The sequence below is a fragment of the Pseudacidovorax intermedius genome (assembly GCF_001476815.1).
Lineage (GTDB): Bacteria > Pseudomonadota > Gammaproteobacteria > Burkholderiales > Burkholderiaceae_C > Xenophilus > Xenophilus intermedius_A.
In genome coordinates this window covers 1-41,752 of record NZ_LDSL01000076.1, presented here as the reverse complement: position 1 = coordinate 41,752, position 41,752 = coordinate 1, and the positions used below count along the sequence as shown (strand labels likewise).

The 41,752-nt window shown below is 71.5% G+C and carries 38 protein-coding genes, 1 other RNA gene and 1 pseudogene; 25 read left to right on the top strand and 15 right to left on the bottom strand.

The window, feature by feature from the left end:
- From NS331_RS13400 to NS331_RS13370, 7 genes are all read right to left on the bottom strand, one after another.
- The coding region (locus NS331_RS13400) for an amidase (RefSeq protein WP_058642479.1) at positions 1 to 1,150 on the bottom strand (1,150 nt) is incomplete at its 3' end.
- Positions 1,151 to 1,166: 16 nt separating this feature from the next.
- Complete coding sequence (locus NS331_RS13395) at positions 1,167 to 2,201, bottom strand: ABC transporter ATP-binding protein (protein ID WP_242873737.1); 1,035 nt, start codon at positions 2,199 to 2,201, stop codon at positions 1,167 to 1,169.
- The gene (locus tag NS331_RS13390; RefSeq protein ID WP_153012841.1) at positions 2,198 to 3,226 is read right to left on the bottom strand and encodes an ABC transporter ATP-binding protein; all 1,029 of its coding nucleotides are present in this window, start codon (positions 3,224 to 3,226) and stop codon (positions 2,198 to 2,200) included. Before NS331_RS13390 ends, NS331_RS13395 begins: the two co-directional genes overlap by 4 nt.
- 5 nt (positions 3,227 to 3,231) lie before the next feature.
- Entirely contained in the window at positions 3,232 to 4,125 is an 894-nt protein-coding gene (locus tag NS331_RS13385) for an ABC transporter permease (RefSeq protein WP_058642477.1), read from the bottom strand.
- Between the two features lie 3 nt (positions 4,126 to 4,128).
- Positions 4,129 to 5,082: an ABC transporter permease gene (locus NS331_RS13380; RefSeq protein WP_058642476.1), complete on the bottom strand. Its 954-nt coding sequence runs from the start codon at positions 5,080 to 5,082 to the stop codon at positions 4,129 to 4,131.
- Positions 5,083 to 5,123: 41 nt separating this feature from the next.
- Positions 5,124 to 6,794, bottom strand: a complete 1,671-nt coding sequence (locus NS331_RS13375) for an ABC transporter substrate-binding protein (RefSeq protein WP_082702448.1) — start codon at positions 6,792 to 6,794, stop codon at positions 5,124 to 5,126.
- 272 nt (positions 6,795 to 7,066) lie between these two features.
- On the bottom strand, positions 7,067 to 7,888 hold the full coding sequence (locus NS331_RS13370) for an IclR family transcriptional regulator (RefSeq protein WP_058642484.1): 822 nt from the start codon (positions 7,886 to 7,888) through the stop codon (positions 7,067 to 7,069).
- A gap of 77 nt (positions 7,889 to 7,965) precedes the next feature.
- On the opposite strand from NS331_RS13370, the gene pyrC reads away from it, so the two are divergent.
- Genes pyrC through htpX form a run of 4 tightly spaced genes read left to right on the top strand, consistent with a single transcriptional unit; the run spans position 7,966 to position 11,718 of the window.
- Positions 7,966 to 9,000, top strand: a complete 1,035-nt coding sequence (gene pyrC / locus NS331_RS13365; RefSeq protein ID WP_058642475.1) for a dihydroorotase — start codon at positions 7,966 to 7,968, stop codon at positions 8,998 to 9,000.
- A complete protein-coding gene (locus tag NS331_RS13360) occupies positions 8,997 to 9,998 on the top strand; it encodes an NYN domain-containing protein (RefSeq protein WP_242873736.1) in 1,002 nt (333 codons plus the stop codon). The genes pyrC and NS331_RS13360 overlap by 4 nt, the downstream gene beginning before the upstream one ends.
- Positions 9,995 to 10,840 carry a DUF3025 domain-containing protein gene (locus NS331_RS13355; protein ID WP_082702447.1) on the top strand — a complete coding sequence of 282 codons (846 nt, stop codon included), beginning with the start codon at positions 9,995 to 9,997 and terminating at the stop codon, positions 10,838 to 10,840. The genes NS331_RS13360 and NS331_RS13355 overlap by 4 nt, the downstream gene beginning before the upstream one ends.
- Positions 10,837 to 11,718, top strand: coding sequence for a protease HtpX (gene htpX / locus NS331_RS13350; RefSeq protein ID WP_058642474.1), 882 nt, complete (start codon positions 10,837 to 10,839; stop codon positions 11,716 to 11,718). Before NS331_RS13355 ends, htpX begins: the two co-directional genes overlap by 4 nt.
- Positions 11,719 to 11,838: 120 nt before the next feature.
- Here htpX and NS331_RS13345 read toward each other — a convergent pair whose 3' ends face one another.
- The 5 genes from NS331_RS13345 to NS331_RS13325 all read right to left on the bottom strand — a co-directional run bounded on the left by NS331_RS13345 (position 11,839) and on the right by NS331_RS13325 (position 16,433).
- The gene (locus NS331_RS13345; protein WP_058642473.1) at positions 11,839 to 12,645 is read right to left on the bottom strand and encodes a hypothetical protein; all 807 of its coding nucleotides are present in this window, start codon (positions 12,643 to 12,645) and stop codon (positions 11,839 to 11,841) included.
- 4 nt (positions 12,646 to 12,649) lie between these two features.
- Positions 12,650 to 12,982: a TA system antitoxin ParD family protein gene (locus NS331_RS13340; protein ID WP_058642472.1), complete on the bottom strand. Its 333-nt coding sequence runs from the start codon at positions 12,980 to 12,982 to the stop codon at positions 12,650 to 12,652.
- Between the two features lie 76 nt (positions 12,983 to 13,058).
- On the bottom strand, positions 13,059 to 14,123 hold the full coding sequence (locus NS331_RS13335; RefSeq protein ID WP_058642471.1) for a ProQ/FINO family protein: 1,065 nt from the start codon (positions 14,121 to 14,123) through the stop codon (positions 13,059 to 13,061).
- Between the two features lie 55 nt (positions 14,124 to 14,178).
- Positions 14,179 to 14,733: a VUT family protein gene (locus tag NS331_RS13330; protein ID WP_058642470.1), complete on the bottom strand. Its 555-nt coding sequence runs from the start codon at positions 14,731 to 14,733 to the stop codon at positions 14,179 to 14,181.
- Complete coding sequence (locus tag NS331_RS13325; RefSeq protein WP_058642469.1) at positions 14,730 to 16,433, bottom strand: NAD(P)/FAD-dependent oxidoreductase; 1,704 nt, start codon at positions 16,431 to 16,433, stop codon at positions 14,730 to 14,732. Before NS331_RS13325 ends, NS331_RS13330 begins: the two co-directional genes overlap by 4 nt.
- A gap of 391 nt (positions 16,434 to 16,824) precedes the next feature.
- Between NS331_RS13325 and NS331_RS13320 the strand changes: the two genes are divergently transcribed.
- On the top strand, positions 16,825 to 17,544 hold the full coding sequence (locus NS331_RS13320; protein ID WP_242873735.1) for a hypothetical protein: 720 nt from the start codon (positions 16,825 to 16,827) through the stop codon (positions 17,542 to 17,544).
- Between the two features lie 79 nt (positions 17,545 to 17,623).
- On the opposite strand, the gene cysK is transcribed toward NS331_RS13320, so the two are convergent.
- Complete coding sequence (cysK, locus tag NS331_RS13315; RefSeq protein ID WP_058642468.1) at positions 17,624 to 18,544, bottom strand: cysteine synthase A; 921 nt, start codon at positions 18,542 to 18,544, stop codon at positions 17,624 to 17,626.
- 124 nt (positions 18,545 to 18,668) lie between these two features.
- On the opposite strand from cysK, the gene rnpB reads away from it, so the two are divergent.
- Positions 18,669 to 18,987, top strand: an RNA gene (rnpB, locus tag NS331_RS13405) — RNase P RNA component class A.
- A gap of 58 nt (positions 18,988 to 19,045) precedes the next feature.
- Here the strand turns inward: rnpB and NS331_RS13310 are convergent.
- Together NS331_RS13310 and NS331_RS13305 are read right to left on the bottom strand one after the other, a co-directional pair.
- Complete coding sequence (locus tag NS331_RS13310) at positions 19,046 to 19,846, bottom strand: S4 domain-containing protein (RefSeq protein ID WP_058642467.1); 801 nt, start codon at positions 19,844 to 19,846, stop codon at positions 19,046 to 19,048.
- 26 nt (positions 19,847 to 19,872) lie between these two features.
- Entirely contained in the window at positions 19,873 to 21,567 is a 1,695-nt protein-coding gene (locus tag NS331_RS13305; RefSeq protein WP_058642466.1) for an MBL fold metallo-hydrolase, read from the bottom strand.
- Between the two features lie 209 nt (positions 21,568 to 21,776).
- Between NS331_RS13305 and NS331_RS13300 the strand changes: the two genes are divergently transcribed.
- The 19 genes and pseudogenes from NS331_RS13300 to NS331_RS13210 all read left to right on the top strand — a co-directional run.
- Positions 21,777 to 23,000: an amidohydrolase family protein gene (locus tag NS331_RS13300; RefSeq protein ID WP_058642465.1), complete on the top strand. Its 1,224-nt coding sequence runs from the start codon at positions 21,777 to 21,779 to the stop codon at positions 22,998 to 23,000.
- Positions 23,001 to 23,082: 82 nt separating this feature from the next.
- Positions 23,083 to 23,961, top strand: a complete 879-nt coding sequence (gene dapF, locus NS331_RS13295) for a diaminopimelate epimerase (RefSeq protein ID WP_058642464.1) — start codon at positions 23,083 to 23,085, stop codon at positions 23,959 to 23,961.
- Between the two features lie 112 nt (positions 23,962 to 24,073).
- Positions 24,074 to 24,739 carry a DUF484 family protein gene (locus tag NS331_RS13290; protein ID WP_058642463.1) on the top strand — a complete coding sequence of 222 codons (666 nt, stop codon included), beginning with the start codon at positions 24,074 to 24,076 and terminating at the stop codon, positions 24,737 to 24,739.
- A gap of 32 nt (positions 24,740 to 24,771) precedes the next feature.
- Entirely contained in the window at positions 24,772 to 25,362 is a 591-nt protein-coding gene (locus tag NS331_RS13285; protein WP_058642462.1) for a YdcF family protein, read from the top strand.
- A complete protein-coding gene (locus tag NS331_RS13280) occupies positions 25,340 to 26,335 on the top strand; it encodes a tyrosine recombinase XerC (protein ID WP_058642461.1) in 996 nt (331 codons plus the stop codon). The genes NS331_RS13285 and NS331_RS13280 overlap by 23 nt, the downstream gene beginning before the upstream one ends.
- The gene (locus tag NS331_RS13275; RefSeq protein WP_058642460.1) at positions 26,332 to 27,534 is read left to right on the top strand and encodes a class I SAM-dependent rRNA methyltransferase; all 1,203 of its coding nucleotides are present in this window, start codon (positions 26,332 to 26,334) and stop codon (positions 27,532 to 27,534) included. Before NS331_RS13280 ends, NS331_RS13275 begins: the two co-directional genes overlap by 4 nt.
- A 118-nt stretch (positions 27,535 to 27,652) precedes the next feature.
- Positions 27,653 to 28,720 carry a CobW family GTP-binding protein gene (locus tag NS331_RS13270; RefSeq protein WP_058642459.1) on the top strand — a complete coding sequence of 356 codons (1,068 nt, stop codon included), beginning with the start codon at positions 27,653 to 27,655 and terminating at the stop codon, positions 28,718 to 28,720.
- A gap of 219 nt (positions 28,721 to 28,939) precedes the next feature.
- The gene (gene dksA / locus NS331_RS13265; protein ID WP_242873739.1) at positions 28,940 to 29,539 is read left to right on the top strand and encodes an RNA polymerase-binding protein DksA; all 600 of its coding nucleotides are present in this window, start codon (positions 28,940 to 28,942) and stop codon (positions 29,537 to 29,539) included.
- Between the two features lie 91 nt (positions 29,540 to 29,630).
- Positions 29,631 to 31,178, top strand: coding sequence for a hypothetical protein (locus tag NS331_RS13260; RefSeq protein WP_058642457.1), 1,548 nt, complete (start codon positions 29,631 to 29,633; stop codon positions 31,176 to 31,178).
- Positions 31,179 to 31,278: 100 nt separating this feature from the next.
- Complete coding sequence (hslV, locus tag NS331_RS13255) at positions 31,279 to 31,824, top strand: ATP-dependent protease subunit HslV (RefSeq protein WP_058642456.1); 546 nt, start codon at positions 31,279 to 31,281, stop codon at positions 31,822 to 31,824.
- 215 nt (positions 31,825 to 32,039) lie between these two features.
- Entirely contained in the window at positions 32,040 to 33,371 is a 1,332-nt protein-coding gene (hslU, locus tag NS331_RS13250) for an ATP-dependent protease ATPase subunit HslU (RefSeq protein ID WP_058642455.1), read from the top strand.
- Between the two features lie 339 nt (positions 33,372 to 33,710).
- The gene (gene mraZ, locus NS331_RS13245; protein ID WP_058642454.1) at positions 33,711 to 34,145 is read left to right on the top strand and encodes a division/cell wall cluster transcriptional repressor MraZ; all 435 of its coding nucleotides are present in this window, start codon (positions 33,711 to 33,713) and stop codon (positions 34,143 to 34,145) included.
- A gap of 5 nt (positions 34,146 to 34,150) precedes the next feature.
- On the top strand, positions 34,151 to 35,095 hold the full coding sequence (rsmH, locus tag NS331_RS13240) for a 16S rRNA (cytosine(1402)-N(4))-methyltransferase RsmH (RefSeq protein ID WP_242873738.1): 945 nt from the start codon (positions 34,151 to 34,153) through the stop codon (positions 35,093 to 35,095).
- Positions 35,095 to 35,445, top strand: coding sequence for a cell division protein FtsL (gene ftsL / locus NS331_RS13235; RefSeq protein WP_058642480.1), 351 nt, complete (start codon positions 35,095 to 35,097; stop codon positions 35,443 to 35,445). Before rsmH ends, ftsL begins: the two co-directional genes overlap by 1 nt.
- Positions 35,442 to 37,193: a peptidoglycan D,D-transpeptidase FtsI family protein gene (locus NS331_RS13230; protein WP_058642453.1), complete on the top strand. Its 1,752-nt coding sequence runs from the start codon at positions 35,442 to 35,444 to the stop codon at positions 37,191 to 37,193. The genes ftsL and NS331_RS13230 overlap by 4 nt, the downstream gene beginning before the upstream one ends.
- A complete protein-coding gene (locus NS331_RS13225; RefSeq protein WP_058642452.1) occupies positions 37,193 to 38,698 on the top strand; it encodes a UDP-N-acetylmuramoyl-L-alanyl-D-glutamate--2,6-diaminopimelate ligase in 1,506 nt (501 codons plus the stop codon). The genes NS331_RS13230 and NS331_RS13225 overlap by 1 nt, the downstream gene beginning before the upstream one ends.
- A complete protein-coding gene (locus tag NS331_RS13220) occupies positions 38,695 to 40,128 on the top strand; it encodes a UDP-N-acetylmuramoyl-tripeptide--D-alanyl-D-alanine ligase (RefSeq protein ID WP_058642451.1) in 1,434 nt (477 codons plus the stop codon). The genes NS331_RS13225 and NS331_RS13220 overlap by 4 nt, the downstream gene beginning before the upstream one ends.
- Before the next feature lie 15 nt (positions 40,129 to 40,143).
- On the top strand, positions 40,144 to 41,322 hold the full coding sequence (gene mraY / locus NS331_RS13215; protein ID WP_058642450.1) for a phospho-N-acetylmuramoyl-pentapeptide-transferase: 1,179 nt from the start codon (positions 40,144 to 40,146) through the stop codon (positions 41,320 to 41,322).
- A gap of 13 nt (positions 41,323 to 41,335) precedes the next feature.
- Positions 41,336 to 41,752 (top strand): annotated as a pseudogene (locus NS331_RS13210) (UDP-N-acetylmuramoyl-L-alanine--D-glutamate ligase); the annotation flags it as partial.

Sequence of the window (41,752 nt, the reverse complement as noted above, 5' to 3'; positions counted from 1 at the left end):
TTCCACAACTGTCGCTGCCGGCAGGGCCCAGCAGAGACAGGCCCAGCGGCGCGCCGTCGCGTTGGGCCAGCGGCAGCGACAGTTGTGGAAAGCCCGCGAGCCCGGCCAGGCACAGCAGGCGGATGGACCGATTGCGGTAGTCCTCCAGCGCCGTGTCGGGGTCGCTGCGCAGCGGCGCGATGTCGGGCATGGTGGGCATGACCAGCACGCCGTCGCTGCCGAGCAGCGCGGACAGGTGCGCGCGGAAGCGGGTGCGGAAGGCTTGCGCCTCGGCCACCTGCGCATCGGTCACGGCGCGCGAGAAGGCGAAGCGCTCCTTCACGCCCGGCCCCAGCGGCGGCGCGTAGCGCTCGATCAGCGGGCCGTCGGTCATCCAGGCCTCGCGGCCCTGGATGTGGCGGAAGTGCCAGTACATGGCGTCGAAGCCGTCGAGCGCTGCCTGCATGGGCGCGGCGGTGCCGAAAGCGGCCTCGACCTGCGCCAGCGCGGGCTGCAGCGCGTCGGCGGCCTCGGGTGTGGCCAGCGCCCAGACGTCGGTGGGGCGCAGCAGGCGGGGCGTGGCGGGCAGCGGCGCCGGGTCCTCGCCGAGCAGCACGTCGGCCACGCGGGCGAAGGTGCCGATGTCGCGGGCGAACCAGCCGCAGGTGTCCAGGCTGGGCGCGAGGTCCAGCGCGCCTTCAAGGCTGACGCGGCCGTGCGTGGGCCGCAGGCCGACCAGGCCGCAATGGTTGGCCGGCGCGCGCACGGAGCCGCCGGTGTCGGTGCCCAGCGCGAAGTCGCACAGGCCGTTGGACACGGCCGAGGCCGAGCCCGAGGACGAGCCGCCGCTGATGCGCGCCGGCACCGCACCGTTGATCGGCGCGCCGAAGTGCGCGTTGTCGCCGTTCATCGAGAAGGCCAGCTCGTCGGTCACCGTCTTGCCGGCGAAGGCGGCGCCAGCGTCCAGCAGCTTTTGCACCGTGGGCGCGGTGCGGGCCTTGATGCCGGACATCGCCAGCACGATCGGGCTGCCGCCGCCGGTGGGATGGCCGGCGACGTCGAACAGGTCCTTCACGCCGAAGGTGAGTCCTGACAGCGGCCCGGTGGCGGCATGCGGCACCGGCGCGTCGGGATAGGGGACGAAGGCATGGGCGGGGTCGTGCAGGGGCATGGGATGCGTCAAGGCGTCAGGCGAGGGCGGGCGCGAGGCCGGCGGTCTCGTCGGTGCGGTTGCAGCGGGCGCGGTGGCCCGGGTCGAACTGGACGACGCGCGGCTGGCCGTCCAGGCAGGCCTCGGTGGCCAATGCGCAGCGCGGCGCGAAGGCGCAGCCCGGCGGCAGAGCGGCCAGATCGGGCGGTGCGCCGGCGATGGTGCCCAGCGGCGTGCCGCGGTCCATGGCACCGTGGGCGCGGCTGCGCAGCAGGGCGATCGTGTAGGGATGGCGCGGCCGGTGGATCAGCTCGCGCGCCGTGCCCTCTTCCACGATGCGGCCGGCATACATCACGGCGATGCGGTCGGCCACTTCGACGGCGGCGCCGATGTCGTGGGTGACGAAGATGGCGGCCAGCCCCAGGTCGCGCTGCAGCTCGCGCAGCAGCAGCAGGATCTGGATCTGCACCGTGGCGTCGAGCGCGGTGGTGGGCTCGTCGGCCAGCAGCAACTGCGGGTTGCAGGCCAGGGCCAGCGCGATCATGGCGCGCTGGCGCATGCCGCCGGACATTTCGTGCGGATAGGCCGCCAGCCGGCGCTCGGGGCTGGGAATGCGCACGCGCTCGAACAGGGCCAGTGCGCGGGCATGGGCCACCGCCTTGTCCAGGCCCTCGTGGCGGCGCAGCGATTCGACGATCTGCGCGCCGACGGTGTAGACCGGGTCCAGCGCCAGCAGCGGCTCCTGGAAGATCATCGACGCCACCTTGCCGCGGTAGGCCGACAGTTCGCGGCCCGTCATGGCCAGCACGTCGCGGCCCGCCACCTGCACCTGGCCGCCGATGCGCGTGCGCCGCTCGGGATGCAGGCGCAGCAGCGTGCGAAGGGTGACGCTCTTGCCGGAGCCCGATTCGCCGATCAGCGCCACCACCTCGCCGCGGCGCACCTCCAGGCTGACGCCGCTGACGGCCTGCACCGGCTTGCGGCCGCCGGTGAAGGTGACGCTGAGGTCGTGCAGGCGGACGAGGGGCGCCTGCGTGTCTGGCATGTCGGTCATGGCGGTCGGGTCGGTCATGCAGCGAGGGCTGGTGCCAGCGGATGGCCGCTGCCGGCCTCGTGCACCAGGCAGCGGGCCACGCGCTGCGGCGCCACCGGCAGCAGCACGGGGGGCCGCTGGCTGCACACCGGCGCGGCATGGGCGCAGCGCGGATGGAAGCGGCAGCCCGAGGGCGGATCGATGGGGTTGGGCGGATCGCCGGCCAGCGGCGCCTCCTCGGTGCGGTGGTCCGGGTCCATCGACGGCATGGAGGACAGCAGCGCCTGCGTGTACGGATGCGCCGGCTCGTCATAGAGCGCGTCGGCGGGGCCGACTTCGGCCACCTGGCCCAGGTACATCACCATCACCCGGTCGCTCATGTAGCGCACCACGTGCAGGTCGTGGCTGATGAAGACGTAGGTCAGCCCGAACTCGGCCTTGAGCTGCTGCAGCAGGTTGATGACCTGCGCCTCCACCGATTTGTCCAGCGCCGAGACGGCCTCGTCCAGGATCACCAGCCGTGGCTGCAGCGCCAGCGCGCGGGCGATGTTGACCCGCTGGCGTTGCCCGCCCGACAGCTCGTGCGGCCAGCGCTCGGCAAAGCGCGAAGGTTCCAGGCCCACGCGGGCCAGCAGGTCGCGGGCGCGTTCCACCGCCTCGCGCCGGCGCACGCCGTGCACCTGCGGGCCGAAGGCGATCGAGTCCTCGATGGTGAGCCGCGGGTTGAGCGAGGCATAGCTGTCCTGGAACACCATCTGCACCTGGCGGCGGAAGTCCTTCAGCGGCAGGTCGCGCGAGCCCACCACGCGGCCGTCGAACACCACCTCGCCGGCGGTCGGCGCGATCAGGTGCATCAGCAGCCGGGCCGTGGTGCTCTTGCCGCAGCCGGATTCGCCCACCACGCCCAGCGTCTCGCCCTTGAGGACCTCGAAGTCCACGCCGTCCACCGCGCGCACTACGCCGCCCGCGCGGCCCAGCAGGTCTTTCTTGAGCGGGAAGTGCTTCTGCAGCCCGCGGATGGTGAGCAGCGGCTGCGCCGGGCCGCCGATGTCGTCGTCGTGCATCGTCGTCATGCCTTGTTGTCCATCGCGGAACGCAGCCCGTCGGAGAGCAGATTGAAGGCGATGGAGGTGATGAAGATCATCACGCCCGGCAGCGCCGCCACCAGCGGCTGGGTGTAGATGGCGGTGCGCAGCGTGTTGAGCATCAGGCCCCACTCGGGCTCGGGCGGCTTCACGCCCAGGCCCAGGAAGGACAGGCCCGAGGCCAGGATCATCGACACCGCGACCAGGCTGGTGGCATACACGAAGATGGGCCCGAGCACATTGCCCAGCACGTGCACCCGCACGATGGTGAAGCCGCTGGCGCCCGAGGCGCGTGCCGCCTCCACGTAGTCGCGCCCGCGCACCTGCGTGGTCACGGCCTCGGCCACCCGCGCGATCTGCGGGATGAACACGATGGTCAGCGAGATCAGCGAATTGACGATGCCCGCGCCCAGCGTGCCCGACAGCGCGATGGCCAGCAGCACCGAGGGGAAGGCATAGAACACGTCGATGGTGCGCATGATGGCCGTGTTGGTCAGCCCGCCCGCATAGCCGGCCAGGATGCCGATGCCCGAGCCGACCACGAAGGCGCACAGCACCGGCGCGATGCCCATGAACAGCGACAGCCGCGCGCCCACGATCAGGCGCGAGAGCAGGTCGCGGCCCAGCTCGTCGCTGCCCAGCGGCAGGCCGGGCGTGCCCACCGGCTTGAGGCGCTTGAACATCGAGGACTGGTACGGGTCGGCCGGCGCCAGCCAGGGGCCGAAGATGGCCATCAGCACCAGCAGCAGCACGACGATGGCAGCGACCATGGCCACGGGATCGCGCACGAAGCGTGCGCCCACCGAGGCCCAGTAGCCGCGCGTGCGCTGCGCCGGCAGCGGCTGAACGTCGGCGGGCGATGAAAGAACCGCGGACATCGATCAGCTCCGGGCAATGCGCGGGTCGAGCAGCGTCTGCAGCACGTCCACCGCCAGGTTGAGCAGCACGAAGAACAGCGCCAGCACCAGGATCGTGCCCTGCAGCAGCGGCAGGTCGCGCTGGAAGATGGCGGTGTTGAGCAGGAAGCCCGTGCCGGGCCAGGAGAACACCGTCTCGATCAGGATCGAGCCGCCCAGCAGGTAGCCCAGCTGCAGGCCCATGACCGCCAGCGCCGTGGGCGCCGCGTTCTTGACCACGTGGCGGAAGACGCCGAACTGCGTCAGTCCCTTGGCCTTGAGGCCGACGATGAATTCCTGTGCCAGCAGCTCGGCCACCAGCGCCCGCACGGTGCGCGCGATGATGCCCATGGGAATGACCGACATGGTCAGCGCCGGCAGCAGCATGAACTGCACGTGCGCCCAGTCCCAGGCCCACTGGTCCGAGCCGCCGGGGCCGGCACCGGTCGCGGGCAGCCACATCAGCTGCGACGAGAACACGATCACCATCACCATGCCCAGCCAGTAGTGCGGCGTGCTCACGCCCAGCACCGACAGCAGCGAGGCCAGGCGGTCGATGACCGAATTGCGGAAATAGCCGGCCACGAAGCCGAACACCGACCCGAGGACGAAGCCGATGGCGGTGGCCAGCACCGCCAGGCGCAGCGTGTTGGCCACGGCGCGCAGCACCTCGCCCGCCACCGGCCGGCTGGTGCCGATGGACAGGCCCAGGTCGCCGTGCAGCGCCCGCCACACCCAGCGCACGAACTGCTCGGGCAGCGGCCGGTCGAAGCCGTAGACCGTGCGCAGCTGCGCCTGCAGCTCGGCCGAGGCATCGGCCGGCAGCACCGACACCAGCGGATCGCCCGGTGCGATGTGCACCAGGGCGAAGCACACCAGCGTCACGCCCAGCATGATGGGTACGGTGTAGAGGATGCGTCGGAGCAGGTAGGCGAGCATGGCGCGGGCGTTCAGGCCGTTTCAGCAGCGACAGGGGGCCTTCACTGCATCTTCATCGTGGCGATGTCGATGAACCAGCTCTTGGGTTGAATGACGTTCTGCACCTTGGGCGAGATGGCCCGCGGGCCCACGTCGTGCGCGACGAAGAGGAAGGGCGCCTCGTCCACCACGCGGGCATGCAGCTCGGCCAGGGCGGCGTCGCGCGACTTGTCGTCGAAGCTGGTGCGGGCCTTCTCGACCAGCGCGTCGGTCTTGGGGTCGCTGTAGTAGCCCCAGTTCTGCGCCACCGGCGGCTGGGCCTTGGTGCTGACGAAGCGCACCATGGCGAAGAAGGGGTCCATGGTGGCGGCGCTCACGTTGGTGGCATGGGCGCCGTGCGCGCCGGGGTCCTTGGCGCCCAGGCGCCAGCCGGAGAACAGCGTGTTCCACTCCACGACGTCGAAGTCGACGTCGAACCAGCAGTCCTTCAGGCTCTGCTGGATGAACTCGTTCATGGGCAGCGGCTGCATCTGGCCCGAGCCCGAGGCGGACGTCTGCACCTTCACCTTGGCCGGCTTGGCGGCCGAGTAGCCGGCCTGCTGCATCAGCTTCTGGCCGGCCGGCACGTCGTACTTGATCTGGAAGCTGGGGTTGCCGCGCCACGGGTCGCCCGGCTCCGCGATGCCGGTGGCCTCGACCATCATGCCGCCCAGCAGTTCCTTGAGGGCGGCGCGGTTGAGGCACAGGTTGGCGGCCTGGCGCACCTTGAGGTCCTTGAAGGGCGAATCGGGCAGCAGCGAGAACTGCCAGGGCCACAGGTGCGGCTGCAGGTTGGAGTAGACCTTGAAACCGCGCTGCTTGATGGTGGCCAGCGCATCGGGTGCCGGCGCCTCGATCCAGTCCACCTGGCCCGACAGCAGGGCGGCGGTGCGCGAATTGGCCTCGGGCAGCGGCAGCAGCACCACGCGGTCGATCTGCGGGCGGCGGGCGGCGTCCCAGTACTCGGGGTTCTTCACCATCTCCAGCCGTTCGCGCGGCACGAACTTCGAGGCCTTGAAGGGGCCCGTGCCGGAGGGGTCGGCGGCGAAGGCGGTCCAGGCCTGCTTGCTGCGCTCGGCCTTGTCGGTCACGCTGGCCGGCACGGCGTCGAACTTCTTCTGCCAGTGGGCCGGCGAGGCCATGAACAGGTTGGTGAGGTTGATGGGCAGGAAGGAATCCGGCTCGCTGGTGGTGAGTTCCACCGTCAGGTCGTCGACCTTGCGGGCGGTGCGCAGCGTGGGCATGCGCGAGGCGGTGACGCCGATCTGCGCCGGGTCGTACTGCGGCGCGGCCTTGTCGAGCACCTTGCCCACGTTCCACACCACGGCGTCGGCGTTGAAGGGCGTGCCGTCGTGGAACTTGACGCCGGGGCGCAGCTTGAAGAGCCACTTGGTCTTGTCCTTGGCGTCCACCGCCCACGACACGGCCAGGTCGGGGATCACCACGCTGGGCTTGGTGGCCGAGCTCAGGTCCCACTGCGTGAGGCTGTCGTACATGGGGATGCCGGTGAAGCGGTTGCCTTCGTAGCCCTGGTCGGGCTGGCCCGAGGTGCGCGGGATGTCGGCGGCGGTCATGGCGATGCGCAGCACCTTCTCCTGCGCATGGGCGGTGCCGAAGCCCAGGGCGAGGGCGGCGGCCAGCGCGCTGGCGCGCAGCGCGGAGACACGGAAGGACGGGCGGGCGGGGCTGGACATGGATCGGCCTCGGAAAGATGAGAGATGCTTGCGCATTGCAAAGCGCGTGCCTGCCCGCTGGAATCGGCAATAGCTATTTTTGTATCGATAGTCGATACATTTCTTCGTCAAGGTGCACGGCCGCACCGCGGCAGGTGCGTGGTGGGCGGGCGTGGTGCGAAGGGGTGCAAGAAGAGCGACAGCCAGGCGACGCAGCCCCGGTGCGCAACCCATCGCCCCCACCCGTTCGGGCTGAGCCTGTCGAAGCCCTGGCGCGGCTCGCCCTCAGCCCCTCAATGCGGCAGCGCGCTCGCAATCGCTCGCGCACACTCGATCACCATCGGCGCCAGCTTCTTCTGCGCCGCCTCCAGCGTCCAGCGGCTGGTGGGCGGCGACACGTGCACCGCGCCGTGCGGCCGGCCGCGCCGGTCCACGATGGGCGCGGCGATGCCCATGTCGCCGAGGAACAGTTCCTCGTCGTTGGTCGCATAGCCCAGCTTGCGGCAGGCTGCGATACGCGCCTGGATGGCGGCGATGCCGGTCAGCGTGGCCGGCGTGCGGGCCACGCGCGTGGAGCCTTGCAGCAGCGCGCGCACCTGCTCGTCGGGCAGGCAGCTCATCCATGCGCGGCCGCTGCTGGTGCAGTACATGGGAATGCGCATGCCCACGGGCGTCAGCACCGGGATGAACTGCGTGGTCATGCGCTGCGCCACGTAGAGCATGTCGAAGTCCAGCGGCTCCGTCAGGCTGGCCGTCTCGCCGCTGGCGCTGGCCAGCTGCGCCAGGTAGGGGTTGGCCGCCTGCACCAGCGGATGGCTGGCGATGTAGTTGAAGCCGATGTCCATGCTGCGCGCCAGCAGCCGGAAGCGCCGCGTCTGGCCGTCTTTGCCCACGTAGCCCAGCACCTGCAGCGTGTGCACCGTGCGCTGGGCCGAGGCGCGGGTCATGCCCGTGCGCTCGGCGATCTCGGCCAGTGTCATGGTGCGGTGCGCAGCGTCGAAGCTGCGCAGTACCGCCAGGCCCTTTTCGAGCGACTGGTTGTAGAGCGGGTCGGCCTGCTCCGCATCCGAAGGGGCAGCGGCAGCGGGGCGGTTGCGTCGGGCGGGCAGGGCCATCTTGGCGTGATTGGATTCGGCCATCGATTCTGCGCGAGGCAAGGCCCGTGCCGGTGTCGATGGGACAATCCCGCGCCATGACCGACACCCTCACGATCACCCGACCCGATGACTGGCACCTGCACGTGCGCGACGGCGCCGCCCTGCGCGACGTGGTGCCGCACAGCGCGCGCCAGATGGGCCGCGCGCTGATCATGCCCAACCTGCGCCCGCCGGTGACCACCGCCGAGCAGGCCATGGCCTACCGCGACCGCATCCTGGCCGCGGTGCCCGAGGGCGAGCGCTTCGAGCCGGTGATGTCGCTCTACCTCACCGACAAGCTGCCGCCCGAGGAAATCGCCCGTGCCGCCGCCGCCGGCGTGCGCGCGCTCAAGCTCTATCCGGCCGGCGCCACCACCAACAGCGATGCCGGCGTGACCGACATCCGCAAGACCTACGCCACGCTCGAAGCCATGCAGAAGCATGGCCTGCTGCTGCTGGTGCACGGCGAGGTGACCGATCCGGCCATCGACCTGTTCGACCGCGAGGCCGTCTTCATCGACCGCGTGCTGCGGCCGCTGCGCGCCGACTTCCCCGAACTGCGCATCGTCTTCGAGCACCTGACCACGCGCGAGGGCGCGCACTACGTGCGCGACGAGGGCGGCGATTACACGGCCGCCACCATCACCGCGCACCACCTGCTCTACAACCGCAACGCCATCTTCACCGGCGGCATCCGCCCGCATTACTACTGCCTGCCGGTGCTCAAGCGTGAGGAACACCGCCAGGCGCTGGTGCAGGCCGCCACCAGCGGCAGCCCGCGCTTCTTCCTGGGCACCGACAGCGCGCCGCACCCGGCACATCTGAAGGAACACGCCACCGGCTGCGCCGGCTGCTACACGGCCCTGTCGGCCATCGAGCTGTATGCCGAGGCCTTCGACAACGCGGGCGCCCTGGACAGGCTGGAAGGCTTCGCCAGCTTCCACGGCCCCGATTTCTACGGCATGCCGCGCAACACCGGCACGATCACCCTTCGACGCGAATCGTGGACGCTGCCCGAGACCGTGCCCTTCGGCGAGGCCACGCTCAAGCCGCTGCGCGGTGGCGAGGCGCTGGGCTGGAGACTGGTGTGAGCACGTCCCCGCTGCATGGCGGCAAGGTGATGCTGCTGGTCGACGCGGACAACGTGTCGGCCGACGTGATGGAACAGGCCGTGCGCCGCGTGCTGGCCGAGCATGGCCACCTGCACGTGCGCCGCGCCTACTGCACGCCCGAGGTCGCGCTGCGCCACCAGGGGCTGTTCAAGCGCCTGGGCATGCGGCCGCTGGTCAACCTGGCGGCGGGCAAGAACAGCACCGACATCGCGCTGGCCGTGGATGCGCTGGACCTCGCCATCGCCGAGCGGCCGCAGGTGGTGTACCTCGTGTCTTCCGACTCGGACTTCGCCCCGCTGGTGCTGCGCCTGCGCGAGAAGGGCTGCCGCGTGTGCGGCATCGGCCAGCAGGGCAAGACGGGCGACGAGACGCGGGCCGCCTACGACCACTTCATCGACCTGGTCCACAAGGGCGGCGAGGCGGCCGCCGCGCCCGGCCCCTCGGCCACGCAGGCGCGTCCGCCTGCCGCGCGCAAGGCTGCGGCGAAGAAGGTGCCGGCCGCCCGGAAGGCGGCGCGCCGCCCCACTGCCGCAGCGGTCGCCGAGCCGGTGCCTGCACCGGCAACGGCACCTGTACCGGTGCCATCGCCGGCACCGGCATCGCCGCCCGCGCCGATGGCGGCGCCGGCCGGGAAGAAGGCGAAGCCGTCCCCCGCGGCCAAGAAGACGCGCAGCACCGGCATCCGCGGCGAGCGCACCGTCGACGCCGCGCCGCCGGCCGAGCCGCCGGACGTCGCCCCCAAGCCGGCTTCCGGACGGCAGGAGGCCTTGGTCGATGCCGACGCCATCCTGTCCGCCGTGCCCGCCCTGCGCGGCGGCGCCGAGGTGGCCCTCAACGACGTGGCCCAGGCCCTGCGCGCCGCGCGCGTGCTGGGCAAGAACGCCAGCTCCATCAAGCTCTTCGACAAGCTGCCCGCCGACTTCCAGGTGCTGCACCAGCCCGATCGCATCCGCTGGAAGGGAGCGGCCGGCCGTTGAACGCGGCGGCGGCCATCGACTGGGCGCACCCCGGCCTCGCGCCCTGGCGGCGCTGGGGCGAGCCGGCCGCGCATGCCGCCGCCGGCCTGCGCCTGCATGCGGCGCTGCAGTCGCTCGCCGCACCGCCGCAGCCCGGCTTCGTGCCGCAGGAGGCGCTGCCGGACGGCGAGCCCTACGAATGCTTCATCGACCGCACCGGCACCGTGCCGACGCGCGACAACCTGCACGATTTCTTCAACGGCCTGGTCTGGCTGGGCTTCCCGCGGGCCAAGCGCCAGCTCGGCCGTCTGCAGGTGGACGAGATCGCCGCGCACGGCATCGGCCCGGTGCGCGGCCGGCTGCGCGACGCCATCACGCTGTTCGACGAGCACGGCGCCATCCTGCAGGCGCCGCCGGTCCTCTGGGCCGCCCTGCAGGCGCGCGAATGGCGCCGCGCCTTCGTCGCGCTGCGCCCGCTGTGGGCCGAGGCGCGCTTGACCGTCTTCGGCCACGCGCTGATGGAAAAGCTGGTGGCCGGCCAGAAGTCGGCCACGGCGCATCTGCTGCTCGGCCCCGACACGCGCGATCGCTCGTTGCCCGCCGACGACGGGCACCTGGCCGACACGCTGGCGGCCGAATGGCTGACCCGCAAGCCCTTCACCCCGCTGCCGGTGGCCGGCGTCCCCGGCTGGCACCCCGGAAACACGAACTTTTGCTTTTATGATGACTCGGAGGTCTTCCGACCTCGCCGCACTGCAGACCCAGAACAACTTACATCGGTGCGGCATGCCGTGATGCTTGAAGCGGGCCGGGGGGCCCCCATCTTCACGGCGTCCCTTCCTCCCACGGAGAAACCGACTTGAAACGCATCTTCCTGTTCGTGCTCACGAACGTCCTGGTGGTCGCCGTGCTCGGCGTCGTCGCCAGCCTGCTGGGCGTCAACCGCTACCTGACGTCCAACGGCCTCAACCTCGGCGCGCTGCTCGGCTTCGCGCTCATCATGGGCTTCGGCGGCGCGATCATCTCGCTGCTCATCTCGAAGCCCATGGCCAAGATGAGCGCCGGCGTGCGCATCATCAACGAGCCCCAATCGCCCGACGAGGCCTGGATCGTCGCCACCGTGCGCAAGTTCGCCGACCAGGCCGGCATCGGCATGCCCGAGGTCGGCATCTTCGAGGGCGAGCCCAATGCCTTCGCCACCGGCGCCTTCAAGAACTCGTCGCTGGTCGCCGTCTCCACCGGCCTGCTGCAGAACATGACGCGCGACGAGGTCGAGGCCGTCATCGGCCACGAGGTGGCGCACGTGGCCAACGGCGACATGGTGACGATGACCCTGATCCAGGGCGTGATGAACACCTTCGTCGTGTTCCTGTCGCGCGTGATCGGCTACTTCGTCGACAGCTTCCTGCGCCGCGGCGACGACCGCGAGAACAGCGGCCCGGGCATCGGCTACATGGTCACGACCATCGTGCTGGACATCGTGCTCGGCTTCGCCGCCGCCATGGTGGTGGCCTGGTTCTCGCGCCAGCGCGAGTTCCGTGCCGATGCTGGCGCCGCCAAGCTGATGGGCCGCAAGCAGCCCATGATCAACGCCCTGGCCCGCCTGGGCGGCCTGCCCGCCGGCGAACTGCCCAAGGCCGTCGAGGCCATGGGCATCACCGGCAGCATTGGCAAGCTGTTCGCCACGCACCCGCCGATCGAAGAGCGCATCGCGGCGCTGCAGGCCTCGCAGCAGGGTTGACTCGCGAGGGGCCGGAGTGGCACGGCCCCCGGCCCTTTCCACGAAAAGGCGCTCCCATCGGAGCGCCTTTTTCACGGGCAGCGGCGTTGTCCCGCGGCGGCGCTACGAACCCCGCGGGGATCATGATCCGTGCGGCGGGGTATTGGACGCCCTCCCGCTTCGTCGCTTGGCGCGCGCCATGTCGACCGCGTCGAGTTGCTGTTGGAGCTGCGGAGCCCGTGGCCTGAGCGAGTCGGTGTCGATGGCGTCGAGCAGCTCGATCTGGTGGTCATTGAGCAGCCTGCGTCCCACCTGGCTGCGCGCCAACGTGTAAATGTCCTGAACTCGGCGGCCGATGCGGTCCTTCGAGGCGGGGTCATCGGCAAGTCGCTCCAGGGCGGCGGATGCCGTCTGGATCGCCCAACGGGCTTGTGTGAGTACGTGCGGTCCCTTGGCCCCAATCAGGCCGACGGCGTTGTGGGCCCTCGATTCGAGAACGTCGAAGGGATCCATCACCCTGATCCGCCGACCAGCGCGCCATTCGACCTCGACACTGTTCCTGAGGACGCGCTTCGTGAAGAGTGTTGACTTCCTCAGCCCCTCCACGGTGTACAGCTTGTGCAGCACATCGACGTTGCGCTCCTTGCCATCAGGCGCGGGCAACCGGAGTTGGGCGACGATCGCGGTGCGGCTCATCGCGTACGGCAGTTCGACGCGCGCGTGGATGGCGTTGGCCAGTTCCTGCGCGCGGACGGCCTTTCCGAGCGCATCACCATCGTTGGAGATAGCCATTCCCTCGTCGGCCTCGATGCCGAAACGGCTCATCCAGAAACCCAGCGCCTGGCCGCCGACCAAGACCATGTCGGTCCCCATGTTCGACAAGAGCAGATCGACCGACGCTTCGTCCAGCGGCGCTTCGTCCGGCGGCAGAACGGGCTCCGTCGGCATGGGGTCAGTAGGGTGAGCCGATGAGCTTGAGGTCCCGGGCTTTGCCGCCAGAGAACCAGCTGAGCTGCGCCTGCGTCACCTTGCCGGCGGCCGCGGCGGACACGTCCTGCTGCTGCCGCTGGCGCTTGAAGGTCCACAGGTCGATATCCCCGGCGCGCTCGCCGGACGTTCTCAACAGCGTGGCGGCCTGACCGACGGTCAGGCCGCACGACTCGAGCGCGGCGCCGAGCCGCGCCCAATGTTCGATCTGCTGGGCGGTCGAGCGCGACTGAAGCGCACCCTCGGCGCGCGCAGCTTCGAACAGCGTCGCTTCGACGCGGATGGAATTGGAGGGCATGCGTGGTAACTTACCACGCATTCCTGATCGACACGAGCTCGCGGATCTTCGGTTGGGCAGCCATGCTGCCCTGGGATCAGGCCTCGCTGGCCGTTTCGCTCTGTGAAGGCGCCTCCGCCGCCCTGGGCTTTTTGCCCAGCACCCGGCGTACCTCGCCCAGGTCCATGCCGTACATGGCGGCGAAGGCCTCGACCGTAGGCTGGCCGCTGGACTCGAAGGCACGCTGCAGCGCCTCGCGCCGGGCCAGGCGGCGGCCGTGCTCGGTGAAGGCCTCGTCGATCAGGGCCAGGGCGTCCGGCTGCGCCACGCGCACCTGCTGCACGTAGTCCAGCCGCTCCAGCCCGCTGGCGCCGATGGCGTCGGCCAGGCGGGCTACCAGTTGGGGGCGCAGGTCGTCCTGCGTGCGGCCCTGGCGGCGCTTGAAGATCTCGACGATGGCGTGGTGCACGTGGTCGGGCGCCAGTTCCTCCACCGGCTGGCCGTCCAGGTCGTGGCGCGGCTGGCGGTTGGCGATGGCGTCCAGGTAGCGGGTGGAGCGCGCATGCTGGCCCAGCGCCACCTTCAGCTCGTCGGCCGGCAGCAGCTCGGCATGGCGGGCCAGCAGGTCCTCGAAGATGCCGCGCTTGAGCGGCAGGAAGCGGGCGCCGAACAGGTTGGGGTAGAGGCCGGCCAGCGTCTCGAGCAGCGGATGCACCTTGCGGCCGGCGGGGCGCTGGGGTGCGTTCTGGCCCTTGTTCTGGGGTTGGTTCTGGTTCGGGCGGTGCGCCTGCGGCTGGCGCTCGGACTGGGCGCCGTCGGCGGGGGGCGTGCTGGCGCCGCCGCCCTTGCCACGGCCTCCGCGGCGGCGGCGCTGGCCGCGTTCGCCACCGTGGGCGCTCTCGCTGGGCTCGCCGTGGTCGCCATCTTGACCACTTTCGCCGCGTTCGCCGCGCGTGACGCCGGCTTTCGCGGCCGGAGCGGCAGCGACCGTCCCGTCCGTGCTCGCCGAAGCATCGGCGCTGCCGACAGGGGCCTCACCGGCGGTCGCCGACGCCGCTGCCGGCGAAGACGTTGGAGTGGGGTGCCCGGCGTCGGCTGTCGAATGCGCGGCGGGTGTGGGCGCGGGCGTGTCGTGCAACGGCGTGTCGTTGTGGTCGTTCATATCGGTCGCGATTCGCCTGCACCAGGGCCGGCGTGGAGAAGAGGATGGAAAAGACTCAGAAGGAGGCGCGCAGGCCGCCCGCCAGGTGGCGGGCGATCAGCAGCCGGAAGGGCAGCAGCATGCCGACGCCGACGGCCAGCTTGACCGCCAGATCGCCAACGGCCCAGCTGAGCCACGGATCGGACGTGCCCGCGAAGGCCACACCCCAGAAGATGGCCGTGTCGAGCACAGCGGCCAGCAGCGTGGCGACCAGCGGTGCGCGCCACCAGCGTCCGCGCCGCAGGCGGTGGAAGACGCCGATGTCCAGCAGCTGCGAGGCGATGAAGGCCAGGCCCGAGGCCGCGGCGATGCGCGGCGGCGCCAGCAGCGCCGACATGGCCACCGCCACCGCGAAGCCGACCCAGGCCACGCGCCGGGCCAGGGCCGGGCCGTGCAGGCGGTTGACCACCTCGCTCACCAGGAACGCGGCCGGATAGGTGAAGGCGCCCCAGGTCAGCCAGTCGTTGATCGGAAACTGCACCAGCACGTTGGAGGCCAGCACGACGGCCGCCATGGCGGCGACGGCCGGCGCGAGCCGGCGCCACGGAGAAACAGCGTCGTGCGCGTTCATGCCGGCACCCGCTGCGCCTCGGCCTCGGCCGCGATGGCCCGCGCCACGGCCTCGGCCACCTTGATGCCGTCCACGCCGGCCGACAGGATGCCGCCCGCATAGCCCGCGCCTTCGCCGGCCGGGTACAGGCCGGCCAGGCCGGGGCATTGCAGCGTCTCGCCGTCACGGGCGATGCGGATGGGGGACGAGGTGCGCGTCTCCACGCCGGTCAGCACGGCGTCGTGCAGGTCGTAGCCGGGCAGCTTGCGGGCAAAGGCCGGGAAGGCCTCGCGCATGGCCTCGATGGCATAGCCGGGCAGGGCGGCATGCAGGTCGCCGGGCAGCACGCCGGGCTTGTAGCTGGGCACCACCTCGCCGAGCGCGGTGGACGGTCGGCCGGCCACGAAGTCGCCCAGCAGCTGGGCCGGCGCGCAGTAGTCGCTGCCGCCGAGCACGAAGGCCTGCGACTCCAGCCGGCGCTGCAGTTCGATGCCCGCCAGCGGATGCGGCTTGCCGCGCGCGGCCTCCTGCAGCTCGGCCGAGACGGGCAGGTGCTGGTAATCGGTCGGGTAGTCGCGCGGCTCGATGCCCACCACGATGCCCGAGTTGGCATTGCGTTCGGCGCGCGAGTACTGGCTCATGCCGTTGGTCACCACGCGGCCGGGTTCGCTCGTGGCCGCGACCACCGTGCCGCCGGGGCACATGCAGAAGCTGTAGACGGCGCGGCCGTTGTTGGCATGGTGCACCAGCCGGTATTCGGCCGCGCCCAGCGCCGGATGGCCCGCATGCCGGCCCCATCGGGCGCGGTCGATCAGGCCCTGCGGGTGCTCGGCACGGAAGCCGATGGAAAAGGGCTTGGCCTCGATGGGCGCACCGCGGGTGTGCAGCATGCCGAAGGTGTCGCGCGCGCTGTGGCCCAGGGCGATCACCACATGGTCCGCACGCAGCGCGTGCACCTGGCCGCTGGCCTGGTCGACGGCGGTGACGCCGCGCACCCGGCCATCCTCGACGAGCAGGTCCGTCACGCGGTGCTGGAAGCGGATCTCGCCACCCAGCGCGACGATCTCGGCGCGCATGGTCTCGACCATCTTCACCAGCCGGAAGGTGCCGATGTGCGGATGCGCCTCCCACAGGATGTCCTCGGGCGCGCCGGCCTTCACGAACTCGTTCAGCACCTTGCGGCCGAGGTGGCGCGGGTCCTTGATCTGGCTGTAGAGCTTGCCGTCGGAGAAGGTGCCCGCACCGCCCTCCCCGAACTGCACGTTCGACTCGGGATGCAGGTTCTTGCGCCGCCACAGGTCCCAGGTGTCCTGCGTGCGCTCGCGCACCGCCTTGCCGCGCTCCAGCACGATGGGCCGGAAGCCCATCTGCGCCAGCAGCAGCGCCGCGAAGATGCCGCAGGGCCCGAAGCCCACGACGACGGGCCGCAGCCCGCCCTCGGGCGCGCGCACCGGCGCCACGTAGCGCATGTCGGGCGCGGCCTGGATGTGGGGATTCCTGGCGTGGCGCTGCAGCAGCGCGGCCTCGGTGGCCGGATCGGCCATTGCCACGTCCACGATGTAGACGGTGAGCAGTTCGGCCTTGCGCGCATCGAAGCTGCGCTTGTGCACCGTGTGCGCGGCGATGTCGGCGGGCGCGACACCCAGCGTGGCGGCGATCAGGGCCGGCAGCGCCTCGGGCGCGGGGTCGAGGGGAAGCTTGAGTTCGGAAAGGCGGATCATCGGCGCGGGGCCCGTGGTGATCGGGCAGGGCGGAGAGGAAGGGCGCGATTGTCGCCGATTGCGGCTGGGCCGGCGGGGCGTCGGGCAGACCGCGCCGCCGCAAATTTTTCCGGCACTTGCGTGACGCATTGCGCGCCTGCCGCGTGGAAAGGCGGGCTCCGGTGCGCACAATCCCGCCGCCCGCATCGCGGGGAGGAAACACAAGAAGATGCCGCACTCACCCATCCGCCCGCCCCGGCGGTGCCGGGCCATGGCTTGCGCCGTGGCCGTGGCGCTGTCGTCAGGCGCCTTGCCCGGCCACGCTCAGCTGGCACCGGTCGCAGACCCCGTCAGCGCCGTGGCGCCGCCACCGCCGCCACCCACAACGCCACCCGTCGGCGGCTCAGCCGCGATGCCGGTCGACACAGGTGCCGCCGCCCCGTCGGCGGCGGTGCCGGCCGCCGCAGCGCCGTCGACGCCATCGGCCGCCGCCGCGCCGCGCATCGTCACGCGCGTGGTGTTTGCCCGCGACGGCCAGAAGCAGGGCATCGAGCGCCTGCATGTGGTGCGCCGCCAGAACACCATGAACAACGTCGCGGGCCAGGTGGCCCTGAACGTGGCGCTGCTGGCGCTGGGCGTGGGTGCCGCGGGCGCCGGCTTTTCCAAGACCGACCTGCTGGGCGACGAGATTCCGGAACTTGCCAACGATCCGGTCGCCGTCAATCCGGGCATGGACGACCTGCGCGACGCGCTCAGCGTCATCGCCACCCGCGTCTACACCGAGCGCGCCGCTCAGGCGCAGGCCGAAGCCCGGACCGACGGCTCGACGCCCGAGGAGATCCAGGCCGCGGGCGAGGTGCCCACCACGCTGGACACGCCGCTGCATCCGCGCGCCTGGCAGCTCGTGTACGAGAACCTGTCGACCGACGACGGGCTGTACCGGCTGCGATTTGCGGCAGAGATGGGGCGGGCCGGCTTTCTGCGCCCGCCGATGCTGTGTGCCTACGAGTCGGAGCCGCTGACCTGGACCGCCTGGAGTGCGCAGAACTGGCAGGCGTTGCGCGAGGCACGCAGCCAGGCCGTCGCGCACTGCACCCAGGTCCTGGCGGCATTTGCCGACAAGCGATGGTAGTTCGGCAGCAGATGCCTGGCCCGGGACACTCCGGGCGACCGACAGGCCGTCGGCACGGCGCCGACCGACGGCTCGCCGCTCAGGCGGGAAGGAAGCCCTCCACCGACAGGTAGCGCTCGCCCGTGTCGTAGTTGAAGCCCAGCACCACCGCATCGGCCGGCAGCTCGGGCAGCTTCTGGGCGATGGCCGCCAGCGTGGCGCCGGAGGAGATGCCGACCAGCATGCCTTCCTCGCGGGCGCAGCGGCGGGCCATCTCGCGGGCCGGTTCGGCGTCGACCTGGACGATGCCGTCGAGCAGCTCGGTCTTCATGATCTGCGGCACGAAGCCGGCGCCGATGCCCTGGATCGGGTGCGGCGCGGGGCTGCCGCCGGACAGCACCGGCGAGGCCACCGGCTCGACGGCGAAGACCTTGAGCTTGGGCCACTTCTTCTTGAGCACCTGCGCGCAGCCGGTGATGTGGCCGCCGGTGCCGACGCCGGTGATGATGGCGTCGATGCCGTCGGGGAAGTCGGCCGCGATCTCCTCGGCCGTGGTGCGCACGTGCACGTCGACGTTGGCCGGGTTGTTGAACTGCTGCGGCATCCAGGCGCCGGGCGTGCTGGCCACCAGTTCCTCTGCACGGGCGATGGCGCCCTTCATGCCCTTTTCCCTGGGCGTCAGGTCGAAGCTGGCGCCATAGGCCAGCATCAGGCGGCGGCGCTCGATGGACATGCTCTCGGGCATCACCAGCACCAGCTTGTAGCCCTTGACGGCCGCCACCATGGCCAGGCCGACGCCGGTGTTGCCGGAGGTGGGCTCGATGATGGTGGCGCCCGGCTTCAGGGCGCCGGACTTCTCGGCATCCTCGATCATGGCCAGCGCGATGCGGTCCTTGATGGAGCCGCCCGGATTGCCGCGCTCGGACTTGATCCACACCTGCTGCGTGGCGTTGCCGAAGAGCTTGTTGATGCGCACGTGCGGCGTGCGGCCGATGGTGTCGAGGATGCTGCTGGCTTTCATGGCGTCGTCATCTCCTTGGGAAGAACGGGCGGGCAGAAACGGAACGGGGCATTGTGGCCAGATTCGGCGATGGCCGATGTCGGCCGGCGGCCGACGCGCGCCCGTCGGGGATAATCGCGCCCGTGAAGCACGCCAGACCGCCGCTGGTGCAATCGCCGAAAGGCGGCACTGGAGGAACGTCCGGACTGCACAGGGCAGCGCAGGAGCTAACGGCTCCCCATCGCGAGGTGAGGATCAGAGCAACAGAGACGAGCCGATTCAGTTCGGGTGAAACGGGCAATCTCTGCGCGCAGCAATACCAAGTAGGTGAACGTCGAGGCGGCCCGCTGAGTTCACGGGTAGGTAGCATCGAGCCGTCCGGGTGACCGGCGGCCAAGACAGATGGCGGTCACGCCGCGGGCAACCGCGGTGCACAGAATCCGGCGTATCGGCGCGCTTCACAACTTACACCCTCGGAATGCCGGCAGCGATGCCGGCATTTCTGTTCCTGGGGTCGCGGCGTCAGAAACGCTCGTTCGCCCGCAGCAGCCGCCATTGGCCCGGCGCCAGCCCCGCCAGCGGCACGCGCCCGATGCGCAGCCGGCGCAGGCCCACCAGCCGCAGGCCGGCGCGGTCGCAGAGTTCGGCGATGCGGTGGGCCTCAGTGCCGGCGATCACCAGCCGCAGGCCGGTGGTGCCGCCGCCCTGGCGCGCCAGGCTCGCGGCGGCCGGGCGCAGTGCGGCCAGCTGGGCGGGCTGCGGCTCGCCCTGCACCTCGGCCAGGAATTCATGCTCCACCAGCGTCGCCTCGTCCACCAGCCGGCGCCACACGCCGCGCACCTGCGTGTGCACGACCAGGCCGCTCGCCGCGTCCCCCAGGCCGGCGGCGCAGTGCTGCTGCATGAACAGGCCGGGCGCGGTGGGCGCCTGCGGATGCACGTAGACGCGCTGGTCGACGGCCCAGGCCTGCGCATCGGCGGCAATGCCCGGCGGCTTGTGCCAGAGCAGGGTGGCGGGCGGCAGCGCGCGGGGCTGGACGTCGTCCACCTCCACATGCTGCTGCGGGCCCACGCGCTGCTGCGGCGCGACGGCGGGCTGGCCGTCCACGCGCACGGCGCCCTGGGCGATCAGCATTTCGGCATCGCGGCGCGAGCAGCCGCGCAGGGCGGCCACGCGCTTGGCGAGGCGCTCGCCCTCGTCGTCCGGTGCAGGCGCAGGGGCCGGCGCGGCGGGCGCCGCGCCCAGGCGCCGCGGGTTCCAGGGCGGCGCGCCCTCGGGCCGGGCCGCGCGCACGCGCGTCGGGCGCTTCGCGTCGTCGTCCATGCGAGGCGGGTGCTTCGGATCGCCGCTCATTCGGGGTCGAAGCGCGAGGGCTGCGGCGCCGGCTCGGAGGCGCGGATCAGGATGCGCTCGATGTGCGCCTCCAGCGAGCGGGCCGCCACCGGCCACAGGTGGCGCGGCGTGTCGCTGTAGGCCATCTCCAGCCAGTCCTGCGGCGTGCCGCCGGGCTTCTTGCGCATGGCGGCGGCGATGCGCGCCTCGCGCTGCAGCCGGTGGGCCTTGAGCCGCGCGATGGCGGTGCGGGCGAAGCCGAGCACGTAGCCGTGCGCGGGCAGGATCGATTCGACGTCGAAGGCGGCGCAGGCCTCGTCCAGCCGGTCCAGCGACTCCAGGTAGTCGCTCATGTTGCCGTCCGGCGGGTCGATGACGGTGGTGCTGCCGTTGAGGATGTGGTCGCCCGAGAAGAGCAGGCCATCCTCCTCCAGCACCAGGCACAGGTGGTTGGCCGCATGGCCCGGCGTGTGGATGACGCGCAGCGTGTGCGTGATGCGGCGGCCGGCCTCGTCCATCCCGCCCTCGAGCCGAAGGCTCTCGCCGTCGTCCAGCGCGCGGTCGGGCGTGAAGCGGGCCGTGGGCCGCGCCGTGGGCGCCGAGGGCAGGCCGAGGATGGGCGGGCGGCTTTCGCACAGCGCCTGCAGCGGCACGGCGCCCGGCGAGTGGTCGGCATGCGAATGGGTGCAGACGATGGCCCGCACGTCGCCCTGGGTGGCGCGCCACAGCCGGCCGACGTGGTCGAAATCGTTCGGGCCCGGGTCGATGACGATGTAGCCGCTGGCGCGGTCGCCCACGATGTAGCTGTTGGTGCCAGGCCCGGTCATCACACTGGCGTTGGGCGCGGTGAGGCGCTGCACGTTGCGCAGCAGCGGCACCGGCGCCTCGTGCTGCCAGTCCAGCGGATGGGCGATCTGGCCGTCGGGGCAGACCAGCGCCAGCTCGCCGTAGGGCGGCTCGTGCTCCATGAAGCGGGCCTCTGCGCCCTTGAGCAGGCCGCCGCGCGGGCAGCTGCTCCACAGCGGCCGCTCGCTGGCGCAGGCTTCCAGCACGGCATGCACGTTGGCGTAGGTGGCCAGGCGCTGAAGCGTGCGGATGGTGGGGAAGATCATGTCGAAGCCGCCGTCCGCGTGGCGCTGCAGCGCATCGGCGGGGCGCACCCAGCAGGGCTCGAACTGCTCGGTCTCGTCGGCCTGCGGCATCTGGCCGGGCGGCATGCGGGCGACCAGGAAGAGCACGTCGAAGCGCTTGGGCAGGTCGCGGTCGGTGATCCAGTGCGCGAAGGCGAAGACGCGGTCGGTGGCCAGGCGCAGGCCGCGCTGGGCGCATTGCTGGGCAAAGGGCACGTCCGCCGGCGTGCTGCGGTCCATCAGCGCGAGCTCGGAGGCGCTGACAGGCCGGCCGTCGGCATGCTCGGCGAGCAGCACGCCCAGCTCCTCGAAGCATTCGCGCACCGCGGCGATGGCATGGGTCAGCTGCACGCGCGACTGGGTGCGGCGGCGCAGCGCGATGGGCCGGGACTCCGCATCGTCCTCGTCCACGCGGCCGCCGGGAAAGACGTAGGCGCCGGGCGCGAAGCTGGCGGTGGGGGAGCGGCGGGTCATCAGCACCTCCATGCCCGCTTCGGTGTCGCGCAGCAGCAGCACGGTGGCCGCTTCGCGGGTGAGCGCCGGTTCTCGGTGCGGATGGAGTTGCTGGGAGGGCCGGGGCATCGGCGCATTATCGGGAAGGGCGGTGGCGCGCGCATGTCGCCGTCCGGCGCCGGGTACGCCGGCCGGGGCGGTGGCATGATGGCCGCGACCATGCCCCTTCACCATGTCGTCCAGGGCGACGGCGCCCGACGCGCCGGCCTGCCTCCTCGTGCCCTCTGCCCGTTCGGTCGTCAGGGTCGTGCCCCGCTCGGGCGCACGGCAGGCGTGCCATGACGGCGAGCACCGCGTCGGCCGGCGCCTGGCTGCTGCGCGGCGTGCGCCTGGCCGACGGCAGCACCGTGGACGTGCACGTGGCCGGCGGGCGCATCGCCGCCCTCGGCCCCGGCCTCCCGGCGCCACCCGGCCTGCCGGTGGAGGAGGGCGGCGGCGCCCTGCTGCTGCCCGGCCTGGTCGAATCGCACACCCACCTCGACAAGACGCTCTGGGGCCTGCCCTGGTGGCGCAACGAGGTCGGCAGCCGGCTCATCGACCGCATCGACACCGAGCGGGCCTACCGTGCCACCAGCGGCCACGACGCCGCCGTGCAGTCGATGCGGCTGGCGCGCGCCTTCCTGGCGGCCGGCACGACGCGGCTGCGCACCCACGTGGACATCGACACCCAGGCGGGCCTGCGCCACCTGGCGGGCGTGCAGCGCACGGCCGAGGCGCTGGCGCCCTGGCTGCAGATCCAGACGGTGGCCTTTCCGCAGTCCGGTCTGCTCGGTCGGCCCGGCACGGCGGCGCTGCTGGATGCCGCCCTGGCCGAAGGCGCCGACGTGCTCGGCGGCCTGGACCCCTGCGCCATCGACGGCGATCCCGTGCGCGCGCTCGACCTGCTCTTCGACCTGGCCGAGCGCCACGGCAAGCCGCTGGACATCCACCTGCACGAGCCCGGCGCCATGGGCGCCTTCTCGCTCGGCCTGATCCTGGACCGCACCGCCGCCCTCGGCCTGCAGGGCCGCGTGGCGGTGAGCCATGCCTTCTGCCTGGGCGAGCTGCCGGCCGGCGAAGTGCAGGCCCTGCTGGCCCGGCTGGCCGCGCTGGACGTGGCGCTCGTCACCAGCGCACCGCCCTCGCGCCCGGTGCCGCCGCTGCTGGCCGCCCGCGCCGCGGGCGTCACGGTGGCCGGCGGCAACGATGGCATCCGCGACACCTGGACGCCCTATGGCCGCCCCGACATGCTGGCGCGCGCCATGCAGATCGGCCTGCGCTACAACCTGCGCCGCGACGACGAGATCGAGCAGGCGCTGGATTGCGTCGCCGCCGCGGGTGCGCGCGCCTGCGGTTTCGCCGACCATGGCCTGGCGGCCGGCGACCGGGCCGACCTGGTGCTGGTCGACGCGCAGACGCCCGCCGAGGCCGTCGTCGCCCATCCGCCGCGCCGGCTGGTGGCAGCGGCCGGCCGCATCGTGGCCCGCGGCGGCGAACTGCTGCCCGGCCTGCCCGGCGAGTGATCGGAGGCCGCGGCCCCATCGGCGCGCGGGCCGCGCCGCCGCACAGCCCGCGCGCCGCGGCCGGCCGCCGATAATCCCGCGGATGCGAATCCGCTTCACCAAGATGCAGGGCGCGGGCAACGACTTCGTCGTGCTCGACGAGACCGCGGGCCCCCTCGGGCTGACGCCCGGCCAGTACCGGTTCCTCGCCGACCGCCACTTCGGCGTCGGCGCCGACCAGATCCTCAGCGTGCGGCCCTCGCCGGCCGCGGGCGTGGACTTCCAGTACGTGATCCACAACGCCGACGGCGGCGAGGTGGAGCAGTGCGGCAACGGCGCGCGCTGCTTCATGCGCTTCGTGCGCGAACGCGGCCTGACCGACAAGGACGTGGTGCGGGTGCAGACCCTGTCGGGCGTGATCGCGCCGCGCATGACGGCCGACGGCCGCGTCACCGTCGACATGGGCCCGCCGGTCTTCGAGCCGGTCCGCGTGCCCTTCGACACCGCCGGCCTCGACCCGCAGCCCGACGGCGGCTGGCATACCTGGCACCTGGCGCTGTCCGCCGAGGCCGACGGGCCCATCGTGCCGGTGGCCGTGCTGTCCATGGGCAATCCGCATGCCGTGCAGCTGGTGGACGACATCGAGACCGCGCCGGTGGCCGAGCAGGGCCCGCGCATCGAGCACCATCCGCGCTTTCCGCAGCGCGTCAACGCCGGCTTCCTGCAGGTGGTGGACCGCACCCACGTGCGGCTGCGCGTGTTCGAGCGCGGCGCCGGCGAGACGCTGGCCTGCGGCACCGGCGCCTGCGCCGCGGTCGTGGCCGGCATCCGCCTGGGCCGGCTGGACCGGCGCGTGGACGTCGAGACCCGCGGCGGCATCCTGACCATCGAATGGGCTGGCGGCGAGGCCGACCCGGTGCTGATGACCGGCCCCGCCGTCACCGTCTTCGCGGGCGAGATCGACGTGCCCGACGAGCTTTGACGAACTGCACGCGCCGTCGCACCGCCCGACCCTTTTCCTTCCTCTTCGTCTCTTCCCTTTCCGGTGCGCCGCCCCGCGCCCGCACCGGCCGACCCGACCGCCCGCCGCCGCCATGAACCCCATCACCGAAGACGACATCGCCAACTACCTGGCCAACACGCCCGACTTCTTCGAGCGCCATGCCCAGCTGCTGGCCGAGGTGCAGCTGACCAGCCCACACGGCCAGCGCGCCGTGAGCCTGCAGGAGCGCCAGGCCGAGATGCTGCGCGAGAAGATCAAGGCCCTGGAGCACCGCATCATGGACATGGTGCGCCACGGCACCGAGAACGTGGTCACGGCCGACCGGCTGCAGCGCTGGACGCTGTCGCTGCTCACCTGGCGCGATCCGCGCGGCCTGCCCTGGGAAATCATCAAGGGCCTGCACCAGCAGTTCATGGTGCCGCAGACCGCCATCAAGCTCTGGGACCTGGACGCGGCCTATGCCGGCGAGGGCTACAACCAGGGCGTGAGCGAGGACGTCAAGGCCCTGGCCACCTCGCTGACCACGCCCTACATCGGCCTCAACGCCGGCTTCGAGGCCACCGCCTGGCTGAACGAGCCGCAGCAGGCCCAGTCGCTGGCGCTCATTCCCCTGCGCACGGCCATCGACGCCCCGGCTTTCGGCCTGCTGGTGCTGGCCTCGCCCGACCCGCAGCGCTACAACGCCGAGATGGGCACCGACTTCCTGGAGCGCATCGCCCAGCTGGCCTCGGCCGCGCTGTCGCGGCTGCGGCCTTGAGGCGCGCGCCGCGCGCCGGAGCCTGGCGCCGCGTGGGCCTGGTCATCGCCGTCCTGTGCCTGATCGCCGGCCTGGCGGTCCACGTCATGGTGCGGCGGCACGGCGCGCACGTGCTCGCGCATCCGCCCGCGCGCGAGGCCGATGCGGCCCTGGTGCTGGGCAACCGGGCCTTCATCGACGGCGCGCCCAATCCCTGCCTTGCCGCGCGCGTCGATGCGGCGGTGGCGCTGGCCCGGGCCGGCCGCGTGCGGCTGCTGGCGATGAGCGGCGGCGTGGACCACGAGGACGGCCGCATCGAAGCCGAGGTCATGGAGGGCCTGGCCCGCGCCGCCGGCTACACCGGGCCCGTGCTGCGCGAGGCGGCCTCGCAGTCCACGCGTGAGAACCTGCGGCTGTCGCGGCCCCTGCTCGAAGCCGCCGGCGTGCGGCGCGTGATCGTCGTCACCGAGCCCTCGCACCTCTGGCGCACCCGGCAGCTGGCGCGCGGCAGCGGCTTCGAGGACGCCTTCGACGTGCAGTACGCCGCCGCCCCGATGCCCTGCCGGCGCTGGGACCGCGCCGCCCGCGCGGCCGTGCGCGAGGTGGCGGCCGTCGTCAACAATGCCCTGCGTGGTGACTACTGATCCTTCGTCCGCCGCGGACGCCGACCGCGCCTTGGTCGACCGCTACCTCGCCCATGTGCGGGTGGAGCGCCGGCTGGCCGAGCGCACGGTCGAGCTGTATGCGGTGCACCTGGCCGAACTGCTGCAGCGCGCGGCCGAGGCCGGCCTGCCGCTGCAGCGCGTGGCCACGGCCCACATCCGGCGCTGGATGGCGCAGCTGCATGGCGCCGGCCGGGCGCCGCGCGGCATCGCGCTGGTGCTGTCCTGTTGGCGCAGCTTCTACCGCTGGCTGGGCCGCGAGGGGCTGGTTCCCGGCAATCCGGTGCAGGACGTGCGCGCGCCCAAGGCGCCCCGGCCGCTGCCCAAGGCCCTGGGCGTGGACGACGCCGTGCGCCTGGCCGACCACCAGCGGCCCGACGCCGACCCCTGGACCGAGGCCCGCGACCGCGCCATCGTCGAACTGCTCTACGGCTGCGGCCTGCGCGTGGGCGAGCTCACGGGGCTGGACCGCGATCCTTCCGCCGAGGCGCGCGGCTGGCTCGACCTGCCCTCGGCCGAGGTGCACGTGCTCGGCAAGGGCGGCAAGCGGCGCAGCGTGCCGATGGGCGGCCCGGCCGTGCAGGCCGTCGGCGCCTGGCTGGCGCAGCGTGCGCTGCGCCCGGTTGCGTCGCCCGCCCTCTTCGTCGGCCTGCGCGGCGGCCGTTTCGGTCCCACGGCCGTCTGGCAGATGCTGCACGCCCGCGGCATCCAGGCCGGCGTGGCGACGCCGGTGCATCCGCACATGCTGCGCCATTCCTTCGCCAGCCACCTGCTGCAATCCAGCGGCGACCTGCGCGCCGTGCAGGAGCTGCTGGGCCATGCCAGCATCGCCACCACCCAGATCTACACGCGGCTGGACTTCCAGCACCTGGCCAAAATCTACGACGCGGCGCATCCGCGGGCGCATGCGCGCACCGGCCGCGACGACGACGACAAGACGACCGACACCCCATGAAAGTCCTGCGCCTCAAGCCCGGCAAGGAGCGCTCGCTCCAGCGCCGCCATCCCTGGATCTTCGACGCCGCCATCGCCAAGGGCGGTGGCGATGCGGGCGAGACGGTGCGCATCGAGTCGCACGACGGCCGCTTCCTGGCCTGGGCGGCCTGCAGCCCGGCCTCCAAGATCCGCGCCCGCGTCTGGAGCTTCGACGAGGGCCAGCGCATCGACGCCGCCTTCTTCGCCGCCCGCTGCCGGGCCGCCGTGCAGGCGCGCGGGCTGTTCGACATCGCCAGCGACGGCCAGCGGCTGGTGCACGGCGAGGCCGACGGGCTGCCCGGCCTGATCGTGGACCGCTACGGCGACACGCTGGTGGCGCAGTTCCTGTCGGCCGGCGTCGAGCGCTGGAAGGCCGTGCTGGCCGATGCGCTGCTGGCCGCCACCGGCCTCACGAAGCTCTACGAGCGCTCGGACGCCGCCGGCCGCGAACGCGAGGGCCTGCCGCCAATCACCGGCTGGCTGCGCGGCGAGGGGCCGACGGAGATCACGATCCAGGAACACGGCTGGCGCCTGGGCCTGGACGTGGCCACCGGCCACAAGACCGGCTTCTACCTGGACCAGCGCGACAGCCGCCGCCGCTTCTCGGAACTGGCGCGGCACCGGCGCTTCGCCCGCGTGCTGAACTGCTACTGCTACACCGGCGGCTTCACCGTCGCCGCGGCGCATGGGCTGGCGGCAGCCGGCGCATTGCAAGGCGCCGAGCTGGTGTCCGTCGATTCCTCCCTGCCCGCGCTGGACCGGGCACGCGCGCATCTGGCGCTGAACGGCTTCGAGGCGGCCAACGCGCAGTTCCTCGACGCCGACGTCAACCAGACGCTGCGCCGCTTCATCGAGGAAGGCCGGCAGTTCGACGCCATCGTGCTCGATCCGCCCAAGTTCGCGCCCACCGTGGCCCATGCCGACCGCGCCGCGCGGGCGTACAAGGACATCAACCGCCTGGCGCTCAAGCTGCTGCCGCCGGGCGGCGTGCTGCTGACCTTCTCGTGCTCGGGCGGCATCGGCGCCGACCTGTTCCACAAGATCGTGGCCTCGGCCGGCATCGATGCGGGCGTGGACGGCTACATCGCCGAGCGCCTGGGGGCAGCGCCCGACCATCCCATGACCATCGAGTTTCCCGAGGGCGAGTACCTCAAGGGGCTGGTGGTGGTGCGCAAATAGAAGAAGACCAGGCCACGCGCGCGTCAATCTCGCCCGGCCGGCCGAGTCTTTGCGCCGGGCCTAAACTTTCGCCCCTTTCCCGTTTCCACCGTCGTCCCGACATTCCCGGAGCGTTCCCATGGCCCTCATTCCCGCAACCATCCTCACCGGCTTCCTCGGCTCCGGCAAGACCACCCTGCTCAAGCGCGTGCTGACCGAGTCGCACGGCCACAAGATCGCCGTCATCGAGAACGAGTTCGGCGAGGAGAACATCGACTCCGACATCCTGGTGACCGAGTCCAAGGAGCAGATCGTGCAGATGAGCAACGGCTGCGTCTGCTGCACCATCCGCGAGGACCTGCGCGAGGCGCTGCAGCTGCTGGCCGCCAAGCGCCGCAAGGGCCTGCTGGACTTCGACCGCGTGATCATCGAGACCACCGGCCTGGCCGACCCCGGCCCCGTCGCCCAGACCTTCTTCATGGACGACGAGATCGCCGAGAGCTACCTGCTCGACTCCATCGTCACGCTGGTGGACGCCAAGCATGCCGCCCAGCAGCTCAACGACCGCCAGGAAGCACGCCGCCAGGTGGGCTTCGCCGACCAGATCTTCCTGTCCAAGACCGACCTGGTGAGCGCCGAGGACACCGACGCGCTGATCCACCGCCTCAAGCACATGAACCCGCGCGCGCCCATCGAGAAGGCGCATTTCGGCGAGGTGGCCATCGCCAAGGTGCTGGACCTGCGCGGCTTCAACCTCAACGCCAAGCTCGACATCGATCCCGACTTCCTGAAGGCGGACGATCACGACCACGCGCACGACCACCACGACCATGACCACGAACATGGCGAGCACTGCGACCACCCGTCGCACCAGCACGACCATGGCCACGGCCACCACCACCACGTGGACGACGACGTCAAGAGCTTCGTCTACCGCGCCACGCGGCCCTTCGATCCGGCGCGGCTGGAGGATTTCCTGGGCGCCATCGTCAACATCTACGGCCCGCGCATGCTGCGCTACAAGGGCGTGCTGGACATGAACGGCACCCAGCGCAAGGTGATCTTCCAGGGCGTGCACCAGCTCATGGGCAGCGACCTGGGTCCGGAGTGGGGCGAGGGCGAGGCGCGCGAGAGCCGCATGGTGTTCATCGGCATCGACCTGCCGCGCGACATCCTGGTCCAGGGCCTGGACCAGTGCCTGGTGTAGGACGTTCGCGCCAGCCTGACTTCGGTCATCCTGCCGGGGGGTGCTTTCTCTATACAATCGCGCGCCTGTTCCGGCCGCCACCCCTGCGCGGACCCGGTACGGCAGGGAAGACCGCAGCCATTGAAGGAGCCCGCCACCGTGAAGAAAACCGCACCGGCCAGCGCCGGCCTCGACGCCAAGACGCCGGCCACCGTCGACGCAACGCCGTCCTCCGACGCATTGCCTCCGCGGGCGCGGCCTTCGGCCCGGCTGTCGCAATTGACCGTTCCGTCCATGCCTCAGGCGGTGGCCTCCACCGCCCCGAAGGCCAGCTTCTCAACGACCATGTCCACGGCACTCGTTCCCCCGCCTCTCGTTTCCGTCAAGAAAGATCCCAAGCTCGCGAACAACTGGAAGACCAAGCCGGTCGAGGAGTTGACCGATGCCGAAGTCATCGCGATGCCCGACAGCGAGTACATGAACGACACGCAGCTGGCCTACTTCAAGCGCAAGCTGCAGGAGCTCAAGCAGGGCATCCTCGACAACGCCGGCGAGACGACCGAGCACCTGCGCGAGGACACCGTGGTCGTGCCCGACCCGGCCGACCGCGCCACCATCGAGGAAGAGCACGCCCTGGAGCTGCGCACCCGCGACCGTGAGCGCAAGCTGCTCAAGAAGATCGAGCAGTCCATCGCCCGCATCGATGCCGGCGACTACGGCTACTGCGACGAGACCGGCGAGCCCATCGGCGTCGGCCGCCTGCTGGCCCGACCGACGGCCACGCTGTCGCTCGAGGCGCAGCAGCGCCGCGAGCTCAAGCAGAAGATGTTCGGGGACTGATCGCTGCGCGGCCGGGCGGCGACCGCCGTCCTTCCGCCGAGCGCGCCCCGCTGCCCTGCGTCCCTTTCACCTTCCCACCCCGCACGACCGCATGTCCAGCAAGGACGACAACGGCGGCCTCCTCTCGAAGGTCGCCAAGTTCGTGCGCAATCCGCTCAAGGACTGGTCCGAGCTCGAAGGCGCCGGCGGCAATCCGGCCGAGCTGGGTTACAGCCGCGAGGCGCTCAAGGAGCTGATGGAGCGCCGCCAGCGCAACGACTTCGTGCGCCGCCGCGAGTTCGACATGCTGCGCAAGCTGCGCCAGCGCGGCGCGGCCGACGACGCCGGGCCCGTCTCCTCCAGCCTGCCCACCACCGGCCTGAAGGTCGACCGGCGGGCCGTCACGCTGCGCAAGATCGACGAGATCGAGGCGCAGATGTCGCAGCAGTGGTGGACGTCCGAGCGACCGCCCGTCGCCGACGGCGGCCGTGCCGGCCCGCCCTCGCTGTCCGAGCACCACGCCCGCGCCTATGCCGACACCGCGCCGGCGGTGCCCACCGACCTGCAGGCGCCCCAGGCCGCGCCTGCGCCCGCCGCGCCGCCGCGTCCGTCGCCGCCGCCGGCCGCCGCCCCCGCGCCGCGCCTGGCTTTCGACACACCGCTGGAAGAGGCCGCCGTGCGCTTCGCCCAGGGCGACGACGCCGGGGCCGAAAGCGCGCTGCGCCAGGCCCTGGTGCCCGGCGGCGCCTTCGCCGACCAGCTGCAGACCTGGCGCGCCCTGCTGGACTTCTACCGCGCCACCGGCGATTCCGACCGCTTCGCCGAGGCGGGCATGCATTACGCCGACCGCTTCAACCGGCCGATGCCGACCTGGGTGTCGCTGCGCAGCCTGGCGCGCGACGCGCGCACCGACCTCATCGCCCAGCGGCTGGACCCCCGCGCGGGCACCGACTGGCAGGCGCCACCGCGGCTGGACCGCCCTGCGCTGCTGGCATTGACGCAGGCCCTGTCGCGCGCCAAGGGCAGCGTCTGGCGCCTGGACTGGCGCGCGCTGCAGCACATCGAGGCGGATGCGGTGCAGCCGCTCACCACGCTGGTCACGCACTGGTCGCTGTCGCCGGTGCAGATGGGCTTCCTGGGCGCCGAGAACCTGCTGGCCGTGCTGAGCGCGGCCACGCCGCTGGGCGAGCGGGGCGTCGAGGCGGGCTGGTGGAGCCTGCACATGGCGGTGCTGCGCCTGCTCAACCGGCTGGACGACTTCGAGCTGGTGGCGCTCAATTACTGCATCACCTACGAGATCACGCCGCCCTCGTGGCAGCCGCCGCGCGGCACGGTGGCGGAGATGGTCGAGGGCCAGCAGCCCAGCCAGCGCATGGGCCTGGACGCGGGCACGCCGCGCGCCTTCCTGGCCGGTGAACTGGTGGGGGCCGAGGGCCTCAACTGGCCGCAGGTCGAAGAGGCGCTGGACCTGCCCGGCGCCGAGCCCGAGATCGACTGCGCCGGACTCGTGCGCATGGATCTGGCCGCGGCCGAGGCGCTGCGAGCCCGCCTGACGTCGCGCCCCGGATTGCGCCTGGTGGAAGTGCACGGCGTGCTGGCCGAATTCCTGCGGCTGACCGGCGTGGACCGCTGCGCCGCCTTGCTGCCGCGCGCGGGCTGAGCCGGCCGGCACGGCCTGCGTGGCCTGCGCAGTGGCACGGCGGACCAAAAAGTCCGCCACCACCCCTTGCACCTCCGGACGGCGCCCCCACGTGCCTGCGATGGAACAATTTCACGGAACCACCATCGTCAGCGTGCGCCGCAGCACGCCACAGGGCGAGCAGGTCGCCATCGGCGGCGACGGCCAGGTGACGCTGGGCAACATCGTCTTCAAGGGCTCGGCGCGCAAGGTGCGCCGGCTCTACCAGGGCAAGGTGCTGGCCGGGTTCGCCGGCGCCACCGCGGATGCCTTCACGCTGTTTGAGCGCTTCGAGGCCAAGCTGGAGAAGCACCAGGGCCACCTGACCCGCGCCGCCATCGAGCTCACCAAGGACTGGCGCACCGACCGCGTGCTGCGCCGGCTGGAAGCCATGCTGGCCGTGGCCGACCACAGCACCTCGCTCATCATCACCGGCAATGGCGACGTGCTGGAGCCGGAGCAGGGCATCGTGGCCATCGGCTCGGGTGGGGCCTACGCCCACTCGGCCGCCAAGGCGCTGGTGGAGAACACCGAGCTGTCGGCCGAGGACGTGGTGCGCAAGTCGCTGGAGATCGCCGGGCAACTGTGCATCTACACCAACATGCACCACACCATAGAAACACTTTGACCACCCCCAGGCTGCGAGAGACGTTGACCACCCCCAGGCTGCGCGCTTCGCGCTCCGCCACCCCCCTGCGAGGGGGCGCCGCCTGCGGCCTGGCGAAGCCAGTTCCGCGGCGGCTGCTGGCGTGGCCTGCTCCGCGGCCTTCTGACTGCGCCGAGGCGCAATCTTCTTTCGCGCCGTGTGTGCGGCGCGTGCTTCATTGAATGGATAGGAACCCGATGTCCGCCATGACCCCCCAGGAAATCGTGTCCGAGCTGGACAACCACATCGTCGGCCAGAAGGACGCCAAGCGTGCCGTGGCCATCGCGCTGCGCAACCGCTGGCGTCGTCAGCAGGTCGACGAGAAGCTGCGGCCCGAGATCACGCCCAAGAACATCCTCATGATCGGCCCCACCGGCGTGGGCAAGACCGAGATCGCCCGGCGCCTGGCCCGGCTGGCCGATGCGCCCTTCATCAAGGTCGAGGCCACCAAGTTCACCGAGGTGGGCTACGTAGGCAAGGACGTGGATTCGATCATCCGTGACCTGGCCGAGGTGTCCATCAAGCGCACGCGCGAGGCCGAGGTCGCCAAGGTGCGGGTGCGCGCCGAGGACGCCGCCGAGGAACGCATCCTCGACGTGCTGCTGCCCGCCGCCCGCGACGCCGAGGGCAAGCCGGCCCTCACCGAAGGCGGCAACGCCACCCGCCAGGCTTTCCGCAAGAAGCTGCGCGAGAAGCAGTTGGACGACAAGGAGATCGAGATCGAGGTGGCGGAGGCCCGGCCGCAGATGGAGATCATGGGCCCCGCCGGCATGGAGGAGATGGCCGAGCAGCTGCGCGGCATGTTCAGCCAGCTGGGCCAGGGCCGGCGCAAGACGCGCAAGCTCAAGATCGCCGAGGCGCTGCGCCTGCTGACCGAGGAAGAGGCCGGCAAGCTGCTGAACGACGAGGAGATCCGCGCCCAGGCGCTGGTCAATGCCGAGCAGAACGGCATCGTCTTCATCGACGAGATCGACAAGGTGGCCACGCGCAGCGAGGCCCATGGCGCCGACGTGTCGCGCCAGGGCGTGCAGCGCGACCTGCTGCCGCTGGTGGAGGGCACGGCCGTGACCACCAAGTACGGCGTGGTGCGCACCGACCACATCCTGTTCATCGCCAGCGGCGCCTTCCACCTGGCCAAGCCCAGCGACCTGATCCCGGAGTTGCAGGGCCGGCTGCCGATCCGTGTCGAGCTGCAGTCGCTGTCGGTGGAGGATTTCGAGAGCATCCTCACCCAGACCCGCGCCTCGCTGGTCAAGCAGTACGAGGCGCTGCTGGCCACCGAAGGCGTGACGCTGGCCTTCACGCCCGAGGGCATCACCCGCCTGGCGACCATCGCCTACGAGGTGAACGAACGCACCGAGAACATCGGCGCGCGCCGCCTGTCCACCGTGATGGAGCGGCTGCTGGACGAGGTGAGCTTCGACGCGGCCAAGCTGTCCGGCCAGACGGTGAGCATCGACGCGGCGTACGTCGATGCACGCCTGGACATGCTGAGCAAGGACGAGGACCTGTCGCGCTTCATCCTCTGAGCGCGCGACGGCGCCTTCGCGCGCTGTCAGCCAAAGGCCCGGTGCGGTGACGCCCCGGGCCTTTGTACTTTGGTTGCAGGCGCATGCCTACGCCAGCTTCACGCGGAACTTGCGGAGTGAAGGCTAAGTGCTTGCCAACTATGAGAAAACGAGCAGGAATGCTGCAAGAAAGTAGCGCCGTAAGTCCTTGATTCCATTACAAAAAATACCGCGCCAGCAGCGCTTTCCCGGGGGTGTTTGCTGGTACAGTGCAAAAAAGTGCAGGAAAGTGGGAGATGGTGGGTTAGTCCATGTCCTACGCCATGGTTTCAGGTCGCTTTTTTCGGGAGTTCCGGGTTCGTGTTTCAGGGCACCTCATCGCTGAGTCTGGATGCCAAGGGACGGCTGTCGATGCCGGCCCGGTATCTGGACGCCCTGCGCACGGAAGCCGGCGGCCAGATCACGGTCACGCGCAACCCCGACGGTGGCCTCAACCTCTACCCGCGTCCGGTGTGGGAAGAGGCGCGCGCCAGCCTGGCGGCGCTGCCGTCTTCCGAGCAGTGGCTCAAGCGCTTCTACCTGGGCAGCGCCTCCGACGTGGAGCTGGACGGCACCGGCCGGGTGCTCATCTCGCCCGAGTTGCGCGAACTGGCCGGCATCTCGCGCGACGTGCTGCTGCTGGGCGTCGGCCACCGCTTCGAGCTGTGGGACAAGGCGGCCTACCAGGCCAAGGAAGCCGCGGAGATGATGGAGAACATCCGCAACTCCGACGCGGCCCGGATGCTCAAGCTGTGACCGACGTGGCCGTGCCTTCTTTTTCTTCCGCCGGTTTCCGCCACACCACGGTGCTGCTGCACGAGGGTGTCGACGCCGTGCTGGGCGACGCGCCGCCGGCGGATGGCACCTTCGTGGACGCCACCTTTGGCCGCGGCGGCCATTCCCGGCTGCTGCTGGAGCGGCTGGCGCCCGGCGCCCGCCTGGTGGCCTTCGACAAGGACCCGGAGGCGGTGGCCCAGGCCCGGGAGATCGCCGATCCGCGCTTCTCGATCCGGCACCAGGGCTTCACTCACCTGGGGGAACTGCCACCGGGCAGTGTGGCCGGGGTCCTGATGGACCTCGGTGTCAGCTCCCCCCAGATCGACAACCCCGCCCGGGGTTTTTCTTTTCGTTTGGATGGCCCGCTCGACATGCGCATGGATCCCACGCGCGGCCAGAGCGTGGCCGACTGGCTGGCCACAGCCGAACCACAGCAGATTGCAGAGGTGATCCGTGACTATGGCGAAGAACGGTTTGCTGTTCCGATTGCAAAGGCGATTGCTGCTCGCCGACAGGAACGGGGCGCAATTTCAACCACCGCCGAGCTGGCCGAGCTCGTGGCTGGCGCGGTCAAAACCCGCGAGCCGGGCCAGAACCCTGCAACGCGCACATTTCAGGCTCTTCGGATTTTCATCAACGCCGAGCTTGAAGAGCTGCAACAGGCGCTGAGCGCCAGCCTGTCGGTGCTGGCGCCGGGCGGCCGGCTGGCGGTGATCAGCTTCCATTCGCTGGAAGACCGCATCGTCAAGCAGTTCATCGCCGAGCATTCCAAAGAGGTCTACGACCGCCGCGCGCCCTTCGCCGCGCCCAAGCCGATGCGGCTGCGCGCGCTGGAGCGCATCAAGCCCTCCGCCGACGAGGTGGCCGCCAACCCGCGCGCCCGCAGCGCCATCCTGCGCGTGGCCGAGCGCACGGAGGTGCCGGCATGATCACCCGGCTCAATTTGCTGCTGTTGCTGGCCGTGATCGGTACGGCGCTGCTGCTGGTGCACACCCAGTACCAGTCGCGCCAGCTCTATGGCCAGTACTACCGCGCCCAGGCCGAGGCCCGCACGCTGGAGACCGAGTACGAGCGCCTGCAGGTCGAGCGCCGCGCGCAGGCCACGCCGCTGCGCATCGAGACGCTGGTCAAGGACAAGCTCAAGATGCGCACCACCACGCCCGCCATCACGCTGTACGTGCGGGCGGACGGCACGGTGATTCCCGCGGTGCCGCCGGCACCGCCCGTGGTGCCCGCCGGCACGCCCGCCGCTGCCGCGGCAGCCAGGAGCACGCGATGAGCCGCGGCCCTTCCGTCCGCTACACCACCAGCCCGCTGCTGGCGAGCAAGACGCCCGTCTGGCGCAGCAAGTTCATCGTGGCCGCCATCGCGCTCGGCTTCGTGGTGCTGGCCGGCCGCGCAGCCTATGTGCAGGTGATCGGGCAGGACTTCTTCCAGCGCCAGGGCGAGGTGCGCTTCACCCGCACCATCGAGCTGCCCGCCAGCCGCGGCCGCATCCTGGACCGCAACGGCCTGATCCTGGCCTCCAGCGTGATCGCCCCCAGCGTGTGGGCCATTCCGGAGGACATCGACCGCAACGACCCCGACACCCGCACCAAGCTGCGCCGCGTGGCCCAGCTGCTGGGCATGAAGCCGCAGGACCTGGACAAGAAGCTGGCCGACGAGGACAAGAGCTTCGTCTGGATCCAGCGCCAGGTGGACGAGCCCATCGCCCGCGAGATCGCGGCGCTGGGCGTCAAGGGCCTCTACCAGACCCGCGAATACAAGCGCCAGTACCCCGAGGGCGAATCCGCCGCGCACGTGGTGGGCTTCACCAACGTCGAGGACCACGGCCAGGAAGGCATCGAGCTCGCCTTCGACAAGGACCTGGGCGGCAAGCCCGGCTCGCAGCGCGTGATCAAGGACCGCCTGGGCCGCGTGGTCGAGGGCGTGGGCGAGCGCGTGCCACCGCTGGACGGCAAGGACATCCAGCTGTCCATCGATTCCAAGGTGCAGTTCTTCGCCTACCAGAAGCTGCGCGACGCCGTGACCAAGCACCGGGCCAAGGCCGGCAGCGTGGTGGTGCTGGACGCCGTGACCGGCGAGGTGCTGGCACTGGCCAACTACCCGAGCTACGTGCCCGACAAGCGCCGCAACCTCACCGGCGAGCAGCTGCGCAACCGCGCCATCACCGACACCTTCGAGCCCGGCTCGACCATGAAGCCCATCACCGTGGCCATGGCGCTGGAGGCCGGGCGCGTCAAGCCCAGCACCATCATCGACACCACGCCCGGCCGCTACCAGATCGGCGGCTTCACCATCAGCGACACGCACAACTACGGCGTGCTGACGGTGGAGGGCGTGATCCAGAAGTCGAGCAACGTCGGCGCCCTCAAGATCGCGCAGAAGATGAGCCCGAGCGAGATGTGGGACACCTACACCGCGCTGGGCTACGGCCAGAAGCCGCAGATCACCTTCCCCGGCGCCGCGCCCGGCCGCCTGCGCCCCTGGAAGACCTGGAAGCCCGTCGAGCAGGCCACCATGGCCTACGGCTACGGCCTGTCGGCCTCGCTGCTGCAGATGTGCCATTCGTACACCGCCTTCTCGCACGACGGGAAGGTGCTGCCGCTGACCATGCTCAAGAGCAGCGACGCGCCGCCCGGCGTGCGCGTGTTCTCGCCCTCCACCGCGGTGGCCATCCGCAAGATGCTGCAGATGGCCGCCGGCCCCGGCGGCACCGGCCAGCTGGCCCAGACCGTGGGCTATTCGGTGGGCGGCAAGTCCGGCACCGCACGCAAGCAGGTCGGCAAGGGCTATGCGGCGGGCAAGTACCGCGGCTGGTTCACCGGCATGGCGCCCATCGACAAGCCGCGCATCATCGTGGGCGTCATGATCGACGAGCCGAGCGACGGCAACTTCTACGGCGGCACCGTGGCCGGCCCGGTGTTCAGCGAAGTGGTGCAGCAGACGCTGCGCATGATGAACGTCGCGCCCGACCTGGCCGTCAAGCCGCTGGTGCTCACCCAGGGCGTGGACGAGAGCTTCTGATGCCCCTGCACCGGCTCCACTCCCCCGACGAGGCCGCCGCCTGGCTGGCCGCGCGCGTGCGCGGCCAGCTGCAGGTGGACAGCCGCGCCGTGGGCGAGGGCGACGGCTTCATCGCCTGGCCCGGCGCCGCCACCGACGGCCGGCGCTTCGTGCGCGCGGCGCTGGCGCAGGGCGCCGCGGCCTGCCTGGTCGAGGCCGAGGGCAGCGAGGCTTTCGACTTCGCCGACGAACCCGCTGTCGCGGCCTACGACGGCCTCAAGGCCGCGACGGGCCCCATCGCCGCCGCCTCGTGCGGCCGGCCGGCCGACGCGATGACGCTGCTGGCGGTGACCGGCACCAACGGCAAGACCTCCACCGCCTGGTGGCTGGCCCAGGCACTGCAAGGCAGCGCCCTCGGCCCCTGCGCCGTGGCCGGCACGCTGGGCATCGGCGTGCCGCCCGAGGTCGACTACAACGGCCTGACCACGCCCGACCCCGTCACCCTGCACCGCGCGCTGCGCGATCTGGCGGGCCGCGGCGTCAAGGCCTGCGCGATGGAGGCCTCCTCCATCGGCATCGCCGAGCGGCGGCTGGACGGCCTGCGCTTCGACGTGGCGATCTTCACCAACTTCACCCAGGACCACCTGGACTACCACGGCGACATGGCGGCCTACTGGGCCGCCAAGGCCGAGCTGTTCCGCTGGCCCGGCCTGCGCGCCGCCGTGCTCAACATCGACGACCCGCAGGGCGCCCGCCTGGCCGGCGAACTGCTGGACACGGGCCTGACCGAGCTCTGGACCTGCTCCGCCACCGGCGCGCCCGCCCGCCTGTCGGCCCGCGACGCCGGCCACGGCCCGCAGGGCCTGCGCTTCCGCGTGGTGGAGCAGGGCGGCGCCGAGGCCATGGTGGCCACCGCGCTGGTCGGCGACTACAACGTGGCCAACCTGCTGGGCGTGATCGGCGCACTGCGCGCCCTCGGCCTGCCGCTGGGCGACGCCGCTGCGGCCTGCGCCCGCCTGGGCAGCGTGCCCGGCCGCATGGACGTGGTGGCCACCGGGGCCGAGGCCGGCTCGCCGCTGGTGGTGGTCGACTATGCCCACACGCCCGATGCGCTGCAGAAGGCCCTGGCCGCGCTGCGCGCCTTCGCCGACGCGCGCGGCGGCCGGCTGTGGTGCGTGTTCGGCTGCGGCGGCGACCGCGACCCGGGCAAGCGCCCGCTGATGGGTGCCGTCGCCGAGCAGGGCGCCGACCGCGTGGTCGTCACCAGCGACAACCCGCGCAGCGAAGCGCCGCAGGCCATCGTCGACCAGATCGTGGCGGGACTGGTCGCGCCGCAGGCCGCGCACATCGTGGTGGACCGTGCCGCGGCCATCGCCGAGGCCATCGCCGACGCTGCCGCGCAGGACGTGGTGCTGCTGGCCGGCAAGGGCCACGAGGACTACCAGGAAGTCGCCGGCCGGCGCTTTCCCTTCTCGGACCGCGCGCAGGCGCAGGCGGCCCTGGCCGCCCGGAGCGCGCGCGCATGAACGCACCGATGGACGTCCTCTTCACGCTGGCCGAGGCCGCCGCCTGGGTGCCGGGCGCGCGCGTCGTGGGCGACGGCCGCCGCACGGTTGCGCGGGTGCACACCGACTCGCGCACGCTGGCCGCCGGCGACCTCTTCGTCGCGCTGCGTGGTGAGCGCTTCGATGCGCACGACTTCCTGCCGCAGGTGCAGGCCCAGGGCGGCATCGCCGCCGTGGCCGAACCCGGCCGGCTGGCGCCGCTGAGCCTGGACGGCCTGGAAGTGCCCGACACCCTGGCCGCGCTCGGCGCCATCGCCGCCGGCTGGCGCGCCCGCTTCGCGCTGCCGCTGGTGGCGGTGACGGGCAGCAACGGCAAGACGACCGTGACGCAGATGGTCGCGTCCATCCTGCGCGCCGCCGCACCCGGCGCCAGCCTGGCCACGCAGGGCAACTTCAACAACGAGATCGGCCTGCCGCTGACGCTGATGCGCCTGCGCCCGTCGCACCGCCTGGCGGTGGTCGAGCTGGGCATGAACCATCCGGGCGAGATCGCACGGCTGGCCGTCATCGCCCGGCCGACGGTGGCCCTGGTCAACAACGCGCAGCGCGAGCACCAGGAATTCATGGCCACGGTCGAGGCCGTGGCGCGCGAGAACGGCTGCGTGCTGCAGGCGCTGGGCGCGGGCGGCACCGCCGTCTTCCCGCACGGCGACGACTACACCGGCCTGTGGCGCGACCTGGTGCCGGCCGGTGCCGCCTGCCTGCTGTTCGGCGAATCGCCCGCGGCCGACGTGTCGCTGGCCGGGGCCGAGTGGGACGGCGAGGCCTGGCGCTTCGCGGCCCGCACGCCGGTGGGCCAAGTGCAGGCGCGCCTGGCCATCCCGGGCCGCCACAACCTGCGCAATGCGCTCGCGGCCACGGCCTGCGCCGTCGCTGCGGGCGTGGACGCCGAGGCCATCGCCGCCGGCCTGTCGGCCTTCGAGCCGGTGGGCGGCCGATCGCGCGCGCAACTGCTGCCGCGTGCCGACGGCGGCCGGCTCACGCTGGTGGACGACAGCTACAACGCCAACCCCGATTCCGTGCGCGCCGCCATCGACGTGCTGGCGGAACTGCCCGGCCCGCGCCTGCTGGTGCTGGGCGACATGGGCGAGGTCGGCGACCAGGGGCCGCGCTTCCACACGGAGGTGGGCGACTGGGCCCGCCAGCGCGGCATCGACGCGCTGTTCGCGCTGGGCGAGGCCAGCCGCCATGCGGTCGATGCCTTCGGCGCGGGCGGCCGCCATTTCGAGGCCGTCGAGGCCCTCAACGCCGCGGCGCTGGCGCAGGCCGCCGCCGCATCGAGCGTGCTCGTCAAGGGTTCGCGGTTCATGAAGATGGAGCGCGTGGTGCAGGCCCTGGTGGCCGGCGCCGCCGGCTCGAACAACAACAAGGAGGCCGGTCATGCCGCATGACACGGACGCCCGCCCATGCTGATGAGCCTGGCCCAATGGCTGCAGACGCTGTCGCCCGAACTCGGTTTCCTGCGCGTCTTCCAGTACCTCACCTTCCGCGCGCTGATGGCCGCGCTCACCGCGCTGGTGGTGGGCCTGGCGGCCGGCCCGGCGGTGATCCGCCGGCTGCGCGCGCTCAAGATCGGCCAGCCGGTGCGCGGCTACGGCATGGAGACGCACCTGTCCAAGAGCGGCACGCCCACCATGGGCGGCGTCCTGGTGCTGTTCGCCATCGCCATCGCCACGCTGCTGTGGTTCGACCTGTCCAACCGCTTCGTCTGGATCGTGCTGTGGGTGACGCTGGGCTTCGGCGCCATCGGCTGGGTGGACGACTGGCGCAAGGTGGTCCACAAGGACCCGGAGGGCATGCGCTCGCGCGAGAAGTACATGTGGCAGTCCATCATCGGCCTGGTCGCCGCGGTGTACCTGCTGTTCTCCATTTCGGAGAGCTCCAACTGGCGCGTGCTGGAACTGTTCGTCAACTGGGTGCGCTCGGGCTTCGCGCTCGACTTCCCGCCCAAGACCAACCTGATCGTGCCCTTCTTCAAGGAGATCAGCTATCCGCTGGGCGGCATCGGCTTCGTCATCCTCACCTACCTGGTGATCGTGGGCGCGAGCAACGCGGTCAACCTCACCGACGGCCTGGACGGCCTGGCCATCATGCCGGTGGTGATGGTGGGCTCGGCCCTGGGCGTGTTCGCCTACGTGACCGGCAACGGCATGTACTCGCGCTACCTGCTGTTCCCGTCCATCCCGGGTGCGGGCGAACTGCTGGTGTTCTGCGCGGCCATGGCCGGTGCGGGCCTGGCCTTCCTGTGGTTCAACACCCATCCGGCGCAGGTCTTCATGGGCGACGTGGGCGCGCTGGCGCTCGGCGGCGCGCTGGGCACGGTGGCCGTGATCGTGCGCCAGGAGATCGTGTTCTTCATCATGGGCGGCATCTTCGTGGTCGAGGCCATCTCGGTCATGGCCCAGGTGGGCTGGTTCAAGTACACCAAGCGCAAGTACGGCGAAGGCCGGCGCGTGCTGAAGATGGCGCCGCTGCACCACCACTTCGAGAAGTCCGGCTGGCGCGAGACGCAGGTGGTGGTCCGCTTCTGGATCATCACCATGCTGCTGTGCCTGGTGGGCCTGTCCACCCTCAAGCTGCGTTGAGGACCGGCCGACCATGAAGCATCTCGCCGACCTGCATGTGCTGATCCTGGGCCTGGGCGCCTCGGGCCTGGCCATGGCGCGCTGGTGCGCGCGGCACGGCGCGCACGTCACGGTCGCCGACACGCGCGAGGCGCCGCCGCAGCTCGCCACGCTGGCCGCCGAGCTGCCGCAGGTGCGCTTCGTCGGCGGGCCGCTCACGGCCGCGCTGGTCGAGGGCCAGCCGGTGCGCGCCGTCTACCGGTCGCCGGGCCTGGCGCCCGCCACCATCGCCCCGGTGGTCGATGCCGCGCGCGCCATCGGCCTGCCGGTGGGCGGCGAGCTGGAGCTGTTCGCGCAGGCGCTGGCGGACCTGCGGCTGCCGCCGGAGGCGGCACCGGGCGACGAGGCGGCTGCTGGCGATGGTCCGGCCGATGCGGCGCACGATGGCCAG

Coding starts and splice junctions, on each gene's coding strand:
- NS331_RS13395 (WP_242873737.1), bottom strand. CDS start 2,201: ATGACCGACCCGACCGCCATGACCGACATGCCAGACACGCAGGCGCCC.
- NS331_RS13390 (WP_153012841.1), bottom strand. CDS start 3,226: ATGCACGACGACGACATCGGCGGCCCGGCGCAGCCGCTGCTCACCATC.
- NS331_RS13385 (WP_058642477.1), bottom strand. CDS start 4,125: ATGTCCGCGGTTCTTTCATCGCCCGCCGACGTTCAGCCGCTGCCGGCG.
- NS331_RS13380 (WP_058642476.1), bottom strand. CDS start 5,082: ATGCTCGCCTACCTGCTCCGACGCATCCTCTACACCGTACCCATCATG.
- NS331_RS13375 (WP_082702448.1), bottom strand. CDS start 6,794: ATGTCCAGCCCCGCCCGCCCGTCCTTCCGTGTCTCCGCGCTGCGCGCC.
- NS331_RS13370 (WP_058642484.1), bottom strand. CDS start 7,888: ATGGCCCTGCCCGCCCGACGCAACCGCCCCGCTGCCGCTGCCCCTTCG.
- pyrC (WP_058642475.1), top strand. CDS start 7,966: ATGACCGACACCCTCACGATCACCCGACCCGATGACTGGCACCTGCAC.
- NS331_RS13345 (WP_058642473.1), bottom strand. CDS start 12,645: ATGCCGACGGAGCCCGTTCTGCCGCCGGACGAAGCGCCGCTGGACGAA.
- NS331_RS13340 (WP_058642472.1), bottom strand. CDS start 12,982: ATGCCCTCCAATTCCATCCGCGTCGAAGCGACGCTGTTCGAAGCTGCG.
- NS331_RS13335 (WP_058642471.1), bottom strand. CDS start 14,123: ATGAACGACCACAACGACACGCCGTTGCACGACACGCCCGCGCCCACA.
- NS331_RS13330 (WP_058642470.1), bottom strand. CDS start 14,733: ATGAACGCGCACGACGCTGTTTCTCCGTGGCGCCGGCTCGCGCCGGCC.
- NS331_RS13325 (WP_058642469.1), bottom strand. CDS start 16,433: ATGATCCGCCTTTCCGAACTCAAGCTTCCCCTCGACCCCGCGCCCGAG.
- NS331_RS13320 (WP_242873735.1), top strand. CDS start 16,825: ATGCCGGTCGACACAGGTGCCGCCGCCCCGTCGGCGGCGGTGCCGGCC.
- cysK (WP_058642468.1), bottom strand. CDS start 18,544: ATGAAAGCCAGCAGCATCCTCGACACCATCGGCCGCACGCCGCACGTG.
- NS331_RS13310 (WP_058642467.1), bottom strand. CDS start 19,846: ATGGACGACGACGCGAAGCGCCCGACGCGCGTGCGCGCGGCCCGGCCC.
- NS331_RS13305 (WP_058642466.1), bottom strand. CDS start 21,567: ATGCCCCGGCCCTCCCAGCAACTCCATCCGCACCGAGAACCGGCGCTC.
- NS331_RS13300 (WP_058642465.1), top strand. CDS start 21,777: ATGACGGCGAGCACCGCGTCGGCCGGCGCCTGGCTGCTGCGCGGCGTG.
- dapF (WP_058642464.1), top strand. CDS start 23,083: ATGCGAATCCGCTTCACCAAGATGCAGGGCGCGGGCAACGACTTCGTC.
- NS331_RS13290 (WP_058642463.1), top strand. CDS start 24,074: ATGAACCCCATCACCGAAGACGACATCGCCAACTACCTGGCCAACACG.
- NS331_RS13280 (WP_058642461.1), top strand. CDS start 25,340: ATGCCCTGCGTGGTGACTACTGATCCTTCGTCCGCCGCGGACGCCGAC.
- NS331_RS13275 (WP_058642460.1), top strand. CDS start 26,332: ATGAAAGTCCTGCGCCTCAAGCCCGGCAAGGAGCGCTCGCTCCAGCGC.
- NS331_RS13270 (WP_058642459.1), top strand. CDS start 27,653: ATGGCCCTCATTCCCGCAACCATCCTCACCGGCTTCCTCGGCTCCGGC.
- NS331_RS13260 (WP_058642457.1), top strand. CDS start 29,631: ATGTCCAGCAAGGACGACAACGGCGGCCTCCTCTCGAAGGTCGCCAAG.
- hslV (WP_058642456.1), top strand. CDS start 31,279: ATGGAACAATTTCACGGAACCACCATCGTCAGCGTGCGCCGCAGCACG.
- hslU (WP_058642455.1), top strand. CDS start 32,040: ATGTCCGCCATGACCCCCCAGGAAATCGTGTCCGAGCTGGACAACCAC.
- NS331_RS13230 (WP_058642453.1), top strand. CDS start 35,442: ATGAGCCGCGGCCCTTCCGTCCGCTACACCACCAGCCCGCTGCTGGCG.
- NS331_RS13225 (WP_058642452.1), top strand. CDS start 37,193: ATGCCCCTGCACCGGCTCCACTCCCCCGACGAGGCCGCCGCCTGGCTG.
- NS331_RS13220 (WP_058642451.1), top strand. CDS start 38,695: ATGAACGCACCGATGGACGTCCTCTTCACGCTGGCCGAGGCCGCCGCC.
- mraY (WP_058642450.1), top strand. CDS start 40,144: ATGCTGATGAGCCTGGCCCAATGGCTGCAGACGCTGTCGCCCGAACTC.